The organism is Planktothrix paucivesiculata PCC 9631, assembly GCF_900009265.2.
In the GTDB taxonomy this organism is placed as follows: domain Bacteria; phylum Cyanobacteriota; class Cyanobacteriia; order Cyanobacteriales; family Microcoleaceae; genus Planktothrix; species Planktothrix paucivesiculata.
In genome coordinates this window covers 1-56261 of record NZ_LR735009.1, presented here as the reverse complement: position 1 = coordinate 56261, position 56261 = coordinate 1, and the positions used below count along the sequence as shown (strand labels likewise).

Annotated in this window: 59 protein-coding genes and 2 pseudogenes (1 of these 61 running past the window's edge); 29 read left to right on the top strand and 32 right to left on the bottom strand. The window is 41.3% G+C overall.

Features of this window, described 5'->3' with window-relative positions; all coding sequences use genetic code 11:
* Positions 1-250: the beginning of an ATP-binding response regulator gene (locus PL9631_RS08570; protein WP_083619015.1), read on the bottom strand. 884 nt of this gene lie to the left of the window's left edge; 250 of the gene's 1134 nt are visible here — the first part of the coding sequence; its start codon is at positions 248-250; its stop codon lies beyond the left edge, outside the window.
* A 119-nt stretch (positions 251-369) separates the two neighbouring features.
* Here PL9631_RS08570 and PL9631_RS08565 point away from each other — a divergent pair, with 119 nt between their 5' ends.
* The gene (locus PL9631_RS08565; RefSeq protein ID WP_083619013.1) at positions 370-1095 is read left to right on the top strand and encodes a response regulator; all 726 of its coding nucleotides are present in this window, start codon (positions 370-372) and stop codon (positions 1093-1095) included.
* Positions 1096-1190: 95 nt separating this feature from the next.
* On the opposite strand, the gene PL9631_RS08560 is transcribed toward PL9631_RS08565, so the two are convergent.
* Together PL9631_RS08560 and dnaK are read right to left on the bottom strand one after the other, a co-directional pair.
* Entirely contained in the window at positions 1191-2180 is a 990-nt protein-coding gene (locus PL9631_RS08560; protein WP_083619011.1) for a DnaJ C-terminal domain-containing protein, read from the bottom strand.
* A gap of 58 nt (positions 2181-2238) precedes the next feature.
* Positions 2239-4266: a molecular chaperone DnaK gene (dnaK, locus tag PL9631_RS08555; RefSeq protein WP_083619010.1), complete on the bottom strand. Its 2028-nt coding sequence runs from the start codon at positions 4264-4266 to the stop codon at positions 2239-2241.
* Positions 4267-4411: 145 nt separating this feature from the next.
* Between dnaK and PL9631_RS08550 the strand changes: the two genes are divergently transcribed.
* Positions 4412-4720: a helix-turn-helix domain-containing transcriptional regulator gene (locus PL9631_RS08550; protein ID WP_083619007.1), complete on the top strand. Its 309-nt coding sequence runs from the start codon at positions 4412-4414 to the stop codon at positions 4718-4720.
* Positions 4721-4861: 141 nt separating this feature from the next.
* On the opposite strand, the gene PL9631_RS08545 is transcribed toward PL9631_RS08550, so the two are convergent.
* Positions 4862-5134, bottom strand: a complete 273-nt coding sequence (locus PL9631_RS08545; RefSeq protein ID WP_083619004.1) for a hypothetical protein — start codon at positions 5132-5134, stop codon at positions 4862-4864.
* Positions 5135-5184: 50 nt separating this feature from the next.
* Entirely contained in the window at positions 5185-7782 is a 2598-nt protein-coding gene (locus PL9631_RS08540; protein ID WP_083619002.1) for a cation-translocating P-type ATPase, read from the bottom strand.
* 300 nt (positions 7783-8082) lie between these two features.
* On the opposite strand from PL9631_RS08540, the gene pds reads away from it, so the two are divergent.
* On the top strand, positions 8083-9519 hold the full coding sequence (pds, locus tag PL9631_RS08535) for a 15-cis-phytoene desaturase (RefSeq protein WP_083619000.1): 1437 nt from the start codon (positions 8083-8085) through the stop codon (positions 9517-9519).
* A 30-nt stretch (positions 9520-9549) separates the two neighbouring features.
* Positions 9550-10476: a 15-cis-phytoene synthase CrtB gene (gene crtB, locus PL9631_RS08530; protein ID WP_083618998.1), complete on the top strand. Its 927-nt coding sequence runs from the start codon at positions 9550-9552 to the stop codon at positions 10474-10476.
* Between the two features lie 99 nt (positions 10477-10575).
* Here crtB and PL9631_RS08525 read toward each other — a convergent pair whose 3' ends face one another.
* The 4 genes from PL9631_RS08525 to PL9631_RS08510 all read right to left on the bottom strand — a co-directional run bounded on the left by PL9631_RS08525 (position 10576) and on the right by PL9631_RS08510 (position 13540).
* Complete coding sequence (locus PL9631_RS08525; RefSeq protein WP_083618996.1) at positions 10576-11355, bottom strand: MBL fold metallo-hydrolase; 780 nt, start codon at positions 11353-11355, stop codon at positions 10576-10578.
* 73 nt (positions 11356-11428) lie between these two features.
* A complete protein-coding gene (locus tag PL9631_RS08520) occupies positions 11429-11929 on the bottom strand; it encodes a MogA/MoaB family molybdenum cofactor biosynthesis protein (RefSeq protein WP_197046299.1) in 501 nt (166 codons plus the stop codon).
* A 178-nt stretch (positions 11930-12107) separates the two neighbouring features.
* Positions 12108-12446 carry a photosystem II reaction center protein Psb28 gene (psb28, locus tag PL9631_RS08515; RefSeq protein ID WP_083618994.1) on the bottom strand — a complete coding sequence of 113 codons (339 nt, stop codon included), beginning with the start codon at positions 12444-12446 and terminating at the stop codon, positions 12108-12110.
* A 230-nt stretch (positions 12447-12676) separates the two neighbouring features.
* Complete coding sequence (locus tag PL9631_RS08510) at positions 12677-13540, bottom strand: SPOR domain-containing protein (protein ID WP_231516680.1); 864 nt, start codon at positions 13538-13540, stop codon at positions 12677-12679.
* Positions 13541-13784: 244 nt separating this feature from the next.
* Here PL9631_RS08510 and mnmA point away from each other — a divergent pair, with 244 nt between their 5' ends.
* Both mnmA and PL9631_RS08500 read left to right on the top strand, forming a co-directional pair.
* Positions 13785-14873, top strand: a complete 1089-nt coding sequence (mnmA, locus tag PL9631_RS08505; RefSeq protein WP_083618991.1) for a tRNA 2-thiouridine(34) synthase MnmA — start codon at positions 13785-13787, stop codon at positions 14871-14873.
* A gap of 277 nt (positions 14874-15150) precedes the next feature.
* Positions 15151-16443, top strand: coding sequence for a M16 family metallopeptidase (locus PL9631_RS08500; protein WP_083618989.1), 1293 nt, complete (start codon positions 15151-15153; stop codon positions 16441-16443).
* Between the two features lie 58 nt (positions 16444-16501).
* On the opposite strand, the gene PL9631_RS08495 is transcribed toward PL9631_RS08500, so the two are convergent.
* Complete coding sequence (locus PL9631_RS08495) at positions 16502-17137, bottom strand: hypothetical protein (RefSeq protein ID WP_083618987.1); 636 nt, start codon at positions 17135-17137, stop codon at positions 16502-16504.
* A 617-nt stretch (positions 17138-17754) separates the two neighbouring features.
* Between PL9631_RS08495 and ltrA the strand changes: the two genes are divergently transcribed.
* Positions 17755-19440, top strand: a complete 1686-nt coding sequence (ltrA, locus tag PL9631_RS08490) for a group II intron reverse transcriptase/maturase (protein WP_083618983.1) — start codon at positions 17755-17757, stop codon at positions 19438-19440.
* 121 nt (positions 19441-19561) lie between these two features.
* Here ltrA and PL9631_RS08485 read toward each other — a convergent pair.
* Positions 19562-20404 (bottom strand): annotated as a pseudogene (locus PL9631_RS08485) (NB-ARC domain-containing protein); the annotation flags it as partial.
* Positions 20405-20622: 218 nt separating this feature from the next.
* Between PL9631_RS08485 and PL9631_RS08480 the strand changes: the two are divergent.
* Positions 20623-20802: a hypothetical protein gene (locus PL9631_RS08480; protein WP_079680935.1), complete on the top strand. Its 180-nt coding sequence runs from the start codon at positions 20623-20625 to the stop codon at positions 20800-20802.
* Positions 20803-20931: 129 nt separating this feature from the next.
* Positions 20932-21303: a hypothetical protein gene (locus PL9631_RS08475; protein ID WP_083618979.1), complete on the top strand. Its 372-nt coding sequence runs from the start codon at positions 20932-20934 to the stop codon at positions 21301-21303.
* A gap of 8 nt (positions 21304-21311) precedes the next feature.
* Here PL9631_RS08475 and PL9631_RS08470 read toward each other — a convergent pair.
* Positions 21312-22116, bottom strand: a pseudogene (locus PL9631_RS08470) (transposase).
* Between the two features lie 212 nt (positions 22117-22328).
* On the opposite strand from PL9631_RS08470, the gene PL9631_RS08465 reads away from it, so the two are divergent.
* Complete coding sequence (locus PL9631_RS08465; protein WP_083618976.1) at positions 22329-22622, top strand: hypothetical protein; 294 nt, start codon at positions 22329-22331, stop codon at positions 22620-22622.
* Between the two features lie 253 nt (positions 22623-22875).
* Positions 22876-23046, top strand: coding sequence for a type II toxin-antitoxin system HicB family antitoxin (locus tag PL9631_RS08460; protein WP_156090487.1), 171 nt, complete (start codon positions 22876-22878; stop codon positions 23044-23046).
* Here PL9631_RS08460 and PL9631_RS08455 read toward each other — a convergent pair.
* Together PL9631_RS08455 and PL9631_RS08450 are read right to left on the bottom strand one after the other, a co-directional pair.
* The gene (locus PL9631_RS08455) at positions 23032-23436 is read right to left on the bottom strand and encodes a type II toxin-antitoxin system VapC family toxin (RefSeq protein WP_231516679.1); all 405 of its coding nucleotides are present in this window, start codon (positions 23434-23436) and stop codon (positions 23032-23034) included. The genes PL9631_RS08460 and PL9631_RS08455 overlap by 15 nt on opposite strands.
* Complete coding sequence (locus PL9631_RS08450) at positions 23433-23633, bottom strand: hypothetical protein (RefSeq protein ID WP_083618972.1); 201 nt, start codon at positions 23631-23633, stop codon at positions 23433-23435. The genes PL9631_RS08455 and PL9631_RS08450 overlap by 4 nt, the downstream gene beginning before the upstream one ends.
* A 164-nt stretch (positions 23634-23797) precedes the next feature.
* Here PL9631_RS08450 and PL9631_RS27370 point away from each other — a divergent pair, with 164 nt between their 5' ends.
* Together PL9631_RS27370 and PL9631_RS08445 are read left to right on the top strand one after the other, a co-directional pair.
* Positions 23798-23911, top strand: a complete 114-nt coding sequence (locus PL9631_RS27370; protein WP_407947578.1) for a DUF6972 family protein — start codon at positions 23798-23800, stop codon at positions 23909-23911.
* On the top strand, positions 23871-24161 hold the full coding sequence (locus PL9631_RS08445) for a hypothetical protein (protein ID WP_083618970.1): 291 nt from the start codon (positions 23871-23873) through the stop codon (positions 24159-24161). The genes PL9631_RS27370 and PL9631_RS08445 overlap by 41 nt, the downstream gene beginning before the upstream one ends.
* 172 nt (positions 24162-24333) lie before the next feature.
* Here PL9631_RS08445 and asnS read toward each other — a convergent pair whose 3' ends face one another.
* Together asnS and ribE are read right to left on the bottom strand one after the other, a co-directional pair.
* Positions 24334-25725 carry an asparagine--tRNA ligase gene (gene asnS, locus PL9631_RS08440; protein WP_083618968.1) on the bottom strand — a complete coding sequence of 464 codons (1392 nt, stop codon included), beginning with the start codon at positions 25723-25725 and terminating at the stop codon, positions 24334-24336.
* A gap of 58 nt (positions 25726-25783) precedes the next feature.
* Positions 25784-26509 (bottom strand): riboflavin synthase, encoded by a 726-nt coding sequence (gene ribE, locus PL9631_RS08435; RefSeq protein ID WP_083618966.1) that lies wholly within the window; start codon positions 26507-26509, stop codon positions 25784-25786.
* 193 nt (positions 26510-26702) lie between these two features.
* Between ribE and PL9631_RS08430 the strand changes: the two genes are divergently transcribed.
* The 4 genes from PL9631_RS08430 to PL9631_RS08415 all read left to right on the top strand — a co-directional run bounded on the left by PL9631_RS08430 (position 26703) and on the right by PL9631_RS08415 (position 29897).
* A complete protein-coding gene (locus PL9631_RS08430; RefSeq protein ID WP_079677341.1) occupies positions 26703-27212 on the top strand; it encodes a bifunctional nuclease family protein in 510 nt (169 codons plus the stop codon).
* A 155-nt stretch (positions 27213-27367) separates the two neighbouring features.
* Positions 27368-28489: an aldo/keto reductase gene (locus PL9631_RS08425; RefSeq protein ID WP_083618963.1), complete on the top strand. Its 1122-nt coding sequence runs from the start codon at positions 27368-27370 to the stop codon at positions 28487-28489.
* A gap of 50 nt (positions 28490-28539) precedes the next feature.
* A complete protein-coding gene (locus tag PL9631_RS08420) occupies positions 28540-29070 on the top strand; it encodes a hypothetical protein (protein ID WP_083618960.1) in 531 nt (176 codons plus the stop codon).
* Positions 29071-29135: 65 nt separating this feature from the next.
* Entirely contained in the window at positions 29136-29897 is a 762-nt protein-coding gene (locus PL9631_RS08415) for a peptidylprolyl isomerase (protein WP_083618958.1), read from the top strand.
* 70 nt (positions 29898-29967) lie between these two features.
* On the opposite strand, the gene hetR is transcribed toward PL9631_RS08415, so the two are convergent.
* Both hetR and PL9631_RS08405 read right to left on the bottom strand, forming a co-directional pair.
* Positions 29968-30873: a heterocyst differentiation master regulator HetR gene (hetR, locus tag PL9631_RS08410; protein ID WP_083618956.1), complete on the bottom strand. Its 906-nt coding sequence runs from the start codon at positions 30871-30873 to the stop codon at positions 29968-29970.
* A 477-nt stretch (positions 30874-31350) separates the two neighbouring features.
* Entirely contained in the window at positions 31351-31716 is a 366-nt protein-coding gene (locus PL9631_RS08405; protein WP_083618953.1) for a hypothetical protein, read from the bottom strand.
* Between the two features lie 298 nt (positions 31717-32014).
* On the opposite strand from PL9631_RS08405, the gene PL9631_RS08400 reads away from it, so the two are divergent.
* On the top strand, positions 32015-32650 hold the full coding sequence (locus tag PL9631_RS08400; RefSeq protein WP_083618951.1) for a lipase family alpha/beta hydrolase: 636 nt from the start codon (positions 32015-32017) through the stop codon (positions 32648-32650).
* 27 nt (positions 32651-32677) lie between these two features.
* On the opposite strand, the gene PL9631_RS08395 is transcribed toward PL9631_RS08400, so the two are convergent.
* Positions 32678-33106, bottom strand: a complete 429-nt coding sequence (locus PL9631_RS08395) for a VOC family protein (protein WP_083618948.1) — start codon at positions 33104-33106, stop codon at positions 32678-32680.
* 17 nt (positions 33107-33123) lie between these two features.
* Here PL9631_RS08395 and PL9631_RS08390 point away from each other — a divergent pair, with 17 nt between their 5' ends.
* Positions 33124-33906 (top strand): TIGR00297 family protein, encoded by a 783-nt coding sequence (locus PL9631_RS08390; protein ID WP_083618946.1) that lies wholly within the window; start codon positions 33124-33126, stop codon positions 33904-33906.
* 51 nt (positions 33907-33957) lie between these two features.
* On the opposite strand, the gene PL9631_RS08385 is transcribed toward PL9631_RS08390, so the two are convergent.
* A complete protein-coding gene (locus PL9631_RS08385; RefSeq protein ID WP_083618943.1) occupies positions 33958-35283 on the bottom strand; it encodes a tetratricopeptide repeat protein in 1326 nt (441 codons plus the stop codon).
* 153 nt (positions 35284-35436) lie between these two features.
* Here PL9631_RS08385 and PL9631_RS08380 point away from each other — a divergent pair, with 153 nt between their 5' ends.
* From PL9631_RS08380 to PL9631_RS08365, 4 genes are all read left to right on the top strand, one after another.
* Positions 35437-36570 carry an esterase-like activity of phytase family protein gene (locus PL9631_RS08380; RefSeq protein WP_231516678.1) on the top strand — a complete coding sequence of 378 codons (1134 nt, stop codon included), beginning with the start codon at positions 35437-35439 and terminating at the stop codon, positions 36568-36570.
* Between the two features lie 70 nt (positions 36571-36640).
* Positions 36641-37231, top strand: coding sequence for a chromophore lyase CpcT/CpeT (locus PL9631_RS08375; RefSeq protein WP_083618941.1), 591 nt, complete (start codon positions 36641-36643; stop codon positions 37229-37231).
* Between the two features lie 58 nt (positions 37232-37289).
* A complete protein-coding gene (locus PL9631_RS08370) occupies positions 37290-38447 on the top strand; it encodes an NAD-dependent epimerase/dehydratase family protein (protein ID WP_083618939.1) in 1158 nt (385 codons plus the stop codon).
* Between the two features lie 89 nt (positions 38448-38536).
* The gene (locus tag PL9631_RS08365) at positions 38537-39934 is read left to right on the top strand and encodes a DUF3370 domain-containing protein (protein WP_083618937.1); all 1398 of its coding nucleotides are present in this window, start codon (positions 38537-38539) and stop codon (positions 39932-39934) included.
* A gap of 149 nt (positions 39935-40083) precedes the next feature.
* On the opposite strand, the gene PL9631_RS08360 is transcribed toward PL9631_RS08365, so the two are convergent.
* Positions 40084-41235, bottom strand: coding sequence for a pyridoxal-phosphate-dependent aminotransferase family protein (locus PL9631_RS08360; protein ID WP_083618936.1), 1152 nt, complete (start codon positions 41233-41235; stop codon positions 40084-40086).
* 316 nt (positions 41236-41551) lie between these two features.
* Here PL9631_RS08360 and PL9631_RS26665 point away from each other — a divergent pair, with 316 nt between their 5' ends.
* A complete protein-coding gene (locus PL9631_RS26665; RefSeq protein ID WP_231516677.1) occupies positions 41552-42952 on the top strand; it encodes an NACHT domain-containing protein in 1401 nt (466 codons plus the stop codon).
* Positions 42953-42954: 2 nt separating this feature from the next.
* On the opposite strand, the gene PL9631_RS08350 is transcribed toward PL9631_RS26665, so the two are convergent.
* Together PL9631_RS08350 and PL9631_RS08345 are read right to left on the bottom strand one after the other, a co-directional pair.
* A complete protein-coding gene (locus PL9631_RS08350; protein WP_083618932.1) occupies positions 42955-43176 on the bottom strand; it encodes a hypothetical protein in 222 nt (73 codons plus the stop codon).
* Positions 43170-43466: a type II toxin-antitoxin system HigB family toxin gene (locus PL9631_RS08345; RefSeq protein WP_083618930.1), complete on the bottom strand. Its 297-nt coding sequence runs from the start codon at positions 43464-43466 to the stop codon at positions 43170-43172. The genes PL9631_RS08350 and PL9631_RS08345 overlap by 7 nt, the downstream gene beginning before the upstream one ends.
* 58 nt (positions 43467-43524) lie before the next feature.
* On the opposite strand from PL9631_RS08345, the gene PL9631_RS08340 reads away from it, so the two are divergent.
* Positions 43525-46467: a HEAT repeat domain-containing protein gene (locus PL9631_RS08340; RefSeq protein WP_083618927.1), complete on the top strand. Its 2943-nt coding sequence runs from the start codon at positions 43525-43527 to the stop codon at positions 46465-46467.
* A 177-nt stretch (positions 46468-46644) separates the two neighbouring features.
* On the opposite strand, the gene PL9631_RS08335 is transcribed toward PL9631_RS08340, so the two are convergent.
* Both PL9631_RS08335 and PL9631_RS08330 read right to left on the bottom strand, forming a co-directional pair.
* Positions 46645-47070 carry a hypothetical protein gene (locus PL9631_RS08335; protein WP_083618925.1) on the bottom strand — a complete coding sequence of 142 codons (426 nt, stop codon included), beginning with the start codon at positions 47068-47070 and terminating at the stop codon, positions 46645-46647.
* Positions 47057-47281 (bottom strand): hypothetical protein, encoded by a 225-nt coding sequence (locus tag PL9631_RS08330; protein ID WP_197046298.1) that lies wholly within the window; start codon positions 47279-47281, stop codon positions 47057-47059. Before PL9631_RS08330 ends, PL9631_RS08335 begins: the two co-directional genes overlap by 14 nt.
* Before the next feature lie 17 nt (positions 47282-47298).
* Between PL9631_RS08330 and PL9631_RS27365 the strand changes: the two genes are divergently transcribed.
* The gene (locus PL9631_RS27365) at positions 47299-47454 is read left to right on the top strand and encodes an NACHT C-terminal alpha/beta 1 domain-containing protein (protein ID WP_407947579.1); all 156 of its coding nucleotides are present in this window, start codon (positions 47299-47301) and stop codon (positions 47452-47454) included.
* A gap of 5 nt (positions 47455-47459) precedes the next feature.
* Here PL9631_RS27365 and PL9631_RS08325 read toward each other — a convergent pair whose 3' ends face one another.
* The 7 genes from PL9631_RS08325 to petB all read right to left on the bottom strand — a co-directional run bounded on the left by PL9631_RS08325 (position 47460) and on the right by petB (position 52486).
* Entirely contained in the window at positions 47460-47885 is a 426-nt protein-coding gene (locus PL9631_RS08325) for a hypothetical protein (RefSeq protein ID WP_083618921.1), read from the bottom strand.
* Positions 47878-48096: a hypothetical protein gene (locus PL9631_RS08320; RefSeq protein ID WP_083618919.1), complete on the bottom strand. Its 219-nt coding sequence runs from the start codon at positions 48094-48096 to the stop codon at positions 47878-47880. The genes PL9631_RS08325 and PL9631_RS08320 overlap by 8 nt, the downstream gene beginning before the upstream one ends.
* A 249-nt stretch (positions 48097-48345) precedes the next feature.
* Positions 48346-49344 (bottom strand): UDP-glucose 4-epimerase GalE, encoded by a 999-nt coding sequence (gene galE, locus PL9631_RS08315; RefSeq protein WP_083618917.1) that lies wholly within the window; start codon positions 49342-49344, stop codon positions 48346-48348.
* Positions 49345-49381: 37 nt separating this feature from the next.
* The gene (locus tag PL9631_RS08310) at positions 49382-49762 is read right to left on the bottom strand and encodes a hypothetical protein (protein ID WP_083618916.1); all 381 of its coding nucleotides are present in this window, start codon (positions 49760-49762) and stop codon (positions 49382-49384) included.
* Positions 49763-49838: 76 nt separating this feature from the next.
* The gene (locus tag PL9631_RS08305; RefSeq protein ID WP_083618914.1) at positions 49839-51023 is read right to left on the bottom strand and encodes a glycosyltransferase; all 1185 of its coding nucleotides are present in this window, start codon (positions 51021-51023) and stop codon (positions 49839-49841) included.
* Positions 51024-51178: 155 nt separating this feature from the next.
* Positions 51179-51658, bottom strand: coding sequence for a cytochrome b6-f complex subunit IV (gene petD / locus PL9631_RS08300; protein WP_083618912.1), 480 nt, complete (start codon positions 51656-51658; stop codon positions 51179-51181).
* A gap of 159 nt (positions 51659-51817) precedes the next feature.
* Entirely contained in the window at positions 51818-52486 is a 669-nt protein-coding gene (petB, locus tag PL9631_RS08295) for a cytochrome b6 (protein ID WP_083618910.1), read from the bottom strand.
* 352 nt (positions 52487-52838) lie between these two features.
* On the opposite strand from petB, the gene ctpA reads away from it, so the two are divergent.
* From ctpA to PL9631_RS08280, 3 genes are all read left to right on the top strand, one after another.
* Complete coding sequence (ctpA, locus tag PL9631_RS08290; protein ID WP_083618908.1) at positions 52839-54074, top strand: carboxyl-terminal processing protease CtpA; 1236 nt, start codon at positions 52839-52841, stop codon at positions 54072-54074.
* A 158-nt stretch (positions 54075-54232) separates the two neighbouring features.
* Positions 54233-55648, top strand: coding sequence for a dihydrolipoyl dehydrogenase family protein (locus PL9631_RS08285; RefSeq protein ID WP_083618906.1), 1416 nt, complete (start codon positions 54233-54235; stop codon positions 55646-55648).
* Positions 55649-55665: 17 nt separating this feature from the next.
* Positions 55666-56175, top strand: coding sequence for a pentapeptide repeat-containing protein (locus tag PL9631_RS08280; protein ID WP_083618904.1), 510 nt, complete (start codon positions 55666-55668; stop codon positions 56173-56175).
* Positions 56176-56261: the final 86 nt, after the last annotated feature.

Below are 56261 nucleotides of genomic sequence, written 5' to 3'. Positions count from 1 at the left end.
GATGGGGATTAGTGCGAATCCTTCTAGTGACTTCATAGCCGTCAATCCCAGGCATCATCACATCCAATAAAACTAAATCAGGAGGATCGGTTTTAATTAATGCTAGGGCAGAAATGCCATCGGATTTACAGATCACTTCGTATCCTTCTTCGGCTAGAATGGCCTCCACTAAAAATAGATTATCGGGGGAATCATCCACGGCTAAAATTCGATCGCTGGATTTGGGAGGGGGATTAATAGAACGAGGCATAATTTTGAAAAGTTTTTTTCAATAAACAACGTGATCAGGTTAGTATGAGTCTGGAATTTGTGATTAATTTTAACAACAAATTCCCCCATAATAAACACAAAAAATAATAAACTTTTACCATGACTAAAATTAGTATTGTTCTTGTAGAGGATCATGATTTAACCCGCGTGGGTTTAAGGACAGCCTTGGAACAGGAAAGTAATATGAAGATTGTTGGCGAGGCAGCCAATGGCAAAAAGGGTTTAGAAATTCTCAAACAAACCCAGCCAGATATTGCCATTATTGATATTGGTTTGCCCGATATGGACGGTATCGAATTAACCCAAAAGTTTAAACAACATATTGCGGCAAACCGGGCGCGAGAAACGAAAGTTTTGATCCTGACGATGCACGATAATGAGGATGCGGTGATGGGCGCTTTTGCGGCCGGGGCCGATTCCTATAGTGTTAAGGATGTGAGTCTGGATAAACTCAAGGAAGCCATCAATACCACCTATGAAGGTAATGCTTGGATTGATCCGGTAATTGCCCGCACGGTTCTCAAGCAAGCGAAGAAAAAACAACCGGATATTCCTATTCCCGCGCCTGGGGATCAGAAAACGGTGATGATTAATGCGGTAGAAGCCGAATATCAACAATTTCTGGAGTCTTGCCCGTTAACGGAACGGGAATTGGAGGTTTTAGAACTGATTGTGGCCGGACGTAGTAATGCGGAAATTGCCGAAAAACTTTATATTACGGTGGGAACGGTTAAAACCCATGTTCGGAGTATTCTGAATAAGCTCTGTGCGGATGATCGGACTCAGGCCGCAGTTCGGGCTTTACGTTCGGGTTGGATTGAGTAATATAGCAACAGGCCAGAGGGAAGAAAAGATTTAACCTTCTGGGTTTGAGGATTTGTTGCTCAGGAAGTCCCCGTCAGTTCAGGGCGAGGATTTTGTCAAAGCCTTAAATTTTGACGGGGTTTAAAGGTTTCAATTTGACGTAATTTCTCATATAATTCTCTCTCTTGAGGGGTAATATTTTTAGGAATAACTACTTGAATTTCAATTAATTGATCTCCCCTTTCTCCTTGAGGATTGGGATAACCTTTATTAGCTAATCGTAACCTTTGACCCGATACTACCCCCAAGGGTAAACGCATTTTAACTAAACCATCTAACGTGGGAATATCAATTTCTCCCCCCAATACCGCTTCCGTGGGAGTGACTGGAATTTGACAATAAATTTCTGATTTTTCCAACCGAAAAAAGGCATGGGGAGTAATATTAATTTTTAGGAATAAATCTCCGCCATTCATTCCTTGATTTTTCAATCTAATTTGTTGACCCTTGACCATTCCGGGCGGTAAATCCACTTCTAAAGAGCGTCCATCTTCTAAACGAATCCTTTCTGTCCCTCCAGTATAGGCTTTTTCTAAAGGTAAAGTTAATCGCGCCTCAATATCCCGTTTAGTTTCCCGGGGAGTGGGTTTATAAACCGCTTTTGTCCGAGGAGAATTATAGGGGTCAGCCGCCGTCATTTGAGGGGCTTTCGGGTCAACTGTTCGGACTTCTCGCCGCCGTCCTAATAATTGATCAACGAAAGTATCAAAATCAGAAAAATCCCCATAATCTACATCTTCAGTTTGAGAAATTGTCCGACGACTTCCCCAATTTTTAATCCCGGAAAAAGCATTTTTTTGCCAATCTTGAAACCCTTTTTGTTTCCAAAATTGACTATAATCATCATATTGCGCTCGTTTTTCAGGATCGGATAGAATATTATAGGCTTCTCCAATATCTTTAAAAGTTTCTTCCGCTTCCTTATCTCCTGGGTTTAAGTCGGGGTGATATTGTCTGGCGAGTCGTCGATAAACTTTCTTAATGTCATCGACGGATGCTTCTCGGGAAACCCCTAAAATCTGATAATAATTCCGAAAATTTTGCATAGGTTAAATTTAGGTTACAGTATAGGTTTTGTCAGCAGAAACCAGGTTTCTAGGGTTGTTACAACCAATCATCATCATCATCCCAATTATCATTTTGAGAATAGCGACGAGAGCGAGTTGTACCCCCGCCTAAACTACTACCATTGTTATTGCGTTGTTGGTCATAACGGGGATAACTGCGAGTTTGAGGTTCGTAGGGATCAACACGACGTTTTTCACCGGAAAAAGTTCGGCGAATTGAACCAAATAAATCATCCTCATCATCCTCCATGGTAAAGACGGAGACTTCCCGACTTAACTCATATAAAGCGTCCTGTAAATCCACACTAATTTGATCAATTCCTCGATCATCATCCCGTTCTAAACTATCTCTTAAAGACCGAATTAAGGTTTCAATTCTTGACCGTTGACGTTGAGCAAATTGCATTCCATAATCTAAGGCAACTTCCCTTAATTGTCGTTCGGCTTGATAGGTTAAGGCTTGGGCGCGGTTGCGTTTTTCGACTTTTTCCCGTTGTAAACGATCCACTTCTGCATATTTTTCCGCATCCCTAATCATGCGATTAACTTCGTCTTGAGATAGGGTAGAAGCACCTTGAATAATTACACTTTGTTCCCGTCCGGTGGTCTTATCTAAGGCGGTGACTTGTAAAATACCATTGGCATCAATATCAAGTGCCACTTGAACTTGAGGAACCCCCCTCGGTGCGGGCGGAATTCCAGTTAATTTAAACCGTCCTAAAGATTTATTATCAACGGCTAATTCTCGTTCTCCTTGTAAGATATGAACTTCTACTAAGGTTTGGTTATTTTCAGATGTTGAAAAAATATCAGAACGTCGCACAGGAATAGTAGTGTTACGGGGAATTAATTTTTTCATTACTCCCCCAATCGTTTCTAATCCTAAGGATAACGGAGTCACGTCTAATAATAAAATATCCCGCACATCTCCGGCTAAAATTCCCGCTTGAATCGCCGCCCCAACGGCTACCACTTCATCAGGATTAACTCCTTGATTCGGTTCTAAATCAATTAAACTTCTAACTAATTGTTGCACCATGGGCATTCGGGTAGAACCGCCCACTAAAATGACATCATCAATATCATTAGAGGTTAATCCCGCATCGGCTAAAGCCTGTTTCACCGGACGGCGTAACCGTTGAATTAAATCCCCACATAACCCCTCAAATTCCCCTCTAGTTAGGCGAATTTCCAAGTGTTTCGGGCCGTCTTCGGTAGCGGCAATAAAGGGTAAATTAATATCCGTAACTCCCACCCCAGAAAGCTCTATTTTAGCCTTTTCTGCGGCTTCTGTTAAGCGTTGTAAAGATTGGCGATCGCGCCTTAAATCCACCGCTTCTTCTGATAGGAATTGTTCGGCTAACCAATCGACAATTTTCTGATCAAAATCCGTCCCGCCCAGTTGGGTATCTCCACAGGTCGATTTAACTTCAAATACCCCTTCCCCGACCTCTAAAATTGAGACATCAAAGGTGCCGCCACCCAAATCAAAAACTAAAATCGTGCCATAATCTTGCCGTTCTAAACCATAAGCCAAAGAAGCCGCCGTCGGTTCATTTAAAATGCGTTTAACGTCTAATCCGGCAATGCGTCCGGCGTCTCTGGTCGCTTGTCTTTGAGAATCATTAAAATAGGCGGGAACCGTAATTACAGCCCCAGTAATTTCTTCCCCTAAATAACGAGTTGCTTCTTCAACTAATTTTTTTAAGATCATTCCCGAAAGTTCTTCCGGGGCAAAATCCTTATTAACTCGGGGACATTTAATCCGAATATTATCGGTTTCATCCCGTCGCATCGTGTAGGGAACCCGTTTAGAGGCGGCGGTGAGGTCAGAATAGCGACAACCCATGAGTCGTTTTACGCCATAAAAGGTGTTTTGGGGATTCAAAACCGCCTGTCGTCTAGCCATCTGTCCCACGATGCGTTCTCCTTCCTTGGTAAACCCAACGACGGAGGGGGTGGTTCGCATCCCTTCAGAGTTAGCAATCACAACGGGTTTTCCGCCCTCCATGACCGCAACCACAGAGTTTGTTGTTCCCAAGTCAATGCCGACTACCTTGCCCATGCGTTGCTTATCTCCTTGTCTATAGGGTTTCTGGCTAGATCTATCCTATTGTATCGTGTTGTTACGCCATGTAACGTCTGACCCATCCGGTTAACCCCCAGGGGTAATATTTTCGGGAGTATTGAAAAGATTACAGGAGTTAACTATGCAGACGGGAGTTAAAGGTTTAAGTTACCCTGATTTTTTAATTGAAAGTCTTAAAGACCCCGAAGAAGCCGCCGGGTATTTAGAGGCAATTATGGAAGAAAAAGATCCTGAACCTTTATTATTCAAACAGGCTTTGGCAAATGTAGCAGAAGCACTAGGGGAAGGCAAACTATCTCAAGAACAACTTAATCAACATTTAGAAGCATTAGAACAGTTATTATCAATTGAAGGAAGTCGAGAAATTTATTTATTAGGGTTGTGGTTAAATACTTTCGGGTTAAAATTAACGGTTGCGGTTGAACATTAAAATCATAACTCGCTATGAAACCTTAGGGTGGGTAACTTCCCTCAATTTTTGATTATGACCGAAATCATTTCTATTATCACCCACCATAAAATTAACATAATTATTCATGTTAAGGCTTTTGGCACATTGATGCTTACCTACTTATTGAAGTTTTGATGCAATCAGACCAACAAGCACCAGAAGACCTAATACTCTACGAAAGTAATTAACGCCTTGAAATAATTCTTCCCAAGCCCAAGTAAACAAGGAGCCAAAAGCTATTAGGTCTAATCCTAGATTAATCCTACCTGTTGTAAAAATTATCTTTAATAAACTAGCTACAATCCAGACAATCAGGGGTAGGTTTGGCATCTGAGCGAGAACAATTTTGCCTTCACTGTCCCGGAACACTTTATCAAACAACGTATTTTCCATTAGTTTATGCCGTAAATGCAATAAAAAGATTGACCATGCCTCAAAACAGTTTACCGTTGATTAAGTAACTTTAACTGTTCAAACCAGACTAAACTAATCCCGCCACCAAGTAGACAAATAGCAATATCAATTGGATGCAGAAAAGAGAAGCTAAATAATTGACGCAAGAAGGGAACATAAAGCACCATCGCCAGAAAAAATATTCCTCCACCCATAACCCACCAAAGGGCAGCATTAGGAGATTTAAGTATTTTTAAGCTCAGGGGCGCCGAAGAACTGGCACTCAAAATCAGTCCTAAATTGGCTAAAATTAATGCCGTAAACGTTAACGCCCGGGCATCAAGTTCTCCTTGTCCGCGATAGAGCGAAATCACAAAAATTACGAGAACAATCGTTAAAATTGCCCCTCCTTGTAACATCGCCAAACCAACAGTTTTCCTACCAAATAAGGGATCTTTAGAATTGCGGGGAGGACGCTTCATTACTGTTTCTTCTGCGGGTTCGGCTTCTAACACAATTGAACAAGCTGGATCAATAATTAAATGTAAAAATGCAACGTGAACCGGAAGTAATACTAATGGTAACTTAAACAATACTGGAATTAAAGACATCCCAGCAATGGGAATATGAATTGCTAAAAGATAAGCCATAGCCTTGCGAAGATTATCAAAAATTCGCCGCCCCAGTTTAACCGCTTGCACAATTGAAGAAAAATCATCATCTAATAACACTAACGCCGCCGATTCCCTAGCCACATCTGTGCCTCTTTCACCCATCGCAATCCCGATTTGGGCTGATTTTAAAGCCGGGGCATCATTGACACCATCCCCGGTCATGGCAACGACTTCTCCTTTGGATTTTAAAGCATTAACTATCCGTAATTTTTGTTCAGGAATTGCCCTAGCAAAGATATTCGTACTTTGAATCCGCTCCTGAAGTTCAGCGTCACTCATCCCATCTAATTCGGCCCCAGTCACAATCGCCCCCATTTGCATCAATCCAATCTGACGGGCAATGGTTTGAGCCGTGCCCGGATAATCCCCGGTAATCATCACGACTCGAATCCCGGCGGTATAACATTCTTGAATCGCGGCCGCCACGGTTGGACGCACTGGGTCGGAAAGTCCCACTAATCCTAGAAATTGAAAGGGAAAGTCATGTTGCTGATCGGGTAAATGATCGGGACTCACGGAGGGATGGGGAGGTAAAAATGGGGGTGGCGCATCAAGTAAAGATGATGCGGCAACACCTAACACCCGCAATCCTTGCTCTGCCATTTTAGTAATTTGCGTGGCTAGAATTTGCTGTTGTTCGGGGGTAAAATGACAGAGATCGGCGATTGCTTCTGGCGCTCCTTTGGCAGCAATTTCATATTGTTTACCATCGGCTGATTGCCAAACATGAGACATTGCTAATAGATCCGGTGAGAGGGGATATTCTCGCAACAGTTTCCAATCGTTATGTAAATGTTCGGTATTAGCGAGGGAGCGCTCGCCCAATTGTTTAAAGGCTTTTTCCATCGGATCAAAGGGATCTCTTTGACTTGCTAAAATAGAAAATTCTACTAATTCATGTACTGATTCTGGAAGCGGTTTTTTTGAATCTAATTCTAAATTATAGGGCTGAGGATTTTCTTCTTGGTTATAGGCAAATAGTTGTTGCACCGCCATAATATTCTGAGTCAGCGTCCCCGTTTTATCCACACATAAAACCGTTGCGGAACCCAAGGTTTCCACCGCCGAAGTGCGACGGGCTAAGACCTGATTTTGAGAAATTCGCCAAGCTCCTAATGCCAAAAAGATGGTTACAACAACCGGAAATTCATTCGGCAAAATTGCCATGGCTAAGGTAATTCCTGCCAGAAATCCTTTCAGCCAATCTCCTCGCGTGAGTCCATAAATTACTACAATCACCACACACAGGAATAAGGCGATACCAAACAAACGGCTCACCAACTGATTCATTTCCAGTTGCAAAGGGGTAGCTTCTGGCTTGACTGTTTGTAAAGCCTTGCCAATCTTGCCCATCTCGGTTTGAGCGCCGATGGCTTGGACTTGAATAATTCCCTGTCCCTGAACTACTAAGGTGCCAGAATATACAAACGGTAACTCATCTCCCCCCGGACGCGCCATTTCCACGTTACCAACCGCGGCAACTTTGCGAACAGGTAGGGATTCCCCGGTTAATAACGACTCATCGGTGGAGAGGTTTGAGCAAGAAAGCACAATGGCATCCGCAGGTACGCGATCGCCTTCTGCTAAGACTAAAGTGTCTCCCCGAACCACTTCTCGCCCAGCAATCCGTTTTCGCTCCCCATCTCGAATTACCAAGGCGCGAGGACTGGAAAGATCCCGTAAGGCTTCTAGGGCGTGTTCGGTTTTGCCTTCTTGGTAGAGACTAATTCCGGTGATAAAAAAGACAAAACCTAATAAAATCAGAGCTTCCTGGAGGTCACCTAAAACCCAATAAATAACTCCGCCACCAACTAGCAAGAGGAAGATCGGATCTTGGATAATTTCCCAAGCGATCGAGAAAAGATTACGAGATCCCGCCGAAGGAAGTTCATTGTAGCCTTCCTCTTTGATCCGCGCGATCGCATCTTGTTCAGATAGGCCAGTGACGGTATTAATATCAACTTGTGAAACCATAATCCCGTTTTTTCCTATTAAATTTAAAAAACAGACCAATTCCAGTTGATGTTAAATGCCAAATTTGAGGAATTCGTGAGGTGAGATAAATGTTTACCCTGATTCAGTTTCAATTCTATTTAATGATAGGAAGGATTTGATTAGATTAAAATTGGCTCAACAACAGTTCCTGGAGAACCCGCGCCGACAGTCAACTGGCAACCCCCCGCAGCAGAATTTTTGATCTTGTTTCGTTGGAATGTAACAAGATGTAACGTATAATCAGAAAAAACATTAAGAAAACATTCACAAGGGTTATTGATGCGAGTTGCGATCGCTGGAGCAGGTTTAGCGGGACTGGCTTGTGCCAAGTATCTCACCGATCTTGGTCACACCCCCATCGTCTTAGAGCGACGGGACGTTTTAGGTGGGAAAGTCGCAGCCTGGAAAGACAAAGACGGCGACTGGTACGAAACCGGATTACATATTTTCTTCGGCGCCTATCCGAATGTGTTGCAGTTATTCAAAGAATTGGACATCGAAGATCGGCTGCAATGGAAAGAACATTCCATGATCTTCAACCAACCGGAGAAACCTGGAACCTATTCTCGGTTTGATTTTCCTGATCTTCCCGCCCCGATTAACGGGATGGTTGCCATTCTTCGTAATAATGATATGTTGACCTGGCCGGAGAAAATCCGGTTTGGTTTGGGATTAATTCCCGCCATGCTCCAGGGTCAGAAATATGTCGAGGAAATGGATAAATATTCTTTTTCCGAATGGCTGAAACTCCAGAATGTTCCGCCCAGGGTTGAGAAAGAAGTGTTTATTGCGATGTCCAAAGCCTTGAATTTTATCAATCCCGATGAAATCTCCTCAACGGTAATTTTAACGGCTTTAAACCGTTTTCTCCAAGAAAAAAACGGCTCTAAAATGGCATTTTTAGATGGTTCTCCTACGGAACGTTTGTGTCAACCTATTGTTGATTACATCACCGAACGGGGGGGAGAAGTGCGTTTGAATGCTCCAATTAAGGAATTCTTACTCAACCCAGATGGAAACGTCACCGGATTCTTAATTCGCGGGTTAGATAATACCGCCGACGAGGTGTTAACGGCCGATCTCTACGTTTGCGCCATGCCCGTTGACCCCCTGAAGGTGATGTTACCCCAACCTTGGCAACAAATGGACTACTTCAAACAGCTAGAGGGCTTAGAAGGGGTTCCGGTAATTAACGTGCATTTGTGGTTTGATCGCAAGTTAACAAATGTTGACCATTTGCTGTTTTCCCGTTCTCCCTTACTCAGCGTCTATGCGGACATGAGTAATACCTGTAAAGAGTATTCCCATCCTGACCGTTCTATGTTGGAATTGGTATTGGCTCCGGCAAAGGATTGGATTAGTAAATCGGATCAGGAAATCGTGGCCGCGACCATGGCAGAGTTGGAAACACTCTTTCCCGAGGAAATTCCCCACAAAGCCAAATTGCTGAAATCCCACGTCGTGAAAACGCCGCGTTCAGTGTATAAAGCGACCCCAGGGCGACAAGCCCATCGTCCCTCCCAAAGAACGCCGATCCCTAATTTCTATCTGAGTGGAGACTACACGATGCAGCGTTATCTCGCCAGTATGGAAGGGGCTGTGCTTTCTGGTAAGCTAACTGCACAGGCGATTCAAGAAGATATAACTTCTGATCGGTTTTCGGCTTTAGCGACTCCCGAGGCTGATGTTGCTTGCCCAACTTCTATCCCTTCCTAGCTTATCCACTGTCGGTCAGCAGAACAACGAATGCTACAACTTTCTAAAACTCCGTGCATGAGAACTCTGGCATCTTTGGAAGACTCCTATGAACTCTGCCGTCAGGTTACTGCGGAGTATGCCAAAACGTTTTATTTAGGAACTCAATTGATGCCAGAGGCCAAGCGTCGGGCTATCTGGGCCATCTATGTTTGGTGTCGTCGAACTGATGAATTAGTCGATGGGCCCATGGCAGCGACGACGACGGAGGAAACCTTAGATCGTTGGGAAGAACACCTAGAAGCAGTATTTGCTGGACATCCAAAGGATGATGTGGATGTGGCTTTGGTGGATACCCTCCATCGTTTTCCTTTGGATATTCAACCCTTTAGAGATATGATTGCGGGTCAACGTATGGATTTATACCGCAACCGCTATCAGACGTTTCAGGAGTTGGAACTCTATTGTTATCGGGTGGCGGGGACGGTGGGGTTAATGTCAACGGCGGTGATGGGTATAGAACCTCCTATTGTTACCCCCTGGAATCCTAACCCAGAAATTATGATTCCCGATCAAGAAGCGATCGCGTTAGGAATTGCCAATCAACTCACCAATATTCTGCGGGATGTCGGCGAAGATGCGCGACGGGGCCGGATTTATTTACCCTTAGATGATTTAGCGTTATTTAATTATACAGAAGCGGATTTATTAAAGGGGATTGTGGATGACCGTTGGCGAGGATTAATGCGCTTTGAAATTCAGAGGGCGCGGAAATTCTACGCGGAAGCAGAACGGGGAATTAGTATTTTAAATCAGGATATTCGCTGGCCAGTTTGGACGGCGTTAATTTTATATCGACAAATTTTAGATGCGATTGAAAAGAATGAATATGATGTTTTTAGCAAGCGAGCCTATGTCCCTAAATGGCGAAAAATGATTTCATTACCCGTTGCATTATTAAGAGCAAAGGTTTTATAGGTAGGAATGGGTAATGGGGAATGGGTAATGGGTAATGGGTAATGGGTAAGAATTAATTAATTAATCAATTAATTCTTACACTGATAACTGATGACTGATTTAGACCTTCACTGGACGCTGTTTTAAGACTACTTCAAAGCGTTCTCCTGGGTTGGGGTTAAGCACCCGGGGGGATAGGTTTTCTTTGGCTAACATCGACCGAAAATCCTCTAAATTACCACTGGCTTTTAGGAATGAAACTAATAAGCCTTCATAGACCACATCCCCGGCGCCGGCGGTGGGCAACATTACCTGGGGACTGACTAATTGAGCTAACTCTAAAGCCGTTTTTTGTCCGCGAATAATGGGCCCAATTAAAGGTAAACTAATATCAATTAATGGACTAATCACGACATCAATAGGAGCTAGTTGTTTTAACTGAGGATCATGATATCCATGGGGTTCATAATAAACCGTATTTCCTGTAGTTAACTCCTTTACCCAATAGGCATTTTCAAGCGTTGTTGGGCCAATGGGAGAACCGGGAAGGGATTTAATTTCCACTTGATTCTCTATCTGATAAGTGGCTCCATGTTCTAAGGCTTGAACTTGAGTATATCCTAAGCCTTGAACCAGTTTAGCGGCACTGGGAGAACCCACCACGGGGATATTTTTATTCAGTTGTTTTAGGGTTTCAGGATGGGCATGATCTTCCAATCCCTGGGATAATAAAATCAGGTCAATTTTTTCGGGAATGGGTCGGGGATTTCGTCTTTCCCCCTTAAATAACCAATGCTGATTCCCAAAGGTTAATGCACCGACTAACCAAGGGTCAACCAAAATTTGTTTTCCGCCTATTTCCCATAACCAAGAATTACTATCGAGCCAAGTAAAATACATAGAGGTTTATTCTGTCAGATTACTACTATTGTAGAGAAAAAATCAAAGAATATTAACGCAAGTCACGACCTTTCTACAACAATTTAACTAAATGGGCTAATTCCGGCATAATTAATTGTTGCATTGCCAATTTTACCGCATTAGAAGATCCAGGAACTGAAAAAACTAATTTCCCTTGATAAACTCCAGCTACTGCCCGGGAAGCGATTGCTCTTGACCCTATTTCATGATAACTCAAAGCCCTAAAAATTTCCCCAAATCCGGGTAAAGTTTTTTCTAATAATTGTTCGAGGGCATCATAGGTAGTATCTCGAGGTGCAATTCCGGTTCCCCCATTAAAAATACAAGCATTCAGTTCGGGAATTTGACAGAGTTTTTTTAATAGTTCTATAATATCTTGCGGCTCATCTTTAATAATTTGATAATTGAGAATTGGATACCCGGCATTTTGTAGAAATTGGCGAATTAATTGACCACTTTTATCAGTTTCTGGGGTGCGAGTATCACTTACCGTAATCACCGCACAACTCACCCGCACTTCTGAATTATCGGGATGGGGAACGGTTGAAATCATAGGGTTAATAATAGGGAATGGGTAATGGGTAATACTTCGACTTCGCTCAGTAACAGGGTAATTCGTAATTCGTAATTCGTAATTCGTAATTCGTAATTCCCAATTCGTAAGAGTTAATTGATTTAATTAATTAACTCTTACACTGAATGACTAATAATGGGGATAATTGATAGCTGAATTAGGATTTACTAAATTCTAATCCTTTAGCTTGGGCATAACGCTCCATAAATAACATAAAACGTTCCCATTCTTCAGGAGATTTCATTAAATGAATTGCCTCAATTTCCGTAGGTTTTCCATTAATAAATTTAGCGTTAACCTCACGGGTCACGATTTCCCCATCATCATCAATCATATACATTCCCGTGATGTCTTCGGTGGCATCATCTGCTAAGGCTTTAGGATTGAGAAAATAAAATTTTGCTGTCCCTTGACTGCCATCCCGTGAACGAGTTAGGCGAACATCGGGAATTGCATCTTCATCAATCCCTCTTGAAAACTGAATTTTAGCTACCATATTGTTTTGTTAAACCTTTATCGTGTAAGAGTTAACATCTAATTGTCTCATAATATGGCAATCAACGATACTTTGAAGCTATTGAGGATTGATAGCCGCCTGTCAAAGCGTGAAAAACCAACGGGAGAGTTAAAATAGACCTAAGCCCAGCACCAACAGGAATTACCCATCAGCTTTATAGAAAGTAGGGGCAATTCAGGAATTACCCCTATCTATTAAGTGGCTGAATACTATCGACCAAAATAAACAACTGCGCGAGATAAACCGGAACTTTGCAGGTAAGTTTCCCATTGTTGGGCTAACTGTTGATTAGCAAAGGGGCCCACAGCAACAAAGGGATTAGAAGTTGCTTGTTGCATCTGAATACTTTGGGAAGGAACGCCCAAAGCCACGACATTTTCAGCAACAGAAACCAGTTGATTTCTTTGGCTAGGAATTAAGATAAAATAGCTATCAGTATTACCTAATCCTAAACCCGAACCGGGGAAGGATGGCAAGGTAGTGGGGGGGATATTGGGAATACTGGCTAAAAACGCTTGTAGTTGGGCGGTACTGTTAATAACGGTCGAAGAAATCCCCCCTAATGCTAACTTTTGTCGGAGTTGGTCAGCATTAGACTGATTCACAAAACTGCCCGCTTGAATAATTAATTGTCCTTGATAGGTTGATGTTTGTGCATTAGGAGAAATTTGGCGAACGGCACTTAAAGAATTGGTGGTCGGACTCACATAAACTTGATATAATCCCAAGTCCGTTGTGATGGGAATTTGACCCGGTGGAATCGAAGTTCTAATCACTTTAATATCCGTTTGGTCAGGAGGAATGACCATGGGATTAACCTGGACTGGACTGTTTAAATTTTCTCCAGGTTTTAAGTTAATTATTTCTCCTTGAACTCCTTGTTGTCTTAAGTCTTGAATCAGTTTTTGGGCTTGATTTTGATTAAAATAAATTCCCAGATCAATAATGTTACGATTATTATATCGTTGGAGCATGGCTCCGGGCTGAATTTGCTGCACTACTTCTAGTAGAAAAGGACTTTCCCCATTCACATAAACCCCATAACGTTCTTGAGCTAAAACCGGGGAAACCATTCCCCCATATCCCCCCCATAGTATTAGGCTAGAAAAGAGAGGTATTTTCCAAATCAATTTTGTTAAGCGATTTGTTTTTTTCTGTATTACAATAGAATAGACTGACATTTTGGTGTCCTCCCGTTTTGAGTCGGTTCGGTTGATGTTGGCAAGTGAGCCAGTTCAGATTAATCAAAACTGGCAGATCAGTCAAGATTAAAGTTAGGTTAGTTGATCAAGATTAGCAAGTTATTCTAATGCAATTATGAGCAAAGTTGTTGTAGGTCTTTCCGGTGGAGTCGATAGTTCCGCCGCCGCCGCCCTGCTGCACCACCAAGGGTATGAGGTGGTGGGCTTAACCCTTTGGTTGATGAAGGGAAAAGGACAATGCTGTTCGGAAGGGATGGTTGATGCAGCCTACATTTGTGAACAATTAGGTGTTCCTCATCATATTGTGGATAGTCGAGATTTATTTCAAACCTATATTGTAGACTATTTGGTGGATGGATACCGGGAGGGAATTACGCCTTTACCCTGTTCTCAATGTAATCGGACAGTTAAATTTGGCCCGATGTTAAATTATGCCCGGGAACAGTTAGGAATTGATCGGATTGCCACGGGTCATTATGCTAGAATTGATTACGATGAAAAGAGCGATCGCTATCAATTAAAACGAGCCGTAGACCGCAATAAAGATCAGTCTTATTTTTTATATGATTTAACCCAAGAGTTACTCGCCGGAACCCTATTTCCCCTGGGAGAAGTATTAAAAACCGAAACCCGTAAAATCGCTAATCAATATGAATTAAAAACCGCCGACAAACCGGAAAGCCAAGATTTATGTTTGGTGGAAGCCAATGGCTCCATGCAGGCTTTTTTAGATAAATATATTACGGGTAAAACCGGAGATATTATTGATACCCAGGGGCAAGTTTTAGGACAACATGAAGGCATTCATCATTACACGATTGGACAGCGAAAAGGCTTAGGAATTTCTGCCCCTAATCCCTTATATGTGGTCGGAATTGATGCGGGTCGAAATCAAGTGATTGTGGGGGACAGAGAGAGTGCCGTCCAAACCGAATGTACTATTAAAAGAGTCAATTGGGTGTCTATTTCCCCACCGAATACTCCCATTCGGGCCGAAGTTCAAATCCGCTATCGGTCGCAACCCGAACCTGTCACTGTAATTCCGATTCATCCCCCAGATGGAGCAGAAATTGATCCTAAAATCGGTTCCTGCGTTAAACTGATTTTTGATGAACCTATCTTTGGAATTACTCCGGGTCAAGCGGCGGTTTGGTATGACGGAGATTTGGTGTTAGGCGGGGGAATTATTGAACTGCAAAAATGAATTTCAGCGAAGGGGTTAAATTGAATTAACCCTTTTCGCCAATTCAGAAAATAGAACCAAAATTATCCCTAGCGTAAAAGTACGGATTAATCGGGATTAATTGTACTCCAGATAACAGTAATATTACGCATATTTTGCTAAATCTAGTTTATAATTGTGACTGAATATCAAAAAAAATAATTCCGAAAAATCACGGATTACAAGCTCGGTCAATTTGTGCTAAAAAATGCAGTAACGCCGATCTCAATCTCTCAAATTTAAGGAAAATAGAGGAACTGTGACCCAAACTTTAACCCCGTCTAATACTATTCGTAATGTTCATCGCACAGTTCTCGATAACGGAATTGTGTTGCTGGTAACTCAAAATCCGGCGGCTGATATTATTGCAACTCGTTTATTTTTACGTACCGGAAGCCGTTGGGAACCCCAGGAAAAAGCCGGACTTTCCCATCTGTTGGCGACGGTATTAACCAAAGGCACAGACCATCTTTCTTCCCTAGAAATTGCCGAACAAGTTGAATCAGTCGGGGCTAAATTAAGTGCAGACACATCAACGGATTACTTTTTACTGAGTTTAAAAACCGTTGCTTCCGATTTTCCAGAAATCTTAACTTTAACGGGTCAATTATTACGGTTTCCCTCCTTTCCCGAAGAAGAAATCGAACTAGAACGCCGCAGCACCCTCCAAGGAATTCGGTCACAACGGGAACAACCCTTTTCCGTCGCCTTTGAACAACTGCGACAACAGATGTATCAACATCACCCCTACGCCCTTTCCACTCTAGGAACCGAAGCCAGCGTTTCCCAACTCAGCCGCGCCGACCTTCAGGAATTCCATCAAACCTATTTTCGCCCTGATAATTTAATTATCTCCATCGCCGGACGCATTACCCCAGAAGATGCTATCGAACAAATTCAACAGGTATTTGCTGACTGGAAGGCCCCTCAAACCCCCTTACCGACATTATCCCTACCCACCCTAACATCCTATCCCCAAAGTTCCATTACCCCCCAGGAAACGCAACAATCGGTGGTGATGTTGGGCTATTTAACCAGTTGCGTTAACCATGAGGACTATTCGGCCTTAAAAGTTTTAAATACCTATCTGGGAAATGGGTTATCTAGTCGGTTATTTGTGGAATTGCGGGAAAAACGGGGATTAGCTTACGATGTATCGGCATTTTTCCCCACCCGTCTCGACCAGTCTCAATTTGTGGTTTATATGGGTACGGCACCGGAAAATACCGAAATTGCCATTGATGGGTTACGGACTGAAGTAGAACGTCTGGTTAATACTCCCCTAACTCCCGATGAGTTACAAGTGGCTAAAAATAAACTGTTGGGTCAATATGCTCTGGGGAAACAAACTAACTCCCAACTGGCGCAAATTTATGGCTGGTATGAGTGTTTAGGGTTAGGGATTGAATTCGATACGCAATTTCAGAATAATATTGCGGCGGTGACTTCGGCCGAAACCCTGCGGGTCGCTAACCACTATTTTATTGAACCCTATCTTTCCGTTGTTGGCCCGGAAGCCTTTGTTAATTCCTTTTCTGTTTCCCCGTCCTAGGGGGTTTTCTGAACATCAGGGGGGAATAGTGGGAGCTTTCTCCCTTGGGAACATAACTCTAAGATTGGTTTTTCATATATTCTTTAATCACAGGTTCAAGACTCAAGTAAGATTCTTTATTATTCCTCGCTTGTTGAATTAAACCCCGTTTTTTTAAAGATTGTATCGCCCTGAAAAAATCGGTATCAGATGAAAACTCTGTGGGTTTACTCAAAATATCTACTGTTTTATCTTGGTTTGCTAACCACAACATCAGAAGTTGTTCGGATTCGGATAACCGTTGATCATGTTGTTTAATCAGAGGTTCTAAATCTCCTAAAAATAGAGTTTTATAGGATAAAAATTGCTCAACACTACCATTAAACAAATCTTTTATCGTAGAAGCAATGATATTTAACCAGAGGGGGTTGCCACTATAAAGTTGAATCAGTTCTGGCCATTTGTGTTGATCTTTGAGTTTTCTGTCCGTTAGGAGTTGGGTAGCTGATTCACCTAAACCTTGGATTTGTAGCGTTTTACAATAGCGGTTTTCGGTTTCTAAGTTGGCGATTTCGATCGGTTGTTCCCAACTGAGGAGGAGGAGACAACTATTGTGGGGGTGCGAGACGTTCCTGCCAAAGTTTAGGAATAAACCCCGAAATGTAAGCAGGGAGATAGGTTTAGACAATTGGTGAATGGGGACTAAACCCAACATAAATCCAATCAAATCTATCTTAACTTTGAAAATGTAACCCTAAAGGAGGGTTAATCTCGGAGTCAATGGTGCGGCTTCCCGAACATCAAAGTACGGTAGCCCATTCCAAAGAGATTCGGCAATTCCCACAGTGTCAGACTGATTATCAAAACACTGAAGCTGGGAGTAACGGGAAATCAGGTATAAGTCAAATATCTAAGAAGTTCTCTAGCCAATTGCCCAAGAATAACGAAAGTGAATATCCGGCTTGAACTGTCGTAATAGTTAAGTAGCGAAATTGACTTGATACGCTGCATTCAAAAGAATAAGGGGAAAAGATAGAAAGTTGCATAGCTTTTTATAAAGGTAAGGTTTTCTCTACAAACACTTACTAAGACTTCCGAAAAGTACCCCGGCAGATAGGATGATTCTAAAGGCAATAACCCCATTTTCAAGGAACGTTAAAACCCCTCATATACCCCTACAGAGGTCGAAGACTGTAGGTAACCACAAATCTAAGGCGTATGTTATGAGGGCGAGAGATGGATTCTGAAGCCAATGCTTAAATGTAATATTTAAGATATGCCTATAGAGTCCGATTTAGTTGTTAGGTAAAGTTGTTATTAGCAGTATAAACGGTGAAAACGAGTATAACCAAGACTACGGAAGCATGGAATACAATAAATTGGGCGAAAGTTCAAAGAAAAGTGTTTAAGCTGCAAAAGCGAATCTACCAGGCATCATTATCGGGACAAAATGCTAAGGCTCGGAAACTTCAAAAACTTCTAGTCAAGTCATATTATGCCAAACTCTTATCTATAAGAAGGGTAACTCAAGATAATCAAGGCAAAAGAACAGCCGGGGTAGATGGTGTCAAATCCATCACACCCAAACAACGATTAGAACTTGCCCAAAACTTGAATAAATACCAAAAGGCGAAACCCCTCCGACGGAAATGGATACCCAAACCCAACGGTGAGGAAAGACCCCTAGGAATCCCAACCATAAGGCAAGCCTTGGTTAAGTCTGCATTAGAGCCACAATGGGAAGCCAGATTCGAGGGTGAAAGTTACGGGTTTAGACCCGGACGCTCATCCCATGACGCGATGTCACGAATCTTCCAAAGTATCAACAAAGGTAAATATTACATCTTAGATGCTGACATCTCAAAATGTTTTGACCAGATTAACCATGATTACCTACTGTCTAAAATTGATTGTCCATCAATAATAAAAGCCCAAATCAGACAATGGTTGAAAGCTGGAGTGATGGATAACGGCATATTTGAAGCAACAGAGGCAGGCACTCCACAAGGAGGTGTCATCAGTCCTCTACTAGCCAACATCGCACTGGATGGAATGATTAGGTTAATTGGAGAAAATTTTCCCAAAAAGGCGAATAGAGTCCAAGCCCAAGTCATTAGATATGCCGATGATTTTGTTGTAGTTAGTCCACAACTTGAAATTATTCAACAGTGCCAAGCTGCCATCGAAGAATGGTTAAAACCAATCGGGTTAGAACTGAAACCAGCCAAAACCCGTATATGCCACACATTAAGAGAAATCGAAATAAATGGCGAAAAGGTAAAACCAGGATTCGACTTTCTAGGATGGAATTTTCGACAATATCCAGTTGGTAAACACCACTGTGGTACAACAGGAGGAAACACCAAACCATTAGGATTTAAAACCCTAATTAAACCTAGTAAGAAGGCAATTAAAGCTCACGCGGACAAGGTAAAGGAAGTGATTAAAACCCACAAAACTGCACCCCAATACGCATTAATCAAACGCCTGAATCCGCTAATCAGAGGATGGTGTAATTACCATTCCAAAGTTGTTTCCAAAGAAACATTCTCCTCTTTAGACCATATTACATGGCAAAGATTAAGAGCATGGACAGTTAGCAGATGCGGTAAAGCAGGTTACAAGAAACTTAATAAATATTACAGAAGAAACGGAAATAGGGCATGGAGTTTTGAAACCAAAGACGGTTATAAACTACTAACTCATGCAGAAACACCTATCACCCGTCATGTAACCGTAAGACCTGAAGCATCACCTTATGACGGAAACTGGACATACTGGAGTACAAGGAAAGGAACATCTTTTGATGTACCTAAACGAGTAGCAACTCTGCTTAAAAAGCAGAAAGGTAAATGTAACTACTGTGGACAATATTTCACCCCAGAAGATATTGCAGAAATCGACCATATCATCCCAACATCGAAAGGTGGAAAAGATGAATATAAAAACCTGCAATTACTACATCGCCATTGTCACGATACTAAAACGGCAACTGATGGTTCCTACGAAATAGCATAGGGGTCAAAGAAGCCTGTTGCTCTGATGAAAACAGTCAACTAGATTAGGAGCCGTGTGCGATGAAAGTCGCAAGCACGGTTCTGGATGGGAGTTGGGGGTTGTAAAGCCCCCTTCGACCCCTACTAGATCGGCCAATTTCGGTTATGAGTTTACCATAGTTTTCATATCCGGGGAGATAATTTCCGACGAATTGACGGGGGGTTAAGGTGTCTTGGAAGTCGTCGAGGATGATTAAGCAACGGTGCGATCGCAAATCATCTAGGATGGAATGGCGGGACTGTAAATAGTTGATAATTGATGGATTTTCGCTCTTGTGAGTTGGGGAGAAAAACTCGATGAGGTTGGCTTTGAGGGCGTTGAGAGTCGGAAATTTGCGATGAGTTCGCCACAGGATACAATCAAAGTTATCTCTGATTTGTTCTACCAGTTGTCTAGCGAGGGTTGTTTTACCCATACCCGATAATCCGGTTACAGTAACAATACGGCTATTTTCTGTGAGTATCCATTGTTTGAGAGTAGTGAGTTCGTCGGTGCGATCGTAGAGGCGATTATCGTATTCTGGGGCTTCGCTGAGGTCGTGGCGGGGTTGAGATTCTTTGCTAGTGGAAGTCGTGGCTGATCGCTCTGTGGACTTCTGGGGATGATTGTATACTTCGCCACAAAAAATTATATTATTGCCAATATTTACTCCGTCACTAAAATAAGAAAATATTCCATTTTCAAGAATAGACCGAACATTCTTTTTTTTTACATCTTCTCCCAAGAGTTCAGAGAGAAGTTCCCATAATTCTGATGCCATTTTCCTAACATGATCAGGACTACAGTGATAGTTATCAGCGATATCCTTGTATCCTCGAAATTCCCATGTACCCTCCAAAATAGCCCGTTGCAGTGAGTCCAGATGTTTTCCTGTCTTGGCAAAAATCAGGTCATCCGTCCACTTCAAGGCTTCTTGAATCTCCATAGTTCATAGATTGGGTTGTAGTTATGGCTAGTCTTACCTCATATTATCCCACATTTTCCCCTTTTTAAACACAAAATCCCACATTTTCCTATTTTTTCATTTTTAAACCCTTAATAAATACCCCCCTAAATCCCATTTTTGTAGGGTTGCAATATAAAAGTTAAAGTTAGATAATAACCAACAATAAGAACTTAATACTATTAGGGTAAGTAATAAACATGGCCAAACAAAAACTCGAACGAGTTAAAACACCAACTGGTTCTGAATATGAATGTGTTTGGGATGATCAAACAGGTGATGTTTACGTCGGGAATGAACACGCTGGCAGAGCAGTATCTAAGGAGGAAGCATGGCGTAAAGGCAACTATTACGCAACAACTCTAAAAAAAATGAAATAAGGAAATGCAAATTTTCTTACAATCTAACCAATAAAGTTTTCACTGTATAACTGTGCGTTTTTATGTCAATTTAAACGCATAAATAGTCATTACAAAAGTTTTAAATACATAAAAAAGGAGCGATCAACTATGTCAGATATTGAAAATATGCAGATACAAAGGGCTACACAAGCAAGCAATGAAGTCTCGCGATTAATGGGGAGAGGTGAGTATTACAAAGGGCGAGGAGATAATGCTCAAGCCCTGAATAACTATATTAGTGCTCTTGAAGCATATGCGGGCTATGCGGAAGCAAAATCCGAAATTATCTCAGTTTCTGCCGTTATGGGATCTTCCCAAGGCGAAATTATATCGTCTGACACTTTCAGGACTTACGCAAGGACGCTATATATAGCGCATTCAGGATCAGGCGATCGCTTGATTCAGACAGAAGGGCGATATGCGTCCGGCACGCTACGCGAGCGCGCTTATAAAAAGAGAATTAATCTGTGTTTGAATTGATAAGTAAACTAAATAAAAGAAAGCTTGAGAGAGGGATGTTTAAGCTCTTGGCTCAGGTAATCTGCTAACAAACTAGCTTTTAACTGATAGACAGTTTGAGAAACTTTCTTAGCCATACGAGTCAGAAAAACCCAAACTAATAAAGCGCAAGCAATGTGGTTTTTTTGAATACTCGCTTTACGGCATTGGCAAGATTCTATCCCCGTTAATTGTTTAATTTCTCGGTGAAATTCCTCAATTTTCCATCGCAGTTTACATTGAGAGATGACTTCATCTATTGAAGACTGATTTAAATCATTTGTAGCTACATATTCCGTTCTGTTGGCAGAAACAGTTACCCGAAATAGTTTAACTTTTTTATCTCTAGGGAATTTATTTATTTTGATTAGCTTTCCCTGTTTTTCTTCAATTTCAGACCAAATTAACTGTTCAATAGGCTGATATTTTTTTTGACCTCCTGTATCATCAACCAGCCGGTTTTTTTTGAGCGGAACATAATAAATTTTCCCTAAATTATCAATCAAAGCCATTAACTTTTGCGCTGCATATATATTGACGGCGGACAAGTTCAATTTTCGAGGAAAATCTTTTGTCGAGTACCGTATCATCAAAAACTAAACAAGCTTCGGGATGGCTCTGAAGTTCTGAATGCACTTTTTCCCAAATCACTTCGGGTGTTAAGTTTTCTGAATTCAAGTAACGATTAATTGTATCATGGCTAAACTCTTGAATATGTTCAGCGAAGTTGGTTAGAGTATAATTGATTTGGCTACTCAGGAGATATTGGCAATAGTATAGATAATTGATGCTCATATTTTTGGGCATAGATTCTGATGCTATTTTAACATTCCTTATTCTCCGTTTCCAGATTTCTTTTGGGTTAGCGATCGCTAACTCCTTAGTACGCTACATATAGCGTCACTGCGTAAGTCCTGACTTTGTTTGAATTATTTGGTTTGTTACAGTTTATTGCTTCGTGCTGCAACAGTGATTCGATAGTCAGAGCATATATTGACTCTAGGCTTGTGCAGATTTACCAATGGCTTGACCAGTACGAAAAATTTTTTGATGAAAATACCTTACAAAGATATGAAAATATTGGGAATTATGTCAGAGAAATTGAACCCAATGTCAGTAAAAATAAAGAACGATTAAGCACTCTCAAGCCTATCAAAGAAGAATCAGATGAAGCACTCAAGATTATCAGAAAAGCATTGTCAAAAATATCCTATACAAAAATTTGCCCCTTAAAGTTAGAAGAGAGTAGCGGTTGTTTCATTGCAACAAATGTACTATCAATTAAGCCCCGGTGTTGCTGAATATATCAACCAAAAACCAAGAATTAAGAGATTTGTTAGAGGGCAACTCGAAAGTTTAGCGACGTGGATGAGAAATCAAGGAATTACAAAAAATTAATTGAGCAACCCAGTTAATAGTCGGTGCTAGTTTTCCAAAACTGCGATCGCTCTTTTATTTCCCAGAAATGCGATCAAAGATGTTGATAGAGCGATTTGCTAAACTAGATACTATCAGATATCCTAAATACATAACAATCATTTCCTGAAAATATTGATGAAAACTAAAAGTTTAACTGCCATAATTTACAGGGAAGATGATATGTACATAGCCGAGTGTCCAGAAGTAGGAACAGTTGACCAAGGCGCAACTATAGAAGAAGCGATCGCTAATCTTAAAAAAGCTACAAGACTCTATCTTGAAGAATATCCTTTAATGATTGTGTAGGGGCGAGGGAATTACCTCAATTAATCCAGTCTGGAAAGCCTGATCGTAAGTGATAATAGGCAGTTTTTCTAGTTCAGCTTGAGCCATCAGCATCCGGTCAAACGGATCTCGGTGTAAAATGGGCAAGTTTCCGGCTCTCAGAGCATGAGCGACCGTGATGGTAAGTTCGTTAAACTTGGCTTGGTGTAATGTGTCCTGATAATGCTCAACCAGAAATTTAGCTTCAGGAAGTTTCCCAATACGGTATTTGGTAGCAATTTCCCAAGCGGAAACACTGCTAACTAAAATATTATGGTTCGGATGGCCAATGATATCTCGGCATTCTTTGTTAAGTTTGAGGTCATTAAAAAGCCACCAGAGGAGAATATGAGTGTCAAGGAGGTAGCTCATTCCCATTGCTGGAGTTCCTCTTCGGGTAGGGGCTCAAAGAATGCGTCCCCCAGTTTTCCGGTGAGGAGTCCAGGGATACGAGGTTGGCAGTTTTCAGAATTTAACCCTAAACGAAAATCCTGAATCATGTTATAAATTTCTGCCAGTTTGTCTTCTGGGATATCTTGGAGTTCTTGCATGATCTGATCGATTATCATAAATCCTCCCAGGTTGAAAAAATATACAAGGCAAGTTCTAATTATTCATCCAACAAATCCTTGATTAGCAGTATTATTGTCAGATAAAAATAATAATTGTTTTATCTTTATTAATATCAACATCTTAGAATTATTATAGCATAACTGAGATCAATTATCAAGTATTGGTCTTTGATTTTTTAGAACTGCGATTGCATTATGGCAAAATAAAAATCAAAAAGACCACAGGTAAATATCATGTCATCCCTCGCACCAAACCACGCACAACAAAATCCTGAAAATACAACAATCCTGGTTAGTCAAACGTCAGAAATAGAATGGGAGTTTGCGGAAATCTGGGTTGATCCTTGGCTTTCTCCCCCCTATATTTTAATGTTAATTAAAGAACAGTCGGGTAAATTTTCGATTCAAAATCCTGCACAAAACTATAAAACTATTTTTACCAGCGAGACTTACGAAGAAAGCCAAATGTGGTTACTAGAAGATGAATATGAGCGAGTTAGCGGTCGCTTTTGTCAACCTGAATGATAGCAAAAGCGATGCTACGCCCAGCCGAAAGCGATCGCACTTTTGAATTGAGAAACCCCGTTGATAGTTGGTGTTAGTTTTCTAAAAATGCGATTGCAAAACCCAATAATCAATCTCGCCATAAAGCCTACCTGCTCAAAAAGAGCTTCTGTACTGATAACTAATAACTGATTTAAAACTCAATGGTTTGTGGCGCTCTGGGGAAAGGAATTACATCTCGAATATTACCCATTCCCGTCATAAATTGTACCACTCGATCAAATCCTAATCCGAATCCGGCGTGGGGGACGGTTCCATATTTTCTTAATTCTAAATACCACCATAATTCCTCTGGATTAATTCCTAAAGTTTTCATCCGATTTTCTAACATTTCTAACCGTTCTTCCCGTTGGGAACCTCCGACAATTTCCCCAATCTTTGGAGCTAAAACATCCATCGCCCTAACGGTTTTTCCATCCTCATTTAAGCGCATATAAAAGGCTTTAATTTCTTTAGGATAGTCCGTAACAATTGTGGGCTTTTTAAAGTATTCTTCGGCTAAATAACGTTCATGTTCTGATTGTAAATCTAAACCCCAACTCACCGGATATTCAAACTGTTTATCTGCTTTTTCTAAAATGGCGATCGCTTCAGTATAAGTAATTCGTCCAAACTCATTATTAATAATATTATGAGCCGTTTCTAATACCGATTTATCAATCCGTTCATTGAAAAATTCCATGTCTTCAGGACATTTTTCTAATACTGATTTAAAGATATGTTTCAAGAAATCTTCCGCTAAATCCATATCTCCTTCTAAATCACAAAAAGCCATTTCTGGTTCAATCATCCAAAATTCCGCTAAATGGCGAGAAGTATTAGAATTTTCTGCTCGAAAAGTTGGCCCAAAAGTATAAACATTCCCAAAAGCCATCGCCATTATTTCCGCTTCTAATTGTCCACTTACGGTTAAATAAGCGGGTTTCCCAAAGAAGTCTTGACTATAATCTACCTGTTGAGATTCTGTTAGGGGAATATCCTTTAATTTAAAATTAGTTACACTAAACATTTCCCCCGCTCCTTCACAATCACTGGAAGTAATAATAGGAGTATGAACCCATAAAAAACCCCGTTCTTGGAAAAATTCATGCACCGCCGAAGCACAGGCATTTCTAACCCGAAAAACTGCCCCCAAGGTATTAGTCCGGGCGCGTAAATGTCCAATTTCTCGGAGAAATTCAAAGGAATGACGTTTTTTCTGTAAAGGATAGGTTTCGGCGTCCGCATCCCCATAAACCTTAACTTGAGATGCTTTTAATTCTATCCGTTGTCCCTTGGCGGGAGACTCGACTAATACCCCGGAAATTTCTACCGAAGCACCTGTATTGAGTTGTTTTAAAATATTCCCATAGTCTGCTAAATCAGGATTTAATACTACTTGCAAATTAGCCAAAGCTGAACCATCATTGATTTCTACAAAGGTAAATTCTTTTAATTCCCGTTTAGTTCTGACCCAACCCTGAATTGTTACGATTTCGTCGGGTTTACCCGTTCTCAACAGTTGAATAATTCTACTCACGGTCATGGTTTTATCCTTTTTTTTAGTAATCAGTCATCAGTAGGGACGTGCAACGGCGCGTCTGTTAACTAAACCCGTGTTCAGCTAAAAACTCTGGGGTAATTTCTGTTAAGGTGGAAATAGCCGGAATATTATCATGATAACTTTCAATTGCATTCAAGTTTCCTTTGAGATAAGTTTGGAGAAATTTGCCGACATATTTTCCTAAAATATCTGCTTCAATATTAACCCAACTTCCCGGTTGTAAATCGCGTAAATTCGTTTCTTGATAACTATGGGGAATTACGGCCACTTCAAACCAATTACCCTCAAGATCACAATCAGAAATTGTTAGACTAATCCCATTGACTGCAATACTCCCTTTTGGCACAATATAAGGGGCGATTTGACGCCGCCAAATATTGCTGGCATTAACGGGAGCGCCAAACCGCATTTCCCAAGAACTTGCTGTCGAAGTAACGGACTGGAGACACCCGACTCCATCAATATGACCTGTAACAAAGTGTCCCCCTAATTTACTTCCGGCTCTCAGGGACGTTTCCAAGTTAAAATAACCTTCTAAACTCTGTCCCAGTTTTGTCCGGTTTAACGTCTCAGGAGACGCCGTGGCGATAAACGCCTTGTCCCGAATTTCTACCACCGTCAGACAAACTCCATCCACTGCCACACTATCGCCGATGGCTAAATCCTTTAAAATTAAGTCCACATCCCCCAGGACGCAACTAATTTGGAATTGATCTTGTCCTATAGGTTGAAGGGTTGCAAGTGCCTGAATAAGTCCTGTAAACATAGAGCAGTTAGTTGTTAAAGGTTGAGGTGTTGATGGTTGAGATGTTAAGGGTTAATGGTTAACACCTTAACGGCTAAAATCCCATGTCGATTCGGACAAAAATCAAGGCATACTGGAATAGAGTTGGTATGATTGTTTATAACTTAACCACTGAGTTTGTCGGGAATATTTGATATAGAGGCTAATAAACCCAATGATTGAAATGAAAGTCGCTGGAATTGCACTTGACGCGGCTACACGCAGCCCGATTATCCTACTGCGGGATGCGGTCGAGAGACGTGCTTTACCGATTTATGTGGGCCAGGATCAAGCAAAATCGATCCTTGGTGCTTTAGAAAATCATAAACCACCCCGACCCCTGACCCATGATCTATTTGTTAATCTTCTCGAAACTTGGGATATGACCCTGGAAAAGATTATCATTCATTCCTTGCAAGATAGCACGTTCTATGCAGTGTTAATTGTGCGTCAAGGGGAAATTAGGAAGGAAATTGATGCTCGTCCTAGTGATGCAATTGCTATTGCTTTACGCACCGATAGCCCCATTTGGGTTATGGAAGAAGTAATTGCAGATGCTTCTATTCCTGTGGATAGGGACGCGGATGAGGCGGAAAGACGGGCGTTTCGAGACTTTATCTCTAACTTGAGTCCTTCGGATTTAATCAAACGTTCAGAATTGAATAAAACCGATGAAACACAATAGGAGAGCAGGGGGAGCGGGGGGAGCAGGGGAGGCAGGGGAGGCAGGGGAGGCAGGGGGAGTACAAGGGGAAATGCGTCTTGACTTGCTAATAACCAAAAACTAATAATAACTAAGAAGCAAGAGTTAATCATCAACTAATCATCAACCTATCAATAATGCGTTATAGACGGTTTGGGAAAACGAACCTGGATCTTTCTGTATTTTCCTTGGGTACAATGCGTTATTTAGCATCTTCAGAAAATGCTTATCTAACAATAAAAAAAGCGATCTCTCTGGGGATAAATCATATTGAAACCGCACAGGGTTATGGTCAAAGTGAATCTTTTTTGGGGGCGGCAATATTAGGGGGTTTGTCAATAGAGCGATCGCAATTTTATATTACAACTAAAATCACCCCCAATTCTAACCCGGATGTGTTAGAAAAAAAAATTGATCAATCCTTAGAACGTCTAAATTTAGATTATCTCGACTGTCTAGCCATTCATGGAATTAATACCCGAGAACACCTAGAACAAACCCTCCAAGGACTATCAGGAGTTGAGAAAGCGATCGCCGATGGTCGAGTTCACCATTTAGGATTTTCAACTCACGCTCCCCTAGAGGTAATTTTATCGGCAATTGAAACAGATTTATTTCAATTTGTCAATCTGCATTATTACTATTTTTTTCAAAGAAATGCGATCGCCATTGAGTTAGCTGCTCAAAAAGATATGGGAATATTTATTATTTCTCCGACGGATAAAGGAGGACAACTGTATTCTCCTCCAGAAACCTTAAAAAAACTCTGTGATCCGATTTCTCCCCTAATATTAAATTATCGATTCTTATTAAATGATCACCGAATTACAACTTTAAGTTTAGGGGCGGCGACCCCCGATGAATTAGATGAATCTTTAGAAATTGCTAACCAAGAAATTGAATTAACCCGGGAAGAAATAACTATTTTCAACAAATTAGAAACCCAAAAAATAGAACGTTTAGGAACAACAAAATGTAGTCAATGCGATCAATGTTTACCCTGTCCAGAACAGATTAATATTCCCGAAGTCTTACGATTAAGAAATTTAGCCCTGGCTTACGATATGATCGAGTTTGGAAAATATCGTTATCAAATGTTTGAAAATGCCGGTCATTGGTTTCCAGGGAATAAAGCAAATCGTTGTAACGACTGTGGCGACTGTTTACCCCGTTGTCCTGAACAATTAGACATTCCCAACTTATTAAAAGAGACCCACGAACTGCTCAAAGGTACAGAAAGAAAACGACTTTGGGAATAACAATTATTTTCCTTCGTGTGTTTGTGGTTAATTTAATCCTATCATAATTTATGAATTTTATCAAAAAATTAGCTAAAATTTTTATCTATATGTTGATTTTTAATAGTTTAATTTATCCAGTGCGATCGCAAACATCTCCAGAAAAAGATAGTTTAACCATTGACTTGAATAAACCGACAAAACCCTGTTTTTCAGAAGATGCTGTTTTACCCTCTCCTGTGCTTTCTCAAACCGAACCGAGTATCCCTAATCTTTGGTTAGCAGAAACACTGTATGAAGATCCAGTTATGAAAACTTGGTATATTGAAAATAGTCTAGTGCAGCTTTCACCCAATCTTTATTTAGATTCTTCTATAACATTAGTCGTAGATCGAGAAAAATGGAATGCACAACAGTATTTAGGACAATATGTATTTGTTAATCGATTTGCTACCGTCGCCCAAAGTTATGGTTATAATGTGCGCGTTTGTAATCTTCAAGGAGATTTACTTGCCTATTATTACTGTGATTTCAGCACATCTCCTTTAGAGTGTAACGTTAAAATTCGATCAACGGGTTTAAGAAGACGGGATTTTAAATAATGGAGAGGCGAACCTAAACCCGTACAATATTTGTGAATAGAATTGTATTTAGGATATAAGTTCCAGTGGCCAATCCATTTATAACCGTCAACGACGAACCCATTCTTTTAAGTCAAGCCCTGAAATACCTACAAACGGCGGGGAAACTACAGCCGATGCTAACCGATATTCTACGGGAGTATATCCTGGATCGGGAATTGCAATCCCGAACGGATTTGGATGTCCCTGCTGCTAGTATCGAACAATCCGTGGTGAATTTCAGATTAGAACGGAATTTAAGTGATCCCCAAGCCTTTCAACAGTGGTTAGAAAGTAACCGCATGACCTACGAAGCCTTTCATCAACAAATTCTGTCCGGGTTTAAACGGGAAAAACTCAAACTCTCGATTGTACAACCTCAACTTGAGGAGTATTTTAAACAACGAAAACCTGCTTTAGATGCCGTGGTTTTATCAAGAATTTCCTTAAATGACTATGAACTCGCAGAAACCTTAGTATCTCGTTTAAAAGAACAGGAAAGCCGATTTGAAGAATTAGCCCGAGAGTATTCTATTACGAATGAACGCTCTTTTGGTGGGATGATGGGGGCCGTAGGTTGGTCAACTATTCCCGATAATCTCAAGGTGATTTTACAGCAAACCCCACCCGGACAAATTGTTGGCCCGATGGAAGTGGAGGGAGGCTGGTGTATTTTCCGAGTGGACGAGTTTTTAGAAGCCTCCTTAGACAACGCTCAAGTTAAACAACGGTTGCAAAACGAATTATTTGAACAGTGGTTAAATCAACAACTACAATCGACTAAAATTACCCTGAATATTCAAGATTAATCGGCTTAAAAATATAGGAGTTAGAACCCATCCTAACTCCTATATTTTGATCATCCTTAAACCTTTTGAATTAGTCTTCTTTTTCCTTCGGCCCGAATACCATTTGCACCACCATGGTTTCTCCTCCCTCTTGATGATATCGATCGGCCCATTGTCGAATAATTTCATCTAATTCTTCAATGGCTCGATCAATGCGTTCCGGGGGCACATCTAATTCTTCTAAAACCCTCATGACCCTTGGTTGACGTTCCGCCCAGTCCTTCATTAATCTAAAATATCTGGCTGTATCTTCCACCATAATAAAAGTTCTTTCCTCCTGATCTTCAGGGGAATAGGTGGCGCGGTTGAGGGCATAAAACGGCATTCCCCAAGGGGATTCGATTTTGATTACGGTTTCAGAATAGGTTAAACGGCGCTTAATATGTTCGGCTAAAGCTTCACTTAAAGGCATTCTGCGATTGGGTTCTAAATCTTCCTGAGAACGCCTATGTAAAAAATCAATTAATTCCATAAATTGAAAGGAATTAATTAATTGAGCATCGGGTAAAAATTGAGGAAGTTTACTTTCAATTACCCGTTTTTCTTCTTGAGTTAAACTACTCCCTGAAATCCGAGAACGTCCCGGTTGCCAAGGATAATGTTCTAACCAAACATAGGGAAACTGAATCAAATATCGAGGTTCTTGAGACCCCAACATTTTTAACAGTTTGCCTTCGGTGAGCGCCTGTTGTACTTCTTCAACAATCACCTTAACTCGCTTGGGTTCAATATGGTGCAGGTGTCCTGTCATTCTCAGGTTTTTTCCCTGTTCCATATAGGTCATATAAATGGCACATTTTGCCGCCGTTGCAGCCGCATCGAGGAACGCCCCATGTCGATGTCCACTGGTTCGCATGGCGCTAAAAGCCAGATATAACAGAATCTGATCCATAGCACTAGGGCTAAGACTTTTGATCAGATCAGTGTCTTTTGTCATAGAAACCTCATAGAAATTTAGAAACGAACGTGGCTTTAGTCGTGAGCAGAAAAGAGACTGAAGTGATGTCAGTCGCCTACAAAATTCTCAAGTTGATGACAGCAACAAATCAACGATAGCACCGTCATGAGTCGGTAGGCACTTGGTGCATTGTTGATTAGCCTATCAAAATTAAGTAGATTATTTAGCACCCTTGGCACTCAGGGTTCCAATATTAATTGATTAATCACACAAGTCTATTCTATCTTAAATATTGTTTGCAACAGCTTATTACGCCTCATATTGCCGATTAGATTAATTGGGGTCAACCCATTAAAGATCAAAAACACCCAAAAGCCCAAAAAACCATTAACCTCCCTAGCCTAATGCAGATAGCTAGGGAGGTTAATGGTTGTGGAAGTTATTTTGAACCCTTGGGACTTTCTGGGTTTGTTAGCTTAGTCTATGGCCTCGAAGCCCTCAGCCCAAAAGACCAAGTTAGGAGCGATTCATTTGATTGGCCATATCGGTAAACATTCCCAGACTCGGCCCGGGCCGACGACGGGGGGTGGAGGCTTGGGGCATTAAATATTCCGTAGAAAAGTTCATCCCAGCAGGGGTTTTAACCGGGGTGTTCAGGGGGGTGGGTTCCTTGGCGGGGGCTGGTTTCGGGGCAGCAGGAGCAACGCTTGTAGTTTGGGGTTTAGCCACGGCCGCCGTTTGGGGTTTGGCTTCTACGGGTTTGGCTGATTCCGCTTTGGGTGCGGGTTTAGACTCGGCTGGGGGTGCTTTTTTATCTTGAGCATCGCCAAACTCTAAATAATAGTCATCTTTTTTCTTAGAACCGAAAATTTTATTTAACATTATACTTACTCCGTCGTTATTTTTAGGAAGTTGAAAGCCTTAAGCCCTAAATTCAGACTAGGGAAAAACGCAAGATTTGTCTATAAAAATTTACATATTGTTACATTCTGCTTGAACAAAACTCCCGAATTTCCTGGGTTTTGGTAAAAAATATCTCATCTGTTTGCATTTATTTACAAATTTCTCAGAATAGGAGTGAGCCATTGATCTTAACCAGTCCCTGGACTGTCCCGGGGGTCAATCCAGAATCTCCCGTGATAGTCTAAGTTTGAACTAACTTAATCCAATTTTAAATCCGATGAATAATAGCAACCCTCGCAATCCGGTTTTATTGATTCACGGTATATTTGATACCAAAGCGATTTTTAAAACCATGACCGCCTATCTCACCAAAAAGGGATGGGATATTCATAGTCTGAATCTGATTCCTAATGATGGTCGATTTGGGTTAGAAGCCTTAGCTCAACAAATTGCAGCCTATGTAACCCAAACTTTCGCCCCCGAACAACCGATTGATTTAATCGGGTTTAGTATGGGAGGAATTATTAGTCGGTATTATGTCCAACGCTTGGGAGGAATTGAACGAGTCCAACGGCTGATCACGATTTCTTCTCCCCATCACGGCACTTTAACGGGATATCTTTACCCCACCTTAGCCGCCTCTCAAATGCGTTCTAATAGTCCGTTTTTACAAGACTTAAATCGGGATTTAGAAATCCTAAACTCGATCAATTTTACCTCAATTTGGACACCTTTGGATGGGATGATTGTTCCCGCCCAAAGTTCGCAAATGCCTATCGGTCAAGAATTCACGGTTAATGTTTTTCTTCATGCTTGGATGGTGACTGATAATAAATCTTTAGTCCTAGTCGAGAAAGCCTTAAATTCACCGCTAAAAACCTTAAATCCTTCAGGAACACCCGCTACCCTTTAAGGGGATAACGGGTAACAAAATAGGGGTTTAAACGTCTCCCACCTGGGCGTATTCATTACAGCCAAACACGGCTTCAAGATGACAGTAATATTTGAATTCTAATAGATTATAAAACGGATCTTCTAAGAAGAAAGTGCGGTGTTCCGTGGGTAAACCGGGGAAACGGCGCTTGGGTTCTTGGTAAAATTTTAGGTGTTTTTGTTGGGCGGCGTCTAAGAGAGTTTCCCAGTCGGCTTCAGCCGTAAAAATTAAGCCAAAGTGTCGGGGATAAATTCCATTTTGGGGCGTTAGGGGTTCTTGACTGACATGGGCCACAATTTGATGACCGTAAAGGTTCATAATGATAGAATTGCGGCTTTCCCGGCCGATTTCGCAGCCTAACCCGTCGCCATAAAAGGCTTTTGTTTCTTCGATATTGTTCACGGGAAAGGCAAGATGGAATAAAGTTTTGTTCATGGTTTTGAGATCCGATTATGATTTATGAATTAGTGTGGCTTAATCCTTGGGTATTTGCGATCGCTTTAAATACAGTTTTAATTAGTTTGGGGGTAATTGCCGCCAAAAAGTTATTAACTCCCGCCGGATGGATTCATGCTTGGATCTTAGGGGTGTTAATTTGGGGGTGTTTGGGTTGGCGGGGTTATCTAATTGTGGTGTTCTATTTTTTAGTGGGTTCGGGTGTCACCCGAATTGGCAAAGCCCAAAAGGAAGCCGCTGGAATTGCGGAAAAACGCGGGGGGGCTCGGGGGCCAGAAAATGTCTGGGGTTCGGCCTTAACGGGGATGTTATGTGGGTTAGGGGTCTTTTTTCTACCCCTAGGGTTTCCTGATCTTATAGAAATACAATCTTGGATACCGCTATTAATATTAGGATATGTTGCCAGTTTTAGTACCAAATTATCCGATACCTGTGGCAGCGAAATTGGCAAAGCCTACGGTCAACAGACTTTTTTAATTACTACCTTAAAACCCGTTCCTAGGGGGACAGAAGGGGCGGTCAGTTTAGAAGGAACCTTGGCGGGGGTTGGGGCTTCTATTGTGGTTTCTGTGTTGGCTTGGAGTCTGGGTTTAATTGATGTTTGGGGAATCCTTTGGAGTGTAATTGCGGCGTTTGTTGCGACTAATTTGGAAAGTGTGATTGGTGCAACCTTACAAACGAAATGGACATGGTTAACCAATGAAGTTGTTAATTTTATTAATACTTTAATTGGGGCAATTACCGCGATTTTTTTTGCCTATCTTTGGCAATTATTTTAAGGATTTAGGCAGTAGGGGTAATTCATGAATTACCTCTACTGCTGGGAAAATTTAACGATTCATTTGACGATTAACGGTATCAATTTTTTTAACAAAATAATCCTCACGGTATTTTAACTGTTGGGCTAATGCTAGTCCTTGTTGGAAGGCTGCGATCGCAGATTGATAGGCTTTTTGTGATAAATAAATATCCCCAATTTGATCATAGGCATTCATCATGCCATAATAATTATACCCTTGTTGATTGACTAAAACTTGGGCTTGATAAATGTCTAAAGCCGTTTTAATTTGATTTTGAGAGCGATAAAGTTTACCCAGTCTTCCCAAGGCTTCACTAGCGTTATCAAACTGTTGAATAGAGGCAGCAATACTATAGGCTTCTTGATAGGTTGCTCCCGCTTGTTCAAATTGTCCTAATTTTTCATAATTCCCACCAATTCCTAATTTAATTTCTGGAATTGCTAATAAATTTTGCTGAGTTGCATAATAGCCTACCAGTCTTTCTTTCACAGCAATAGCCTTTAAATATTCTGCAATTTGTTCATAAATAAAAGCTAATTGTTGTAGCGATCTTACCTGACTCGCCGGGGGTGTGGGGTTAGGATTTTCGGCGGTAGCGGGTTGGGGTTGAGCAGGTAGAATATCCCCTTGAATGGCGCGGATTTCCTGTTGTAATTCTAACAATTTTTCATAGGTTTCTGCTGCATTGGGATAATCTAACCACATCATATAAATTTGAGCAATTTCGTTTAAATATTGTTCCTCAGCTAAAATATCATCGCTTTGATTAGCAGTTGCTAATAAAGATTCATAGACAATTAAAGATTGATTTTTAGCTCTAATATTCTTAAAGGTTAATCCCAAGGATTCCCATAATTTAAGATCATTAATCTTTTCCGTATTAAGTTTTTTTACAATTTGATCCAGACGTTCTGTGATAAACTTTATATATAGTCGCTGACTATTATTCCAAGCAATTAAACCGATACGATTTAAAGCAGCAATTTCTGGAGCTAATCCAAAATAACGACGAATTCTTAACTCTCGATTCCATAATTCAAAAGCCCCCGGAATATTTCCAGCAGCTAATAATCCTGTAGCTTCTGCATTGAGTTTAACTAATTCAGGTTCTAAGATTTGTTGTTGACTTTGACCCAAAACTTGACCCTCGGGGGGAGGTGCAGGGAGTAAAGGATCGGGTTCTTTACTGAATAATGGGTTAGGGGAAAAATCATCTAGGAGAGGTTTTTCGGGTTCGGTTTGTTTTTCTTTTTGAGCGATCGCAACTTCCAGATTAACCCCACCTGATAATAGGATAAAAACCGGGATTAAAATAAAGTTTAGTCTTTGAATACTGCGAGTCTTTAGATTAATCATAAAATTAGAGCCTTAATATTTAAAATATAATCTATTATTGTATAACTATTTTTCCCCTTTTGCAAACCATCAAATCAGTTTTGCTGGGCTGAATTGACCGAAAAAGCAATAATATGGGATAATCAGAATCGGAGCGTTAGGGAGGAGAGAAAGTTGAGAGTTTGGAAAAAATGGGTTCAAAGTCTGATGGTTTTAGGCTGTAGCTTTGTCTTTTTAACAGCTTGTTCCGTTCCCCAAGTATCGGCGGAATCTCGGATTTTTGTTGATTTATCTCTAAACTTTTTAGGGAAATATGAACTCTCAAAATCCCTTATATTTAATGATCAACCCGTCGGTAATTTTTCATCCCTAACCTACAAAATACCCGGTTATGGAAGCCCCACGGATGAAGGAATTAGGTTTTATGGGTTAACCGATGCTTCCGCAAAAATCCAGACCATCAAATTCGATTTAAACCCTTCCGGGTCGATGAATTTACAAGATATCAGCCTAGAAAATTCAACTATTCTCAAAAATCAACAAAATCAACCCCTATCGGACACTAATATTTATCCCGATAGTATTGCCTTTTCTCCTCGAAATTCCGTTTTTATTTCCACAAAAACTTTAGAAAAATCCGAGCTTACTCCGTCTATTGCCGAATATGATTTAACAACCGGACAACTGAAAAATACAGTTCCCCTTTCCTCCTTTTATCTTCCCCAATTCAACGACTCTGAACAAATTCGAGGAATAGAACCCCAATTCGGCTTTAAAGGCTTAACTATTTCTCCCGATGGGTTTAGTCCCGATGGTCGAGATCCCTTTCGGTTATTTACTGTCACCGAAAAACCATTAATTCAAGATCGAGATCCAGAGGATGAAACTAAATTAAGATTATTACATTATGTAATAGCAGATCGAGCATCTTTTTTGGTTTCTGAAACCCTCTATCTTTTAGATAAAACCTCTCAAAAGTTAGTTAATATTGTAGCAGGTCAAAGCGGAATTTTTCTAAGTTTAGAACAATCGGGAGACAGTGGAAAAATTTATCAATTATTCACCGGAGATGCAACGGATACCTCCCGCATTGCAAGTTTAAAAGGAGACTTAAGCAAAATCCAACCCGTGCGAAAAAAACTATTATTAGATTTACAAGACATAGGAATAACTGTCCCCAATTTAACCGGAATGACCCTAGGATCTCGTTTACCCGATGGCAGTCAAAGTTTAGTAATTTTAAATCATCAAAATGATGGAACTGAGTTTTTCTTATTCAGTTTGAGATCAGATAACATAAGAGATTAGAAATTTTTTCTCCTGATTTCTGATTCCGTTGTATCCTAAAAAACGAAGTTAAGCAACTTTGATAAACGTCATGACTCATTCCACTGATATTCTCAAACTAGCGAAATTAATGGCGGCGGACTTTAGTAACCAAGCCCAAGCCTTTGAAAACCCGCCGTTTTTTGCCCATATTCGGGTGTGTATGCGTCCCCTACCAACGGAATTATTAGATGGGGTGAGCTTGTATTTAGAACAGGCCTATGATATTAACTTAAAACAACCCTATCGAGTGCGGGTATTAAAATTAGTTGTGGTAGAAAATCATATTGAAATTGAGAATTATGTGATCGAAAATGAGGCCGAATTCCATGGTGCATCCCGGGAACCGGAAAAACTTCAAGGGTTAACAAAAGAACGATTGAAAAAAATGGAACAATGTTCTTTTATTACCCATTGGACAGGAAAGGGTTTTAAAGGGGAAGTCGAACCCGGTAAAGGATGTATGGTAGAACGCAAAGGGAAAGTCACCTATTTAGCCAGTGAATTTGAAATTGACGAACACCACTTTATTAGTCACGACCGAGGACACGACCCCGAAACCGATGAACAACTGTGGGGCGCCTTGGCTGGGCCATTTCAATTCGTGCGCTGGACAAGTTTTGCGGACGAGGTAAAAATTTGACCCCCTTTCCTGATAAATTTACCGAGTATTAGCAGATCAAGATTCAACAAGTGTATTTATGAAAGTCCTGGTTATTGGTGGTGATGGCTACTGCGGTTGGGCGACAGCATTGTATTTATCCAATCGTGGCTATGAAGTCGGTATTCTGGATAGTTTAGTTCGACGTCACTGGGATCAACAGCTTTGTATTGATACATTAACTCCCATTGCTCCGATTCAGCAACGAATTCAGCGTTGGCAAGATTTAACCGGAAAATCCATTGACCTATTTATTGGGGATATCAATAACTACGATTTCCTGATTAAGAGTTTACTCAAGTTTCAACCCGAGGCCGTTATTCACTTCGGAGAACAACGTTCTGCACCCTTCTCGATGATTGATAGAGAACACGCGGTTTTGACTCAAGCGAACAACGTAATTGGGAACCTAAATCTGTTGTATGCAATGCGGGAACATTTCCCTGATTGTCATTTGGTGAAGTTAGGAACCATGGGAGAATATGGAACCCCCAATATTGATATTGAGGAAGGCTATATTACCATCGAACATAACGGTCGTAAGGATACTTTACCCTATCCCAAACAACCGGGGAGTTTCTATCATTTATCCAAAGTTCATGACAGCCATAATATCCATTTTGCCTGTAAAATCTGGGGTCTGCGGGCGACGGATTTAAACCAAGGAGTGGTTTATGGGGTGTTAACAGAAGAAACCGGGATGGATGAACTTTTAATTAACCGTCTCGACTATGATGGCGTGTTTGGAACGGCCTTAAACCGTTTTTGCATTCAAGCCGCCATTGGTCATCCCTTAACGGTCTATGGAAAAGGCGGACAAACTAGAGCTTTCTTGGATATTCGGGATACGGTACGATGTATCGAATTAGCCCTAGAAAATCCCGCCGATGTGGGACAATTCCGAGTCTTTAATCAGTTTACTGAATTGCATAGCGTCGGTGACTTAGCCCTGATGGTAAAACAAGCAGGAATTGCCTTGGGTTTAGATGTGGAAATTGAGAATATTCCTAATCCTCGTGTTGAATTAGAAGATCATTATTTCAACGCTAAAAATACTAATCTATTGGATTTAGGATTACAACCTCATTTTCTCTCTGATTCTTTGTTAGATTCTTTGTTGAATTTTGCCATTAAGTATAAGCATCGGGTTGATAATACCCAAATTATGCCTAAAGTTTCCTGGCGCAATCCCGGTTAATTTAGGATTATGTTTACTGTAGAGAAGGGTTGGGATCTCTACAGTAAGCCTTTTATTTTGTTATAATACAATGGCTAGTTCTATATCTTATGTTTCCCTTTACTCCCCCATTGGTTTTAGCAGAAATTATTACTATTCCCCCTCCAAATTCAGGGAAACGATATATTACCCAAGCGCAAGAAATCCGGGTTTTGCCGGGACAACTCAATGAAATTCCAGTTTTTAATAGTAATAGTCCCGAAGTTGTTAAAGGGGAAGGAATTTTATTATCTACCTTTCCCCAAACCGCTAAAAAATTCCCGAATGCCCATCTAAATGTTCCAATTAGTGGCGAGTTTGAATTTTTTTCCCATCATATTGCCCGTCCGATTAATAAACAACAAACTTTATATCAAGGCGTATTAGTTTATAATCCCAGTTCTCGACCGGTGACTGTTAATATTCTCCAAGGGGTGAGTTATGTGACCTCACCGGACGCGCCTTTTGTGGAACTCCCCTCCATGGTGGAAGACCCCCAGGGTCGGGTGTTTTCTGGGCCCGGGTCTCGGGTGGCGGGGGATATGTTGCGGGGAAGACATCAACGCAGCTTTCCTGAACAAATAATGATTGGGCCCCAACAAACCCAAATGTTATTTAGTTTGCCGATTCCCACGGCCAGTGCCCGCTCAACCCTCCTCCGATTACAAAGTAACGGCCCCGTACATATAGCGAATTTAGTGCGATTTAATCCCCCGGCGGGTTCTCCGATGATCCCCCCTATTCCGAGGTTTTCCCCGACTCCTTTTTTAACCTCCCCTACCTCACTTTTTAGCCAATGGCAGGATTTTTTAAATCTAGGAAAACTCGCTGAACCCCGAGATGTGATCCCAACTCCCGGGGAAAATGTCTATACCGGAGAAAAGGTTTATGGTCGTGTGGCCGGGGTATCTGTAGGCTCTGAATGGACGGGAACAGTGGTAGACCGTCCCGGGATGAATTATTTAACCCTTCCCTATCGGGGATCGGCTTTTTCCTATCCTTTAAGTACGGTATCGACGGCAACATTAGGAACCCAGCAGGTTCAAAGCGCACCTTTATTAGCTCGTTATCCAGATACGGCTTTGCGTGCTCACGGCAATTACGGGGTGCGTTATAACCTCACTTTACCCTTATATAATTCTACGTCGCAATCCCAAACGGTGAGTTTATCAATTCAAACTCCGTTTAAACAAAACGTCGCATCGAATCGATTAACCTTTATCGAACCACCCCAGGGACAGGTATTTTTCCGAGGGACGGTGCGACTGAGTTATGTTGATGATTTTGGACAAACCCAACAGCGTTATTTTCACCTTGTCCAACGTCAGGGACAGCAGGGGGAAGGGTTAGTTACCTTAAATTTACCCGCCGGGGGCTCTCGTACCGTAGGAGTGGAGTTGATTTATCCTCCCGATGCCACTCCGCCCCAAGTCTTAACGGTGAAAACCTTGGACATTCAGAGAAACTAATTCAGGACTTACGCAAATTGAGGGATGTAACCCTAGATGCAGGGGTAATTCATGAATTACCCCTACTATTGATAGCGGTGATGCGTAAGTCCTGTAATTGAGAAATGCGGTAGCCAGAAGCCCAAGAAACCCAGTTTTTTTTGCCTGAGTTAACGGTTTAATACCCGTTTTAGAGCCGATAATAATAACAGCACATTTTCAGGACGGCTATTATATCCCATCAGTCCCACTCGCCAAACTTGACCCGCCAATTCTCCTAAACCATTGCCAATTTCAATATTATATTCGGTCAAAAGTTGACGGGAAATTGCTTTTCCATCCACTCCTTCAGGAATACGAACCGTTGTTAAAGTCGGTAAACGATAATCTTCATGAACATGACAAACTAATCCTAACTCCTCTAACCCCTCCCATAATAATTTAGCATTAGTTAGATGACGATTCCAACTGGCTTCTAATCCTTCTTGGGCTAAAATTCTCAGGGCTTCTCGCAACCCATAATTCATATTAACGGGGGCGGTATGATGATAGACTCGATCCTGACCCCAATATTGGGAAAGTAGAGAAACATCTAAATACCAATTCGCCACTTTTGTCGGACGATTTTTTAAGATTTCAACGGCGCGAGGACTCATGGTAAACGGCCCTAAACCCGGGGGACAGCCTAGGCCTTTCTGACTACAACTATAGGATAAATCCACACCCCAAGCATCTAAAAATAGAGGTACACCGCCTAAACTGGTGACGGTATCTACTAATAATAAACAATCAAATTCTCGACACAATTGACCTAACCCTTCCAAGGGTTGACAAGCACCCGTCGAGGTTTCCGCATGAACAATGGCTAAGACCTTGGGACGATGGGTTTCTAGCCCTTGGCGCAGTTCTTCCAAACTAAATACCCGCCCCCAGGGTTTCACTAATTTTCGCACATCAGCCCCATAACGGCCGGCCATATCCACTAACCGATAGCCAAAATACCCCATCACCCCGACTAAAACCACGTCCCCCGGTTCAACAATATTAGCTAGGGTCGCTTCCATGGCAGCGCTTCCGGTGCCACTCATGGGGATAGTCATGGGGTTATCGGTTTGCCAAGCATACCGCAGTAGGGTTTGTACCTCGTTCATCAGTTGCAGGAAATAGGGGTCAAGGTGTCCGATGGGGGACATCGCCAGCGCTTGTAATACCCGTGGGTTGGCATTAGATGGCCCTGGCCCCAACAACAGACGAGGCGGGACATTCAATTCCGGGGGAATGATGCGGTTTTTATCACTAACGGCGGCAGGAACTATACTCATAAAATCATGGTTTACTCAATACTATGATTTTGCTGTAAAATGACCGAAATTGATGTTAAGAAGATTGACATTTTTCTATTTATTTGATGGAAAGTAGTAAGCCCTTCAGGGCTTAATTCATATTTGCGGGTAAATTTATTACTCATAATTAGGATTGATGAGTCAGCCCTGAAGGGCTTACTACAAATAGGCAATAATCAACATTAAAATTCCAGATTACTTTTTTTGTTGCGATCGCACATTAAATTAACCTTAAGTAACGCGCCTTGACAATTTAATGCTAAAATGTTTCAGGGCTGTCAATACCTCTGGCATTATGGTTATCGATCCTTTTTCCATGATTCTGTTGCCCGTGATGATCAACATCGTCACGGCTCCCCTTGATGTCAAAGTTCTCTTAAAGAGGCTTAAAAATCGGGAAAAGCCCATTAATCACGACTTACAAAAGGCGATTAAGATTGCTTACTTGCAAGCGTTACTAGAAATTACCCAAGAGTTTAAAGCGGGAAGAATTGAGTCATTTCGCCTTTATTTACCGACAGAACTTGATCAAAAAATTGAATACTGGAAAACCGAGTTAAAACAGGTAAAAAATGCCAAAGACGAGACAGAGATATCATCTCCTTTGCAAGATACGGCAGAAATTGAGCAACTCTTATTGTCTCATGGTAAACCGATTGGAGAACAGATACAAGAATTAGAAACCCGACTAATTAGCCAAGCTTTAGAAGGAATTGCTGATATACCACCAGATTACCAAAATCAAATACAGACTAATTTATTTGCCAGAATATACGCTCATTTTGTCGAGCAATTAAAAACTAATGACCGTGCCTATAGAGCTTTTGAATTAGAATATTTACCAACCATTAATGCAAGTTTAACAGAGATTGGAGTTGGACAAGAGCAGGTTGCTTTGACGATGACAGATATGCTCTCAGTGGTTAATCGCACTGACCAAAATGTGCAAAAAATTATTGATATTCTCAACCCCAAATCCTTGACGTTAGAAGATTGGCAAGAAATTTGTCGTCAAAACCTGGCGCAACAAAAGCAACCCACTACCTACCCATTTACTAACGCCTACGGGGTGACACCGCAACTGGATGTATATGTTCCTTTAGCAATTGTTGAAAGCAAACCGCCCAAACTTCCCTCAAGAAATCAGCAGGAAGAAAAGGAAGGAGAAAAACTTATTCCCATTGCGGAAGAATGCCTTTTTGAGGATGTATTGCGACAAGGGAAAAGCCAAATTAGTCAAGGGCGAAAAATAGCAATTATTGGCGAACCTGGTTCGGGGAAAACCACGCGGTTACAGAAAATTGCCGATTGGATTTTAGAGCAAGATTTGGGGTTGCCAATTTGGATATCTTTGGCAGATTTAACCCAACCAACAGTTTCCCAATATATCGAAGAAATCTGGCTGAAACAAACAGGTAAAAGCCTCACAATTGACGAACTCACCCAACAGAAAGAACGGATTTGGTTATTGTTAGATGGGTTAGATGAAATGACATCGAGGGTAGAAACCGGCCATGTTTCCGCACTGTTGGGGGGATGGGTGCAAGCGGCGCGAGTGGTGGTGACTTGTCGGGTGAATGTTTGGGAAGCGGATAAGAATGGTTTTTCGGGGTTTGATGTGTTTCGGAATCTTCCCTTTGAAGTAGAGCAAGTTGAGTTATTTATCCGGCGTTGGTTTGGGAAAACTCAAAATTAACTTCAGTCTTGAAGTTCAGGAATATGCTCATTTTCATAATGCTCGATTAAAACACCGAGAATATCCATGAGTGAGGCGAGGGGATGTTGTTCGTTTTCGCCAACTTCATCAATCAGTTGATCGAGCCATTCCACAAGCCGTTGATAACCTGCTTCATCCTGGGGAATGATTAATCTATTGGCTAAGGGTTGCCATAGTTTTTGGGTTTCATCTATACTCAACATTTTGACTGCCTCCATGTTCCTCGATCGTACTCTGTGTGGGTAAGCACTGCTCGAATATAAAGCTTTTGTCGATTATAATGAATGGCAGCAATCAAGCGGACTTTATTACCGCCAATATTGAAGACAGTAAGATTACCAACTTGGTCAGCACTAGGAAATTCCCTGCGGAGTTCAGCGAAGGAATTAAATGTCTCTGCTTTGACAATTTGATACCAACGAGCTAATGCACTTTTTGCATCTGGGTACTTTGTCGCAAATTCATTGAGACGTTTACGAGTGATGACGTGCATAATCAAACTGAAGGATATTAGCTAATTCTCTCACAGGATTTGATTTATAATGTCGCCCATGACTGCATCTTTGCCTAGTCTTGCCGATTCTTTGATTCAAGCACTACACCAACCCGGACAGGAAAGGTTGCTAGATTTGGTGCGGAATCCTTTACGCCTAACCTTGCTCTGCATAACTTGGGATGGGACTTTACCAGAGACGCAAGCTCAATTATACGAAAATTATCTGAAAAAGTTTTATGGCTGGAATCAAAATTTGCAGGAACTAAGAGATTGTGCAGAACGTTGCCAAACAAATATTACCGCTTTAAAAAAGCAGCTAAATCAACAACTTGGGGAATTAGCAAAAGCTGCCCTTGATTTACCGCAAGAGCGTTTTCGCCTGTCTCAAGCCTTAGTTGAAAAGTATTTAGGTGAAGAACTTGATGATCAATCTTTATGCTATATAGCCTTGCAGTTAGGCTGGCTGAACCGAGTGGGTAAAGATCAACGAGGTCAGTTTATTTTTGATTTTTATCATGCGACTTTTCAGGAGTATTTTGCAGCGTTAACTGTAGATGATTGGGATTATTTTTTACCTCCGAATCATGTTAATTTTCCGGTGGCGGGGAAGGAATATCGGATTTTTGAACCGCAGTGGAAGCAGGTGATTTTGTTGTGGTTGGGGCGAGATATTGCAAGTGAGAAGAAAGAGGAATTTATTCAAGAGTTGGTTGATTTTAAAGATGGAGTAATATATTTTTATGAATATCAAGCCTATTTTCTAGCAGCAGCAGTAATTAATGAATTTAAGGCTTGTTCCCTCGCTTTAGATATTGTTAGGCAAGTGGTGACGTGGGGGTTTGGTTATTTTAATATTGAGAAACAGGAATGGCAAAATTTTATCGATCCGATTAAAGAAGGGACGAGAAAGACGATACCAGAAACGATTCGACCACTCGCTATTACAGAACTTATTAAAATTATTGAAAATTGCCCAGATGAATATATCCGTAAGCAGGCTGCTGAAAGTTTAGGGAAAATCGGACAAGGAAATCCTCAAGCCATTGCTGCTTTGGTCAAAGTTATCGAAAATACTGAGGATGAATCTACCCATTGGCGGGCTGCTGAAAGTTTAGGGAAAATCGGACAAGGAAATCCTCAAGCCATTGCTGCTTTGGTCAAACTTATCCAAACTACTGAGGATGAATATACCCGTTGGCTGGCTGCTGAGAGTTTAGGGAAAATCGGACAAGGAAATCCTCAAGTCATTGCTGCTTTGGTCAAACTTATCGAAAATAATGAAGATGAATCTACCCATTGGCGGGCTGCTGAAAGTTTAGGGAAAATCGACCCAGGAAATCCTCAAGTCATTGCTGCTTTGGTCAAAGTTATCGAAAATACTGAGAATGAATATACCCGTAAGCGGGCTGCTGATAGTTTAGGGAAAATCGGACAAGGAAATCCTCAAGCCATTGCTGCTTTGGTCAAACTTATCGAAAATACTGAGGATGAATCTACCCATTGGCGGGCTGCTGAAAGTTTAGGGAAAATCGACCCAGGAAATCCTCAAGTCATTGCTGCTTTGGTCAAAGTTATCGAAAATACTGAGGATGAATCTACCCGTAGGGAGGCTGCTGATAGTTTAGGAAAAATCGACCCAGGAAATCCTCAAGTCATTGCTGCTTTGTTCAAAGTTATCGAAAATACTGAGAATGAATTTACCCGTAAGCGGGCTGCTGAAAGTTTAGGGAAAATCGATCCCGGAAATCCTCAAGTCATTGCTGGTTTGGTCAAAGTTATTGAAAATACTGAGAATGAATTTACCCATTGGCGGACTGCTGATAGTTTAGGGAAAATCGACCCAGGAAATCCTCAAGCCATTGCTGCTTTGGTCAAACTTATCGAAAATACTGAGGATGAAGATATCCGTTGGCTGGCTGCTGAGAGTTTAGGGGAAATCGGACAAGGAAATCCTCAAGTCATTGCTGCTTTGGTCAAACTTATCGAAAATACTGAGGATGAAGATACCCGTAAGCGGGCTGCTGAAAGTTTAGAGGAAATCGGACAAGGAAATCCTCAAGCCATTGCTGGTTTGGTCAAAGTTATTGAAAATACTGAGAATGAATTTACCCGTTGGCAGGCTGCTGAAAGTTTAGAGGAAATCGATCCAGGAAATCCTCAAGTCATTGGTGGTTTGGTCAAAGTTATCGAAAATACTGAGGATGAGGATACCCGTTGGCGGGTTGCTGCGAGTTTAGGGAAAATCGACCCAGGAAATCCTCAAGCCATTGCTGCTTTGGTCAAAGTTATCGAAAATACTGAGGATGGATTGGCTCGTTGGCTGGCTGCTGAGAGTTTGCAAAAGATATTAACCACACCCAAACAATATGCAGGGGTCGTCTCAGCCTTAAAAGATAGCCTCAGCGATGAAGTTTACCAAAACGACTTTAGGCGATTTGATGAATGCTACAAAGTCCTTTGGAAATGTGCAGCCAACCTGCCCTATCCCGAATTTCATCAAGCATGGGATCATCCCCCCACCACTCCCCATCCCGAAGTCCCAGACCAGACTCCAGTGGGGAATAATTCAACCGTTGAAAACCTGGAAAATAAACAGCTAGACCTTTCCCTGCAACTGCAAAACCTGCCGATTTTTTGCCTTAATGCCTATATCCTAGCCACCGAAACCGACACCAGCGAAATTGCCCAAACCCTTTGTCAACTCATCTGGGACAAAGCCTTTCCTGATCAGGACTATCCTCAAGAAGTCACCACCGCCAGCAAACTGCGTGAACACCTGAAAAAACTCAAACTCACCCGAAATCAACCGAAACTCAACCTTCTGGTCACCCATTGCGAACATCCCACCGATGAACTTATTGCCTTTTGCCACAAACTCACCAATATTCTGTCTATTGCTTGGCTAACGGACAAATCCCTAGAAGCACCGTTAAAAGGCTTTCCCCCCCATCAACCTAATCTGTTATCTGCGATTCAAACTTGGTTAGAGGAGACTTGAGAAGATAAGAAACCGGGTTTCTGAGACAGTTTTGGCAGCTTACCCAAGATTTAATTAAGAAACCCGGTTTCTGTTCTGGGGATACATTTTCTACGAAGAAGCAAAACCCCAAGATCCGCACTTAATTCAAACTATTATGACTTGGCTACAAAGGACTATTTTATAAGATTAATAATCTCAACTATCCCTAAACTTAGGACACACTTCAAACGCTAATTGTGAACGATAAAAACAGACATCAAACTCCAGAAAAAAGTTTAACTGACCTAAAATAATAGGCGGATCGTTAGATTTAGCCCAAGCAAAAGCTAAACGAACAGGTGGAAAATCGCTAATTTGTCCTACAACAGCTAAACCCCTTGCTTCCACTGGCGCAAGATTACCTGCTAACGGAATTGAAAGTGTTTGCTCCTCCCAAACCGCTCCTAACGCTAAACCAACATGGTACGGTAAAATATTAAGACTCGCTCCCGTATCTAACAAACCAACAACTTCTAAAACACAATCACCATAGCTTAAAGTTATGGGCACACAAGGAAAAACATTAGCCTCTCCTACTTGATTCCTTCGTTCGATAAAAGAAAATCGTTTAGCATTTCGCATTTTCTTTCGCTTCTTCTTGTTCTAATAAGCTCATTAATTTCTGAGCAGCGTCACCATAATCATAAGGCGACCAAAGACGATAAACAACCTCATTATCTAATGAATTTAAACCTTCTTCTTTCGCTAATTCGGTCGTTAAAAACTGCATCATTTCAACTTTCTCAGCAGGGGATAACTGCCGCAGTTGCGCCAATAATTCAGGATTTGACATAAAACAACCTTGAATTCATTTTTCTATCTTACCACTACCCCAAGGATTTCACGAAATCCGCCACCGATATCACCGACTCACCCCATCCTAATATTCCAACCTTCTCACCCCAAGACCCGCACCTAATTCAAACTATTATGACTTGGTTACAACGTACTATGTTAGAAACTTAATAATCTCAACTATCCCTAAACTTAGGACACACTTCAAACGCTAACTGTGATCCATAAAAACAAACATCAAACTCTGTAAAAAAATTAGTCCGCCCTAAAAGAATTGGAATATTATTTACCCTAGTCCAAGCAAAAGCTAACTGAACTGGCTCAAACTCCCCTACTGTTGCCAAAATTAATAACCCTTTTGCTTCAGCACTTGCTAAATTACCCGCTAAAGCAATAGAAAATCTTTGTTCTTCCCAAATAGCCCCTAATTGTATTCCAATATTATACGGCAGAACATTTACACTAGCTCCTGTATCGAGCAAACCCATAATCTCAACCGAACGATTTTGATAAGTTAATGTTAAAGGCAAATACGGAACATCGGCTAAAACGCCAAACTCATCCCGTTTAGGTTGAAAAGAATATCGCCTACTATTAAACATTTTGAGTTTGCTTTTGTTCTATTTCTAGTAACTGCATCAATTGTTCTGCTGCACCATTAGACGTATGCACTGCACTAATAATTTCTGCTGCTTCATTACCCATTATAATTCCTTCTTCTTTCGCCAATTCAGCCGTTAAAAACTGCATCATTTGAAACTTCTCCGCACGGGATAACTGTTGCAGTTGCGCCAATAATTCAGGATTTGACATAAAACAACCTTGAATTCATTTTTCCATCTTACCACTTTTCTGTGACAATCTGATTATCTGTTCTAAAGATTCATTCATATCAAATCTAGGTAATTAATCATTGTAGTAAGCCCTTCAGGGCTTCGTCCTAGTCATCCCATTGAGAAACCGGGTTTCTGAGATAGTTTTTATTAAAAATAGACATATTTTGTTAGAAACACGGTTTCTGATCCTAATATTAGAAAGAAAGCCCTGAAGGGCTTACTACGGTTAGGTGTGTCGTTTTTGATGCCAATTCCAAGCATGGGTCATAATATTTTGAAGATCGGGATATTGGGGATTCCAACCTAATATTGTTCGGGCTTTTTCCCCACTTCCAACTAAACTAGGTGGATCTCCGGGGCGGCGATCGCATTCAATCACTTTAATCTCTTTTCCCGTAACTTCCCTAGCGGTTTCTATCACCTCTTTAACAGAAAATCCTTTCCCATTTCCTAAATTAAAAACATCCGTTTTTCCGCCATTCAATAAATATTCTAACCCTAAAATATGGGCGGTTGCTAAGTCGGTAACGTGAATATAATCTCGAATACAAGTGCCATCGGGTGTGGGATAATCGGTTCCAAAAATCGAAATAGAATCTCGTTTTCCTAATGCCGCTAATAACGTTAAGGGAATTAAATGGGTTTCGGGATTATGATCTTCTCCTAATAACCCTTCTGGGTCGGCTCCGGCGGCGTTAAAATAACGGAAACGTACGGATTTAAAATCATAGGCGACATCAAAATCCGATAGAATTCTCTCTACCATTAATTTAGTTGCGCCATAGGGATTAATTGGATTTTGTGGATGATCTTCAGGAATGGGAACAATTTCAGGAACTCCATAGGTAGCGCAGGTTGAGGAAAACACAAATTTATTAATTCCTGCCTCTTTCATCGCTTCCAATAACGTTAAAGTTCCCACCACATTATTGCGATAATATTTATCAGGATGGGTGACAGATTCCCCCACATAAGCATAGGCAGAAAAGTGCATGACCGCATCAATTTTGCGACTGGAAAATAACTTATCGAGCAACGGACGATCATTAGTATCCCCAATAATTAATTCCGTTTTTAAGACCGTTTCCACTAAGTCTTGATGTCCATAAACTAAATTATCGAGAATAATCACATTATACCCGCAACTTTGTAGGGCTAAAACGGCATGGGAACCAATATAACCCGCTCCTCCGGTCACTAAAATAGTTGCTTTATCTTCAGACATGAATATATGCTCCTTTGTTTTATTCAATGAATTTAATTTAATCTTCTAACCGTTGAACTGAAACATCAACCGCTTGCACATCAATAGTCCCTGGAGGAGTCAACCGACTAAAACGCCACTGTTCAATTTTTAACGGTTCTCCACAGTTAGGACATTGAAATTGAGTGTTATTAAAGGCTGGAAATTCATGGCCACAAACCGGACATTGATCTTGAATTAAATTGCGTTTTAACCACCACTGCACACCCAAAATGACCAAAATCGGAGTAATCGCAATTACCGCAATTAAAATCAGAACGCCCTTGACTAACCAACCCAGACCAATAGAAATTAAAATGCCAATTACAGCTAAAGTAATCAGCCAATTAGTCAAACCAGAAAGTCTGATTTGTAGAGTTTTGAACCGCTCTTGGTTCACAGCTATCTCCTTAATTATTCAAGCCAGATTTAATCTGATGGAACTCTTAAAAATTTGAACTTTGATATTTTAATGTCTATGATACTACTTTTTGATCCAGCAACTCCTGGACTCGGCCCTCAAAGGCGGGTTTTCCGAAACTTGCTAAACAGTGTTGCCTTAACCAAGGGCCATTACAGCGTTGATCCTCACCCTTGAGTAGTTGAATACAAGCCTCTGCAACGGCCTCTACATCGCGGTGAGGCACTTGCCAGCCCAATTTTCCATCCTGCAAGGGATCGGCCGAACCATCGCTATCCCCGGCAATTACGGGTTTCTCGCAGGCCATCGCCTCTAAATAAACAATCCCAAACCCTTCTTGAGAGGGCATAACATAACCATCACACACCCGATAATGATCGACTAATTCCTCGGTGGGAACAAATCCGGCAAAAATGACCCGATCGCTGACCCCTAAATCCTGCGCTAACTGTTGTAATCTAGGTTGGTCATCCCCCCGACCAATAACTAAATATTTGACATCAGGAAAAACTTGGGCAATTTGAGACAGGGCGCGAATCGTGACATCAACTCCCTTATAGGGATCACCTTTCCACAAACGGGCAACGGTCATTAATACCCGGGAATCCTGTAAATGATAGCGTTGGATTAAGTCCTGGGGTTTGGGGCCGGGGGTAAATTTTTCCCCATCCACCATACAGGGTAACATTTGAAACTGATCGGGATTTAACTGATTAGCAGCACAGGCTTGATCCCGACTATATCGGCTAATTGTCCAAATTTGATCAGCATTTTGCAGGGCTTTTTGATATTTTTTCGGCAGGGGTTCCCAGACTTCTTTACCATAGGTTAATACGGTGTAAGGAATGCCCAAGGGTTGACAAATTGTTTGCACTAAATGAGCTAAATTAATATGACCACACAGCACCCGTCGAGGGCGATATTGCAGGGCATAGGTGAGTAAAGCGGTCGCTAATTTAATCCTTCCCCAGACAGGATTTTGAGATTTAAAATACCCAAATTGAAACGAACTGGATGGGGTTTCCAAAGGGTTAGGACATCCGGGATGATCGCGTAAAATTAAAACCTGATTCTGGGGATTAATATTAAGGCTTGAGGAAGGCGAAATAGGTTTAATAGTTTGGCACGCCTCTAATATATCTTTAACATAGGATTGAATCCCACCTTCACAGGAAAAAACCGCTAAAAAGCACCAAAGTAAACGATTTTGATCTAAATTTGGGTATTTGTTTAATAACATAGCTAGGTTTCAAGAATAATATTGTTGTTGTATTTTGTCTTTCCTTCTTGTTTCCATAAAAAAGGATACCTGTGATGCTCCCAGACCTAGCCTAACACGCTATCCCGGTAAACCGCACAGGTATCATATCATCAAAAATTTTAGGAGGATGTCGCCTAAAATCCCAAAGTTAAAGACTTATCAATGGGAAGGGCGGCACCAATTCCTAACCACAGGGTTACTAAAGTTCCAAATAAGAAAACAGCCGTTGCCACAGGACGACGGAAGGGGTTTTGGAACTTATTAACGTTCTCAATCAAAGGAACCGCAATTAAACCCACGGGAATCGAAGACATCAACATAATTCCTAACAATTTATTGGGAACAACCCGCAAAATTTGGAACGTTGGCCAGAGATACCATTCGGGTAAAATTTCTAACGGGGTGGCAAAAGGATTAGAGGGTTCTCCAATCATGGCGGGGTCAAGAACAGATAACGCCACCACTAAACCGAAGGTTCCCAAAATCACAACCGGGAACGTATATAACAAATCATTCGGCCAAGCCTGTTCACCATAGTAGTTGTGACCCATGCCTTGAGCCAATTTAGCGCGAAGAACTGGATCACTGAGATCCGGCTTTTTTAAGATGGACATAATTAAAATACGCTCCTTCTGGGAAAATTTAACCGATTATTGCTAGTCTTTTGAGTTTAACAAAAGCTACTCCCAAACCGTTAGAGAAAAGTTAACTTTCTCGAAATGACCACCGATGCAGGAGTAGCGATCAACCAAACCCTAGCCCATCCCTGAAATTTAGAGGGGGCCAGAAATCCCTTGCTTCCGAATCATCAGGAAGTGGGCTAACATAAAGACCGCAATCAGCCAGGGCAAGACAAAGGTATGTAAGCTGTAGAAACGGCTTAGGGTGCTTTGACCAACGGCCGTACCACCCCGCATCAGTTCCACAATGGTTGAACCGACAACGGGAATCGCTTCAGGAACCCCGGATACAATTTTCACAGCCCAGTAACCGACTTGATCCCAAGGCAGAGAATAACCCGTTACCCCAAAGGAAACGGTAATCACCGCTAAAACCACACCCGTGATCCAGGTGAGTTCCCGGGGTTTTTTGAAACCGCCGGTGAGATAAACGCGGAAAACGTGCAGGATCATCATTAACACCATCATGCTGGCAGACCAGCGATGGATAGAGCGAATTAACCAACCAAAGCTCACATCCGTCATAATGTATTGAACGGAAGTGAAAGCTTCTGTGACGGTCGGTTTATAATAGAACGTCATCGCAAATCCAGTGGCAAACTGGATTAAAAAGCAAACTAAAGTGACTCCACCCAAGCAATAAAAGATGTTGACATGAGGGGGTACATACTTACTCGAAATGTCATCATCAAGTGCTTGGATATCCAGTCGCTCATCAAACCACTTGAAAGTCTGAGATTCTTTGATTCCCTTAGAAAACATGAAGCTAGAATTCCTAAAAATAAATGGCTGCCTATTATTATTCCTTTAAGACATCATGAATCGATATCTTCAGATGGGACTATCTGAAGCCAGAGAACTCTGGCAATCAACAAGCCATCACTATAAGGAACAGGGGGTCGGTTTCATCCGATTGACAGCTTAGGCTAAAAGACTTGCGTGTTCTCCCCTACCATAAAAAATGTAACATAACTTCAACTCAATTTTCACAAAAGTCGGGAATCAACCTGTCCCGGATCGAATCCCCCAGGGCTGAGGCTGAAAATCAAGCTGTGAAAGGTCTTAAATCGGTTGATCCCCCCATCTAATTTAAAAACAAGGTTAAATCACTACCATGTACAAGCGCGTTTTCCCGATCGCATTTCTAATTATTCTGCAAGTTAGCTTAATCTGGATCACTTGGACAAATCCGGTTCTGGCCTTGACCGAAGACCAAAAAATCTTGAGTGAAAGTTGGCGAATTATTAATCGCGCCTATGTGGATGAAAGTTTCAACCATCAAAACTGGTGGTCTATCCGCGAGAAACTCATCCGGCAACCCTTAAAAAACCGCGAGGAGACATATTCTGCCATTGAGACGATGTTAGCCAGCTTGGATGACCCGTTTACCCGGTTATTACGACCGGATCAATATCGCAGTTTACGGGTGAGTACCTCCGGGGAATTGATGGGGGTAGGATTACAAATTGCCCAGGACGGGGAAACCGGAAATTTAACCGTTATTGCCCCTATTGATGGTTCTCCCGCAGAGGCGGCGGGTATTCAACCCCAGGATCGGATTTTGAAAATTGATGGCTTGGCGACCTCTGAGTTAACTCTGGATGAAGCGGCGGCGCAGATGCGAGGGCCCAGGGGAAGTCAAGTGACTTTAACTGTATTACGCCCTGACCACAAAACCCCGAAAAATATTATTTTAGTTCGCGATCGCATTGCCCTCAACCCCGTAATTACCGAACTGCGTTCTGATTTGGGAGAGACTCCATTAGGTTATATTCGTTTAAATCAATTTAGTGCTAATGCTACCGAAGAAGTAGCCCAGGGAATTGAATCTTTAGAAAAAAAAGGGGCAAAAGCCTATATTTTAGATTTGAGAAATAATCCGGGGGGATTATTACAATCGGGGATAGAAATTGCCCGACTTTGGTTAGATGAAGGGACGATTGTTTATACTGTTAATCGTCAAGGGTTACTGGGAAGTTTTGAAGCGGTGGGTTCGGCTTTAACTCAAGCTCCTTTAGTGGTATTAGTTAATCAAGGAACTGCTAGTGCCAGTGAAATTTTATCCGGTGCTTTACATGACAATCATCGAGCAACTTTAGTGGGGGAAAAAACCTTTGGCAAGGGGTTAATTCAATCCTTATTTGATTTATCCGATGGTTCGGGATTAGCGGTGACAGTTGCTAAGTATGAAACACCCAATCATACTGATATTAACAAATTAGGAATTATGCCCGATCGCGTGATTCCTTCGGAGCCGTTACTCAGAAATCAAGTAGCAACGGAGGCAGATCACCAATATCAAGCCGCTTTGGAATTGCTGTCTTCTCAATTTGTGGTGGCTCAGAAATAATGGGTAATGGGTAATGGGTAATAGGTAATAGGTGATAGGTAATGGGTTTTGGACGGATAACTGGTACGGGCGGGTTCTTTTATATCTTGGTTAATCACTTAAATTTTAATGAACCCGCCCCTACAAATGATGACTGATAACTGATAACTGGTTTTTGTATGTTGGATTATGATTTGGTGATTTTAGGAGGGAATTTAACGGGACGCTATGCAGCCTTATTGGGTAGTCAAATGCAAGGGCGAATTGCTTTAGTCGAACCGGAAAAAACGGCGTATTCCGGGTTATTTTCTAGGGTTTTATCTCTCCCTAAACTTGAACCGATATCGGTGTGGGGCGGGTCGAATATTAAGAGAAAACCGCTTAAACCTTGGGTCGATTTGGTTAGAAACAATTGCGAGGAAATTTATTCCCATCAACGGTTAGGGGCTGGGGGTGTGGATGTGATTGTGGGTGAGGGTGAATTTATCAAATCTCCCGGTTTGGGATTTAAAGTTAATAATCGGATATTGCGATCGCGCAATTATTTATTAGCCCCAGCTTCCATCCCTAAAATTCCCCCCATTGAAGGGTTATTATCCACAGGATTTGTCACTCCAGAAACCCTAGATTTGTTTTTAGAAAAATTGCCGGATTTATCAGAAACAATTCCCCAAAGTTTAGCAATTATTGGCGGTGATCCTAAAGGAATTGAATTAGCCCAATATTTTACTCGTTTGGGTTTAGAGGTGATCATAATTACCTCAGCTACTCAAATTTTAACCCAGACAGATCCCGAGGCGGTACAGTTAATTCAGGGTCAATTAGAAGCCGAAGGAGTCAAGATTTTAACCCAAACTCCAATTATTCAGGTTAAAAAAATTGCCGATAAAAAATGGATTCAAGCGGGAAATACGGCTTTAGAAGTTGATGAAATTTTAGTCAATTATGGTTCTCAAACCGATGTGGAATCCTGGAATTTAAGCGAGGTCGGGGTTGATTTTAAAGGAAACAATTTATGGGTGAATCAAAAACTACAAACTACTAATCCTAGAATTTATGGGTGTGGACAAATTTTAGGGGGATATCCTTTTGAACATATCGCCCAATATGAAGCACAAATTGCCCTGAAAAATGCCCTATACTGGCCAAGGTTTCGGGTTGATTATCAAGGCATTCCTTGGGCTATTTTTTCCGATCCCAAATTAGCACAGGTGGGGTTAACAGAAACCCAAGCTAAACGACGTTATGGAACTCAAGTGATTGTATCGCGACAATCCCTAAACATGATCGCTCAGGCGCAAATTTCGGGAGAAATCACGGGATTTTGTAAACTCGTGGGTTTAGCTAATGGTAAACTTTTAGGGGCTACGGTGGTGGGTTCCCAGGGGAGTGAGTTGATTAATACCTTGGCTTTGGCAATTCGTCAAGGGGTAAACCTTAAAATCTTAGCTGAACTTCCCCCGATTTTTCCCAGCTTTTCCGAGGTTTATCATCAAAGTGCGATCGCTTGGACACATCAACGTCGTCGTCAAAATAGGGTATTATTTGATTGGACAGAAAATCTGTTTCATTGGCGACGATATTGGGGCAATTAAAAATTAAAATGTCTAACATGAAAGTTCAAAAAAAACAAGCTTTTACTCAGGTAACGATTGTCGGTTTTAGTCTGTTATTATTAACTGTTACGGGTTGCCAAAAACCAGCGGCTCAAGTTCAGTTAGGTCAAGATCAAGAATGTTTTGGATGTGATTTTAGTGGAAAAAGTTTGCAAGGGCAAAATTTAACGGGCGCTAAACTGAATAATTCTAACTTTAGTCAAGCGGATTTAAAAGGAGTGAATCTCAAGGGAGCATTTTTAGATACTGTTGATTTTACCGGGGCTAATTTAACGGGGGCAGATTTAAGTGAAACTACTTTAAATCAAGCTAATTTAACCGATGCTAATTTGAGTCAAGCGAATCTGACCGGGGCATTTATTCGAGGAGCTAAACTGAATAATGCTAAACTGAATGGAGCCACCTTTAAAGATGCGGATTTGAACTCAGCCGATTTAACTGGAGCAGACAAGAAAGGAGCTAATTTTCAAGGGGCAATTATGCCGGATGGTTCGATTCAGAAATAATGTATAGAAGGGAATGGGTAATGGGTAATGGGTAATGGGTAATGGGTAATACTTCGACTTCGCTCAGTAACAGGGTAATGGGTAAT

What these genes read in the sequence shown, in the direction of transcription:
- PL9631_RS08280 (WP_083618904.1), top strand. Translation starts at nt 55,666, where the DNA reads ATGAAAGTTCAAAAAAAACAAGCTTTTACTCAGGTAACGATTGTCGGT.
- psb28 (WP_083618994.1), bottom strand. Translation starts at nt 12,446, where the DNA reads ATGGTAGCTAAAATTCAGTTTTCAAGAGGGATTGATGAAGATGCAATT.
- PL9631_RS08400 (WP_083618951.1), top strand. Translation starts at nt 32,015, where the DNA reads ATGAATAATAGCAACCCTCGCAATCCGGTTTTATTGATTCACGGTATA.
- PL9631_RS08390 (WP_083618946.1), top strand. Translation starts at nt 33,124, where the DNA reads ATGATTTATGAATTAGTGTGGCTTAATCCTTGGGTATTTGCGATCGCT.
- PL9631_RS08325 (WP_083618921.1), bottom strand. Translation starts at nt 47,885, where the DNA reads ATGTTTAATAGTAGGCGATATTCTTTTCAACCTAAACGGGATGAGTTT.
- PL9631_RS08340 (WP_083618927.1), top strand. Translation starts at nt 43,525, where the DNA reads ATGACTGCATCTTTGCCTAGTCTTGCCGATTCTTTGATTCAAGCACTA.
- PL9631_RS08305 (WP_083618914.1), bottom strand. Translation starts at nt 51,023, where the DNA reads ATGTTATTAAACAAATACCCAAATTTAGATCAAAATCGTTTACTTTGG.
- PL9631_RS08560 (WP_083619011.1), bottom strand. Translation starts at nt 2,180, where the DNA reads ATGCAAAATTTTCGGAATTATTATCAGATTTTAGGGGTTTCCCGAGAA.
- PL9631_RS08445 (WP_083618970.1), top strand. Translation starts at nt 23,871, where the DNA reads ATGTCATCCCTCGCACCAAACCACGCACAACAAAATCCTGAAAATACA.
- PL9631_RS08430 (WP_079677341.1), top strand. Translation starts at nt 26,703, where the DNA reads ATGATTGAAATGAAAGTCGCTGGAATTGCACTTGACGCGGCTACACGC.
- pds (WP_083619000.1), top strand. Translation starts at nt 8,083, where the DNA reads ATGCGAGTTGCGATCGCTGGAGCAGGTTTAGCGGGACTGGCTTGTGCC.
- PL9631_RS08525 (WP_083618996.1), bottom strand. Translation starts at nt 11,355, where the DNA reads ATGTATTTTACTTGGCTCGATAGTAATTCTTGGTTATGGGAAATAGGC.
- PL9631_RS08375 (WP_083618941.1), top strand. Translation starts at nt 36,641, where the DNA reads ATGACTCATTCCACTGATATTCTCAAACTAGCGAAATTAATGGCGGCG.
- PL9631_RS08370 (WP_083618939.1), top strand. Translation starts at nt 37,290, where the DNA reads ATGAAAGTCCTGGTTATTGGTGGTGATGGCTACTGCGGTTGGGCGACA.
- PL9631_RS08510 (WP_231516680.1), bottom strand. Translation starts at nt 13,540, where the DNA reads ATGGTTTCCCCGGTTTTAGCTCAAGAACGTTATGGGGTTTATGTGAAT.
- PL9631_RS08480 (WP_079680935.1), top strand. Translation starts at nt 20,623, where the DNA reads ATGGCCAAACAAAAACTCGAACGAGTTAAAACACCAACTGGTTCTGAA.
- PL9631_RS08520 (WP_197046299.1), bottom strand. Translation starts at nt 11,929, where the DNA reads ATGATTTCAACCGTTCCCCATCCCGATAATTCAGAAGTGCGGGTGAGT.
- PL9631_RS08330 (WP_197046298.1), bottom strand. Translation starts at nt 47,281, where the DNA reads ATGTCAAATCCTGAATTATTGGCGCAACTGCGGCAGTTATCCCCTGCT.
- galE (WP_083618917.1), bottom strand. Translation starts at nt 49,344, where the DNA reads ATGTCTGAAGATAAAGCAACTATTTTAGTGACCGGAGGAGCGGGTTAT.
- PL9631_RS08540 (WP_083619002.1), bottom strand. Translation starts at nt 7,782, where the DNA reads ATGGTTTCACAAGTTGATATTAATACCGTCACTGGCCTATCTGAACAA.
- PL9631_RS08405 (WP_083618953.1), bottom strand. Translation starts at nt 31,716, where the DNA reads ATGTTAAATAAAATTTTCGGTTCTAAGAAAAAAGATGACTATTATTTA.
- ribE (WP_083618966.1), bottom strand. Translation starts at nt 26,509, where the DNA reads ATGTTTACAGGACTTATTCAGGCACTTGCAACCCTTCAACCTATAGGA.
- PL9631_RS08425 (WP_083618963.1), top strand. Translation starts at nt 27,368, where the DNA reads ATGCGTTATAGACGGTTTGGGAAAACGAACCTGGATCTTTCTGTATTT.
- PL9631_RS08350 (WP_083618932.1), bottom strand. Translation starts at nt 43,176, where the DNA reads ATGTTGAGTATAGATGAAACCCAAAAACTATGGCAACCCTTAGCCAAT.
- PL9631_RS08365 (WP_083618937.1), top strand. Translation starts at nt 38,537, where the DNA reads ATGTTTCCCTTTACTCCCCCATTGGTTTTAGCAGAAATTATTACTATT.
- PL9631_RS08460 (WP_156090487.1), top strand. Translation starts at nt 22,876, where the DNA reads ATGAAAACTAAAAGTTTAACTGCCATAATTTACAGGGAAGATGATATG.
- PL9631_RS08345 (WP_083618930.1), bottom strand. Translation starts at nt 43,466, where the DNA reads ATGCACGTCATCACTCGTAAACGTCTCAATGAATTTGCGACAAAGTAC.
- PL9631_RS08475 (WP_083618979.1), top strand. Translation starts at nt 20,932, where the DNA reads ATGTCAGATATTGAAAATATGCAGATACAAAGGGCTACACAAGCAAGC.
- petD (WP_083618912.1), bottom strand. Translation starts at nt 51,658, where the DNA reads ATGTCCATCTTAAAAAAGCCGGATCTCAGTGATCCAGTTCTTCGCGCT.
- PL9631_RS08420 (WP_083618960.1), top strand. Translation starts at nt 28,540, where the DNA reads ATGAATTTTATCAAAAAATTAGCTAAAATTTTTATCTATATGTTGATT.
- PL9631_RS08320 (WP_083618919.1), bottom strand. Translation starts at nt 48,096, where the DNA reads ATGTCAAATCCTGAATTATTGGCGCAACTGCAACAGTTATCCCGTGCG.
- PL9631_RS08285 (WP_083618906.1), top strand. Translation starts at nt 54,233, where the DNA reads ATGTTGGATTATGATTTGGTGATTTTAGGAGGGAATTTAACGGGACGC.
- PL9631_RS26665 (WP_231516677.1), top strand. Translation starts at nt 41,552, where the DNA reads ATGGTTATCGATCCTTTTTCCATGATTCTGTTGCCCGTGATGATCAAC.
- PL9631_RS08455 (WP_231516679.1), bottom strand. Translation starts at nt 23,436, where the DNA reads ATGAGCTACCTCCTTGACACTCATATTCTCCTCTGGTGGCTTTTTAAT.
- PL9631_RS08495 (WP_083618987.1), bottom strand. Translation starts at nt 17,137, where the DNA reads ATGTTGGGTTTAGTCCCCATTCACCAATTGTCTAAACCTATCTCCCTG.
- PL9631_RS08565 (WP_083619013.1), top strand. Translation starts at nt 370, where the DNA reads ATGACTAAAATTAGTATTGTTCTTGTAGAGGATCATGATTTAACCCGC.
- petB (WP_083618910.1), bottom strand. Translation starts at nt 52,486, where the DNA reads ATGTTTTCTAAGGGAATCAAAGAATCTCAGACTTTCAAGTGGTTTGAT.
- PL9631_RS08335 (WP_083618925.1), bottom strand. Translation starts at nt 47,070, where the DNA reads ATGCGAAATGCTAAACGATTTTCTTTTATCGAACGAAGGAATCAAGTA.
- asnS (WP_083618968.1), bottom strand. Translation starts at nt 25,725, where the DNA reads ATGACCGTGAGTAGAATTATTCAACTGTTGAGAACGGGTAAACCCGAC.
- dnaK (WP_083619010.1), bottom strand. Translation starts at nt 4,266, where the DNA reads ATGGGCAAGGTAGTCGGCATTGACTTGGGAACAACAAACTCTGTGGTT.
- ctpA (WP_083618908.1), top strand. Translation starts at nt 52,839, where the DNA reads ATGTACAAGCGCGTTTTCCCGATCGCATTTCTAATTATTCTGCAAGTT.
- PL9631_RS08450 (WP_083618972.1), bottom strand. Translation starts at nt 23,633, where the DNA reads ATGATAATCGATCAGATCATGCAAGAACTCCAAGATATCCCAGAAGAC.
- PL9631_RS08550 (WP_083619007.1), top strand. Translation starts at nt 4,412, where the DNA reads ATGCAGACGGGAGTTAAAGGTTTAAGTTACCCTGATTTTTTAATTGAA.
- PL9631_RS08360 (WP_083618936.1), bottom strand. Translation starts at nt 41,235, where the DNA reads ATGAGTATAGTTCCTGCCGCCGTTAGTGATAAAAACCGCATCATTCCC.
- PL9631_RS08395 (WP_083618948.1), bottom strand. Translation starts at nt 33,106, where the DNA reads ATGAACAAAACTTTATTCCATCTTGCCTTTCCCGTGAACAATATCGAA.
- crtB (WP_083618998.1), top strand. Translation starts at nt 9,550, where the DNA reads ATGCTACAACTTTCTAAAACTCCGTGCATGAGAACTCTGGCATCTTTG.
- PL9631_RS08545 (WP_083619004.1), bottom strand. Translation starts at nt 5,134, where the DNA reads ATGGAAAATACGTTGTTTGATAAAGTGTTCCGGGACAGTGAAGGCAAA.
- mnmA (WP_083618991.1), top strand. Translation starts at nt 13,785, where the DNA reads ATGAGCAAAGTTGTTGTAGGTCTTTCCGGTGGAGTCGATAGTTCCGCC.
- hetR (WP_083618956.1), bottom strand. Translation starts at nt 30,873, where the DNA reads ATGACAAAAGACACTGATCTGATCAAAAGTCTTAGCCCTAGTGCTATG.
- PL9631_RS08385 (WP_083618943.1), bottom strand. Translation starts at nt 35,283, where the DNA reads ATGATTAATCTAAAGACTCGCAGTATTCAAAGACTAAACTTTATTTTA.